General features: G+C 68.6%; 57 protein-coding genes (2 of these 57 running past the window's edge). 35 read left to right on the top strand and 22 right to left on the bottom strand.

The genetic code is table 11. The features are described 5' to 3' along the window. Together AOM45_RS21195 and AOM45_RS21190 are read left to right on the top strand one after the other, a co-directional pair. Positions 1 to 913 carry the 3' portion of an ABC-F family ATP-binding cassette domain-containing protein gene (locus AOM45_RS21195; RefSeq protein ID WP_030469020.1) on the top strand. It extends 683 nt beyond the left edge of the window, so 913 of the gene's 1,596 nt are visible here — the last part of the coding sequence; the start codon falls outside the window, past its left edge; the stop codon is at positions 911 to 913. An 80-nt stretch (positions 914 to 993) separates the two neighbouring features. Beyond that, positions 994 to 2,115 (top strand): hypothetical protein, encoded by a 1,122-nt coding sequence (locus tag AOM45_RS21190; RefSeq protein WP_156093950.1) that lies wholly within the window; start codon positions 994 to 996, stop codon positions 2,113 to 2,115. Here the strand turns inward: AOM45_RS21190 and AOM45_RS21185 are convergent. From AOM45_RS21185 to rocD, 3 genes are all read right to left on the bottom strand, one after another. Further along, the gene (locus AOM45_RS21185) at positions 2,099 to 2,503 is read right to left on the bottom strand and encodes a GNAT family N-acetyltransferase (RefSeq protein WP_030469022.1); all 405 of its coding nucleotides are present in this window, start codon (positions 2,501 to 2,503) and stop codon (positions 2,099 to 2,101) included. The two genes, AOM45_RS21190 and AOM45_RS21185, sit on opposite strands and share 17 nt — an antisense overlap. Before the next feature lie 44 nt (positions 2,504 to 2,547). Continuing rightward, positions 2,548 to 3,933, bottom strand: a complete 1,386-nt coding sequence (locus tag AOM45_RS21180; RefSeq protein WP_051783879.1) for a DUF2252 domain-containing protein — start codon at positions 3,931 to 3,933, stop codon at positions 2,548 to 2,550. A 74-nt stretch (positions 3,934 to 4,007) separates the two neighbouring features. Further along, entirely contained in the window at positions 4,008 to 5,258 is a 1,251-nt protein-coding gene (rocD, locus tag AOM45_RS21175) for an ornithine--oxo-acid transaminase (protein WP_030469024.1), read from the bottom strand. A 140-nt stretch (positions 5,259 to 5,398) separates the two neighbouring features. Here rocD and AOM45_RS21170 point away from each other — a divergent pair, with 140 nt between their 5' ends. The 11 genes from AOM45_RS21170 (at position 5,399) to AOM45_RS21120 (ending at position 15,144) form a co-directional block, all read left to right on the top strand. Next, a complete protein-coding gene (locus AOM45_RS21170) occupies positions 5,399 to 6,229 on the top strand; it encodes a PPK2 family polyphosphate kinase (protein WP_030469025.1) in 831 nt (276 codons plus the stop codon). 146 nt (positions 6,230 to 6,375) lie between these two features. Next, positions 6,376 to 7,431, top strand: coding sequence for a lactonase family protein (locus tag AOM45_RS21165; RefSeq protein ID WP_169774264.1), 1,056 nt, complete (start codon positions 6,376 to 6,378; stop codon positions 7,429 to 7,431). Positions 7,432 to 7,481: 50 nt separating this feature from the next. Further along, the gene (locus AOM45_RS21160) at positions 7,482 to 8,222 is read left to right on the top strand and encodes an SGNH/GDSL hydrolase family protein (protein WP_236703784.1); all 741 of its coding nucleotides are present in this window, start codon (positions 7,482 to 7,484) and stop codon (positions 8,220 to 8,222) included. A gap of 10 nt (positions 8,223 to 8,232) precedes the next feature. Then, on the top strand, positions 8,233 to 8,535 hold the full coding sequence (locus AOM45_RS21155) for an ArsR/SmtB family transcription factor (RefSeq protein ID WP_030469028.1): 303 nt from the start codon (positions 8,233 to 8,235) through the stop codon (positions 8,533 to 8,535). Continuing rightward, a complete protein-coding gene (locus tag AOM45_RS21150; RefSeq protein WP_030469029.1) occupies positions 8,532 to 8,987 on the top strand; it encodes an SRPBCC family protein in 456 nt (151 codons plus the stop codon). Before AOM45_RS21155 ends, AOM45_RS21150 begins: the two co-directional genes overlap by 4 nt. A 31-nt stretch (positions 8,988 to 9,018) precedes the next feature. Beyond that, positions 9,019 to 9,777 carry a HipA family kinase gene (locus AOM45_RS21145; protein WP_236703783.1) on the top strand — a complete coding sequence of 253 codons (759 nt, stop codon included), beginning with the start codon at positions 9,019 to 9,021 and terminating at the stop codon, positions 9,775 to 9,777. Further along, positions 9,761 to 10,147 carry a DUF3037 domain-containing protein gene (locus AOM45_RS21140; protein ID WP_030469031.1) on the top strand — a complete coding sequence of 129 codons (387 nt, stop codon included), beginning with the start codon at positions 9,761 to 9,763 and terminating at the stop codon, positions 10,145 to 10,147. The genes AOM45_RS21145 and AOM45_RS21140 overlap by 17 nt, the downstream gene beginning before the upstream one ends. Before the next feature lie 76 nt (positions 10,148 to 10,223). Then, positions 10,224 to 11,243 carry an LCP family protein gene (locus AOM45_RS21135; protein WP_030469032.1) on the top strand — a complete coding sequence of 340 codons (1,020 nt, stop codon included), beginning with the start codon at positions 10,224 to 10,226 and terminating at the stop codon, positions 11,241 to 11,243. Positions 11,244 to 11,559: 316 nt separating this feature from the next. Continuing rightward, complete coding sequence (locus AOM45_RS21130; protein WP_030469033.1) at positions 11,560 to 12,291, top strand: SDR family oxidoreductase; 732 nt, start codon at positions 11,560 to 11,562, stop codon at positions 12,289 to 12,291. Between the two features lie 10 nt (positions 12,292 to 12,301). After that, positions 12,302 to 13,600: an MFS transporter gene (locus AOM45_RS21125; RefSeq protein WP_030469034.1), complete on the top strand. Its 1,299-nt coding sequence runs from the start codon at positions 12,302 to 12,304 to the stop codon at positions 13,598 to 13,600. Further along, positions 13,597 to 15,144, top strand: coding sequence for a helix-turn-helix domain-containing protein (locus AOM45_RS21120; protein WP_051783881.1), 1,548 nt, complete (start codon positions 13,597 to 13,599; stop codon positions 15,142 to 15,144). The genes AOM45_RS21125 and AOM45_RS21120 overlap by 4 nt, the downstream gene beginning before the upstream one ends. 58 nt (positions 15,145 to 15,202) lie before the next feature. Here AOM45_RS21120 and AOM45_RS21115 read toward each other — a convergent pair whose 3' ends face one another. From AOM45_RS21115 to AOM45_RS21095, 5 genes are all read right to left on the bottom strand, one after another. Beyond that, a complete protein-coding gene (locus tag AOM45_RS21115) occupies positions 15,203 to 16,681 on the bottom strand; it encodes an APC family permease (RefSeq protein ID WP_236703782.1) in 1,479 nt (492 codons plus the stop codon). After that, on the bottom strand, positions 16,681 to 18,153 hold the full coding sequence (locus tag AOM45_RS21110) for a GMC family oxidoreductase (protein WP_035911056.1): 1,473 nt from the start codon (positions 18,151 to 18,153) through the stop codon (positions 16,681 to 16,683). Before AOM45_RS21110 ends, AOM45_RS21115 begins: the two co-directional genes overlap by 1 nt. Beyond that, positions 18,150 to 19,589, bottom strand: a complete 1,440-nt coding sequence (locus AOM45_RS21105; RefSeq protein WP_051783882.1) for an aldehyde dehydrogenase family protein — start codon at positions 19,587 to 19,589, stop codon at positions 18,150 to 18,152. The genes AOM45_RS21110 and AOM45_RS21105 overlap by 4 nt, the downstream gene beginning before the upstream one ends. 222 nt (positions 19,590 to 19,811) lie before the next feature. Continuing rightward, complete coding sequence (locus AOM45_RS21100; RefSeq protein WP_030469039.1) at positions 19,812 to 20,924, bottom strand: NAD(P)/FAD-dependent oxidoreductase; 1,113 nt, start codon at positions 20,922 to 20,924, stop codon at positions 19,812 to 19,814. Then, positions 20,921 to 21,241: a bifunctional 3-phenylpropionate/cinnamic acid dioxygenase ferredoxin subunit gene (locus AOM45_RS21095; RefSeq protein ID WP_030469040.1), complete on the bottom strand. Its 321-nt coding sequence runs from the start codon at positions 21,239 to 21,241 to the stop codon at positions 20,921 to 20,923. Before AOM45_RS21095 ends, AOM45_RS21100 begins: the two co-directional genes overlap by 4 nt. Positions 21,242 to 21,361: 120 nt before the next feature. Between AOM45_RS21095 and AOM45_RS21090 the strand changes: the two genes are divergently transcribed. From AOM45_RS21090 to AOM45_RS21070, 5 genes are all read left to right on the top strand, one after another. After that, on the top strand, positions 21,362 to 22,132 hold the full coding sequence (locus AOM45_RS21090; protein ID WP_030469041.1) for an IclR family transcriptional regulator: 771 nt from the start codon (positions 21,362 to 21,364) through the stop codon (positions 22,130 to 22,132). A 145-nt stretch (positions 22,133 to 22,277) separates the two neighbouring features. Then, positions 22,278 to 24,674, top strand: a complete 2,397-nt coding sequence (locus tag AOM45_RS21085; RefSeq protein ID WP_030469042.1) for a GcvT family protein — start codon at positions 22,278 to 22,280, stop codon at positions 24,672 to 24,674. Beyond that, positions 24,671 to 25,777 (top strand): N-methyl-L-tryptophan oxidase, encoded by a 1,107-nt coding sequence (gene solA, locus AOM45_RS21080; protein ID WP_030469043.1) that lies wholly within the window; start codon positions 24,671 to 24,673, stop codon positions 25,775 to 25,777. The genes AOM45_RS21085 and solA overlap by 4 nt, the downstream gene beginning before the upstream one ends. Beyond that, the gene (locus AOM45_RS21075; protein ID WP_030469044.1) at positions 25,774 to 26,886 is read left to right on the top strand and encodes an aromatic ring-hydroxylating oxygenase subunit alpha; all 1,113 of its coding nucleotides are present in this window, start codon (positions 25,774 to 25,776) and stop codon (positions 26,884 to 26,886) included. Before solA ends, AOM45_RS21075 begins: the two co-directional genes overlap by 4 nt. A gap of 43 nt (positions 26,887 to 26,929) precedes the next feature. Continuing rightward, the gene (locus AOM45_RS21070; protein ID WP_081902291.1) at positions 26,930 to 27,190 is read left to right on the top strand and encodes a hypothetical protein; all 261 of its coding nucleotides are present in this window, start codon (positions 26,930 to 26,932) and stop codon (positions 27,188 to 27,190) included. 3 nt (positions 27,191 to 27,193) lie between these two features. Here the strand turns inward: AOM45_RS21070 and secA2 are convergent, their stop codons facing one another. From secA2 to AOM45_RS21055, 3 genes are all read right to left on the bottom strand, one after another. Continuing rightward, a complete protein-coding gene (gene secA2, locus AOM45_RS21065; protein ID WP_156093953.1) occupies positions 27,194 to 29,479 on the bottom strand; it encodes an accessory Sec system translocase SecA2 in 2,286 nt (761 codons plus the stop codon). 95 nt (positions 29,480 to 29,574) lie between these two features. Then, positions 29,575 to 30,870, bottom strand: coding sequence for an MFS transporter (locus AOM45_RS21060; RefSeq protein ID WP_051783883.1), 1,296 nt, complete (start codon positions 30,868 to 30,870; stop codon positions 29,575 to 29,577). 10 nt (positions 30,871 to 30,880) lie between these two features. Further along, entirely contained in the window at positions 30,881 to 33,967 is a 3,087-nt protein-coding gene (locus AOM45_RS21055) for a carboxyl transferase domain-containing protein (RefSeq protein ID WP_051783884.1), read from the bottom strand. A 136-nt stretch (positions 33,968 to 34,103) separates the two neighbouring features. On the opposite strand from AOM45_RS21055, the gene AOM45_RS21050 reads away from it, so the two are divergent. Beyond that, on the top strand, positions 34,104 to 34,883 hold the full coding sequence (locus tag AOM45_RS21050; protein ID WP_030469048.1) for a sporulation protein: 780 nt from the start codon (positions 34,104 to 34,106) through the stop codon (positions 34,881 to 34,883). 85 nt (positions 34,884 to 34,968) lie between these two features. Beyond that, entirely contained in the window at positions 34,969 to 35,241 is a 273-nt protein-coding gene (locus AOM45_RS21045) for a GlsB/YeaQ/YmgE family stress response membrane protein (RefSeq protein WP_030469049.1), read from the top strand. Here AOM45_RS21045 and AOM45_RS21040 read toward each other — a convergent pair. After that, on the bottom strand, positions 35,234 to 35,857 hold the full coding sequence (locus AOM45_RS21040) for a TetR/AcrR family transcriptional regulator (protein WP_051783885.1): 624 nt from the start codon (positions 35,855 to 35,857) through the stop codon (positions 35,234 to 35,236). The genes AOM45_RS21045 and AOM45_RS21040 overlap by 8 nt on opposite strands. 93 nt (positions 35,858 to 35,950) lie before the next feature. On the opposite strand from AOM45_RS21040, the gene AOM45_RS21035 reads away from it, so the two are divergent. Genes AOM45_RS21035 through AOM45_RS21025 form a run of 3 tightly spaced genes read left to right on the top strand, consistent with a single transcriptional unit; the run spans position 35,951 to position 39,061 of the window. Beyond that, positions 35,951 to 37,096 (top strand): acyl-CoA dehydrogenase family protein, encoded by a 1,146-nt coding sequence (locus AOM45_RS21035; RefSeq protein ID WP_030469051.1) that lies wholly within the window; start codon positions 35,951 to 35,953, stop codon positions 37,094 to 37,096. A gap of 10 nt (positions 37,097 to 37,106) precedes the next feature. After that, positions 37,107 to 38,303 carry an acetyl-CoA C-acetyltransferase gene (locus AOM45_RS21030; protein ID WP_030469052.1) on the top strand — a complete coding sequence of 399 codons (1,197 nt, stop codon included), beginning with the start codon at positions 37,107 to 37,109 and terminating at the stop codon, positions 38,301 to 38,303. Continuing rightward, a complete protein-coding gene (locus AOM45_RS21025; protein ID WP_030469053.1) occupies positions 38,303 to 39,061 on the top strand; it encodes an SDR family NAD(P)-dependent oxidoreductase in 759 nt (252 codons plus the stop codon). Before AOM45_RS21030 ends, AOM45_RS21025 begins: the two co-directional genes overlap by 1 nt. Here AOM45_RS21025 and AOM45_RS21020 read toward each other — a convergent pair. After that, entirely contained in the window at positions 39,051 to 39,788 is a 738-nt protein-coding gene (locus AOM45_RS21020) for a hypothetical protein (RefSeq protein ID WP_030469054.1), read from the bottom strand. The genes AOM45_RS21025 and AOM45_RS21020 overlap by 11 nt on opposite strands. Before the next feature lie 69 nt (positions 39,789 to 39,857). Here AOM45_RS21020 and AOM45_RS21015 point away from each other — a divergent pair, with 69 nt between their 5' ends. Then, entirely contained in the window at positions 39,858 to 40,409 is a 552-nt protein-coding gene (locus AOM45_RS21015; RefSeq protein ID WP_030469055.1) for a 3'-5' exonuclease, read from the top strand. On the opposite strand, the gene AOM45_RS21010 is transcribed toward AOM45_RS21015, so the two are convergent. Further along, the gene (locus AOM45_RS21010; protein WP_051783886.1) at positions 40,396 to 41,508 is read right to left on the bottom strand and encodes a hypothetical protein; all 1,113 of its coding nucleotides are present in this window, start codon (positions 41,506 to 41,508) and stop codon (positions 40,396 to 40,398) included. The genes AOM45_RS21015 and AOM45_RS21010 overlap by 14 nt on opposite strands. A 78-nt stretch (positions 41,509 to 41,586) precedes the next feature. After that, the gene (locus AOM45_RS21005; RefSeq protein WP_030469057.1) at positions 41,587 to 42,636 is read right to left on the bottom strand and encodes a DUF2855 family protein; all 1,050 of its coding nucleotides are present in this window, start codon (positions 42,634 to 42,636) and stop codon (positions 41,587 to 41,589) included. A 38-nt stretch (positions 42,637 to 42,674) separates the two neighbouring features. Here AOM45_RS21005 and AOM45_RS21000 point away from each other — a divergent pair, with 38 nt between their 5' ends. Beyond that, positions 42,675 to 43,244 (top strand): TetR/AcrR family transcriptional regulator, encoded by a 570-nt coding sequence (locus AOM45_RS21000; RefSeq protein WP_236703781.1) that lies wholly within the window; start codon positions 42,675 to 42,677, stop codon positions 43,242 to 43,244. Here AOM45_RS21000 and AOM45_RS20995 read toward each other — a convergent pair. Together AOM45_RS20995 and AOM45_RS20990 are read right to left on the bottom strand one after the other, a co-directional pair. Then, a complete protein-coding gene (locus tag AOM45_RS20995) occupies positions 43,231 to 43,683 on the bottom strand; it encodes a MaoC family dehydratase (RefSeq protein ID WP_030469059.1) in 453 nt (150 codons plus the stop codon). The genes AOM45_RS21000 and AOM45_RS20995 overlap by 14 nt on opposite strands. A gap of 3 nt (positions 43,684 to 43,686) precedes the next feature. Then, positions 43,687 to 44,439, bottom strand: a complete 753-nt coding sequence (locus tag AOM45_RS20990) for an SDR family oxidoreductase (protein WP_030469060.1) — start codon at positions 44,437 to 44,439, stop codon at positions 43,687 to 43,689. A gap of 164 nt (positions 44,440 to 44,603) precedes the next feature. On the opposite strand from AOM45_RS20990, the gene AOM45_RS20985 reads away from it, so the two are divergent. Continuing rightward, positions 44,604 to 45,404 (top strand): SDR family NAD(P)-dependent oxidoreductase, encoded by an 801-nt coding sequence (locus AOM45_RS20985; RefSeq protein ID WP_051783887.1) that lies wholly within the window; start codon positions 44,604 to 44,606, stop codon positions 45,402 to 45,404. A gap of 1 nt (position 45,405) precedes the next feature. Then, the gene (locus AOM45_RS20980) at positions 45,406 to 46,377 is read left to right on the top strand and encodes a quinone oxidoreductase family protein (RefSeq protein ID WP_030469062.1); all 972 of its coding nucleotides are present in this window, start codon (positions 45,406 to 45,408) and stop codon (positions 46,375 to 46,377) included. A 613-nt stretch (positions 46,378 to 46,990) separates the two neighbouring features. On the opposite strand, the gene AOM45_RS20975 is transcribed toward AOM45_RS20980, so the two are convergent. The 5 genes from AOM45_RS20975 to AOM45_RS20955 form a co-directional block, all read right to left on the bottom strand. Then, complete coding sequence (locus AOM45_RS20975) at positions 46,991 to 47,413, bottom strand: DUF6319 family protein (protein ID WP_372497422.1); 423 nt, start codon at positions 47,411 to 47,413, stop codon at positions 46,991 to 46,993. A 93-nt stretch (positions 47,414 to 47,506) separates the two neighbouring features. Then, a complete protein-coding gene (locus AOM45_RS20970; protein ID WP_236703780.1) occupies positions 47,507 to 47,728 on the bottom strand; it encodes a hypothetical protein in 222 nt (73 codons plus the stop codon). Beyond that, entirely contained in the window at positions 47,725 to 48,885 is a 1,161-nt protein-coding gene (locus AOM45_RS20965; protein ID WP_030469065.1) for a S8 family peptidase, read from the bottom strand. The genes AOM45_RS20970 and AOM45_RS20965 overlap by 4 nt, the downstream gene beginning before the upstream one ends. 63 nt (positions 48,886 to 48,948) lie before the next feature. After that, positions 48,949 to 50,121: a cation:proton antiporter gene (locus AOM45_RS20960; protein ID WP_030469066.1), complete on the bottom strand. Its 1,173-nt coding sequence runs from the start codon at positions 50,119 to 50,121 to the stop codon at positions 48,949 to 48,951. Between the two features lie 5 nt (positions 50,122 to 50,126). Next, on the bottom strand, positions 50,127 to 50,600 hold the full coding sequence (locus AOM45_RS20955; RefSeq protein WP_030469067.1) for a cation:proton antiporter regulatory subunit: 474 nt from the start codon (positions 50,598 to 50,600) through the stop codon (positions 50,127 to 50,129). Between the two features lie 18 nt (positions 50,601 to 50,618). On the opposite strand from AOM45_RS20955, the gene AOM45_RS20950 reads away from it, so the two are divergent. The 8 genes from AOM45_RS20950 to der form a co-directional block, all read left to right on the top strand. Further along, a complete protein-coding gene (locus AOM45_RS20950) occupies positions 50,619 to 51,719 on the top strand; it encodes a DUF1015 family protein (RefSeq protein ID WP_030469068.1) in 1,101 nt (366 codons plus the stop codon). Positions 51,720 to 51,782: 63 nt separating this feature from the next. Further along, positions 51,783 to 52,727: an NsdA family TPR-like regulatory protein gene (locus tag AOM45_RS20945; protein WP_051783888.1), complete on the top strand. Its 945-nt coding sequence runs from the start codon at positions 51,783 to 51,785 to the stop codon at positions 52,725 to 52,727. Continuing rightward, entirely contained in the window at positions 52,727 to 53,464 is a 738-nt protein-coding gene (locus AOM45_RS51820; protein ID WP_162185683.1) for an ATP-binding protein, read from the top strand. The genes AOM45_RS20945 and AOM45_RS51820 overlap by 1 nt, the downstream gene beginning before the upstream one ends. 10 nt (positions 53,465 to 53,474) lie before the next feature. Then, positions 53,475 to 53,789 carry an STAS domain-containing protein gene (locus tag AOM45_RS20935; RefSeq protein ID WP_059362634.1) on the top strand — a complete coding sequence of 105 codons (315 nt, stop codon included), beginning with the start codon at positions 53,475 to 53,477 and terminating at the stop codon, positions 53,787 to 53,789. 28 nt (positions 53,790 to 53,817) lie between these two features. Then, entirely contained in the window at positions 53,818 to 54,180 is a 363-nt protein-coding gene (gene aroH / locus AOM45_RS20930) for a chorismate mutase (protein WP_030469072.1), read from the top strand. A 43-nt stretch (positions 54,181 to 54,223) separates the two neighbouring features. After that, on the top strand, positions 54,224 to 54,967 hold the full coding sequence (gene cmk / locus AOM45_RS20925; RefSeq protein WP_156093954.1) for a (d)CMP kinase: 744 nt from the start codon (positions 54,224 to 54,226) through the stop codon (positions 54,965 to 54,967). Further along, complete coding sequence (locus AOM45_RS20920) at positions 54,964 to 55,596, top strand: lysophospholipid acyltransferase family protein (protein WP_035911064.1); 633 nt, start codon at positions 54,964 to 54,966, stop codon at positions 55,594 to 55,596. Before cmk ends, AOM45_RS20920 begins: the two co-directional genes overlap by 4 nt. Continuing rightward, positions 55,593 to 56,044: the 5' portion of a ribosome biogenesis GTPase Der gene (gene der / locus AOM45_RS20915; RefSeq protein ID WP_030469075.1), read on the top strand. 967 nt of this gene lie beyond the right edge of the window; the window shows 452 of its 1,419 coding nt (coding positions 1–452); it begins with the start codon at positions 55,593 to 55,595; the stop codon falls past the right edge of the window. The genes AOM45_RS20920 and der overlap by 4 nt, the downstream gene beginning before the upstream one ends.

Genomic DNA, 56,044 nt, shown 5'->3' with positions numbered 1-56,044 from the left:
CGTCGTCACGGTCGAGGCGCACTCCGCGTGGACGCACGCCGGCTCGTTCGCGACCTGGCACGCCGCCCGCGCGAAACGCATCGAGAAGCTGCTGGAAGATCACCGCCGCTGGAACGAGGAGCACGAGCGCCTCAAGGAACTCGTGCGCACGCTCCAACAACAGGCGAAGTACTACGAGTCGATGGCGCCGAAGTACCGCGTCATGGCCGCACGGCTGCAACGGTTCGAGGAAGCCGGTCCACCACCGGAGATCCCCACGGACGAGAAGGTCAATCCTCGGCTGAAGGGCGGCCGCACCGGCGTTCGCGCGATCACGTGCGAGGAGCTGGAGCTGACCGGGCTGATGAAGCCGTTCTCGCACGAGATCTTCTTCGGTGACCGGGTCGCGGTGCTCGGCTCGAACGGGTCCGGCAAGAGCCACTTCCTGCGGTTGCTCGGCGGCGACGACGTCCGCACGACCGGCGCGTGGAAGCTCGGCGCCCGCGTGGTGCCCGGCCTGTTCGCGCAGACGCACGAGCACCCGGAGTGGCTCGGCCGCACGCTCGTCGACATCCTCTGGCACGGCGACGACCAGCGTCGTGGCCGCGATCGTGGCGCCGCGATGTCCGTGCTGAAGCGCTACGGGCTCGACAAGTCGGGTGACCAGCGGTTCGAGAACCTCTCGGGCGGACAGCAGGCGCGGTTCCAGATCCTGCTGCTGGAGCTGTCCGGGGCGACGCTGCTGCTGCTCGACGAGCCGACGGACAACCTCGACCTCGCGTCGGCGGAGGCGTTGCAGAACGCGTTGAACGACTTCGAGGGCACGGTCGTGGCGGTCACGCACGACCGGTGGTTCGCCAAGTCGTTCGACCGGTTCCTGCACTTCCGGGCGGACGGGCGAGTATCCGAAGTAGACGAACCGGTCTGGACGTAGCTCGGATTCCACGCGATGTGTCGTGGGGAGTTCGCGGCAGACGCCCCCGCGATGCCGGTTGCCGGCTCTAAGGTCTGTGCATGCCGATGCGTCACGCGGGAAAGCTGCTGGCCGCACTGGGAGTTGTCGTTCTTGTCGTGGTGAAACGGCGATCGAGCAAGCGGCCGCCGAGCAAGCGGCCGTCGAACCGCCCGCTGACCGCGCATCCGACACCGCCGGCGACACCGGTACCGCCCGAGACCGCGGCTCCCGATTCCACCCGGCATCGGCCTGCCCGCCGGCAAACGCCGTTGACCCGCCTGGTCGCGATGGTCCTGCTCCTCCTGGTGGTGGCAGGAGCAGTGGGCTGGTTCGCCTGGGTCAGGTACGAAACGGCTGTGTCCCAGCCACCCGAGACCGATGCCGAACGCAACACCATCAAGGTGCACATCGTCCACCCCGAGAACAACAGGGAGAAAGCGGCGAAGCTCAGCGTCACCCTCGAACCGAACCACCCGGGCGATCCGAAAGGGCCGCTGCTGCTGACGACGAGGTTCTCCGAAGGAAGCCGGCAGGCCAACGGCTGCGTCGCCTACGTCGTGGAGATCAGGGGCCGGCCGAAGCCGCCGCGCCAGTCGATCCCGCCGATCGAGCCCGACTGGTTCCACGGCGACTACGCGGAGACCGCCGGGTACTTCGCCTGCCAGCGCAGCGATCCGGACGACGGCTCGCGCGTGGGCAAGGTCCTTCTCGCGTGGTCTCCCGACGCACACGTGATCGAGCAGCGGGGCAGCTGGACGGCCGTCACCGGCCCGGTCATCACGGCGGACTACGTGGTCTCGTCCGTCGAGGACCACCGCGTCATCGCGAAGGCGATCGCGAGGACCGGATCGGTCGGCGAGACCGGGCAGGTGTACGGCACTCCCGCCGGCCTCGAGGCCGAGTGCGTTTCGGACTTCAGCAAGTTGAAGCGCCCGGACATGCGTCTCGAGATCGCCACACCGGAAGCGGCCGACTCGGAGTTGCGGTGGAAGGTGTGCGGCGTGAGCGTCAGCGCGCTGCTGGTCTCGGTGCCGGGCAAGGCGGCGGCCGATCGGGCGCTGTTCGAGGCGGGCCTGATCGGCGGCGGTGCCGTGTCGTTCTTCCTGATCGCTCTTCAGCTGGTGATCCAGCGATTTCTGGAAGCGAGGCCGGAAAGGGGCCCGCTCACAGCTCCCAGCTGACGAAGGCGCCGTCGTCGATCGACCCGCCCGCCTTCTTGTAGGTGGCCTGCGCCGCCGCGTCCCCCGCGGCGGTCCCGGTCCACATCGCGTAGCAACCCCGTTCCGCCGCAAGGGTTTTCAGGGCCTCCACCAACGCCGTGCCGATGCCGCGGCGCAGGAACGCGTCGTCCACGCCGAGTTCGTAGAGAAACATCTCGGTGCCTTTGTCCGGATGTGTCGTCTCCACACCGGACACGAACCCGGCCGGCTGGTCGCCGACGTAGGCGATCAGCAGGTGGCTGTGATCCTGCGCCAGGAACCGCGCCGTCGCGTCCGGCCGCGGCGGCGCGTCGAACAGGTGCGCGGCGGCGAACACGTCGTCGGGGGAGGCGGCGCGGCGGATCTTCATACCGCCAGGCTAGGTCAACTTTCCGCGACAAGCCCGAAGGCGCGTCAGCGGTCCTCGACGACCGCGGGCAGCTTGCCGTTCCTGACGAGCCGGGTCAACTCCTCGTGGTCGGCCTCGGTCTGGTCCGCGTAGTCGAACGCGTACTTCGCGAACGCCTCGTCGAGATCCTCGCCGCCGCCGTTCTGGAAGTACCCGGCGAGCAGGCGCGGATCGAGTGAACGCGTGTGCGCGCGGGCCAGCAGGGCGCCCGCGAACCGGCCGTAGTCGTCGAGGTCGTCGCGCTTCAGCGTGGTCGCGTCGATCTCGCCCTTGCGGTTGCGGAACTGCCGCACGATGAACGGCCGGCCCTCGATCGTCGTCCAGCCCAGCAGGATGTCCGACTCGGCCTGCACGAGCCGCGCGCCGTGCACGATCCGCTTGCCCTCGTGCTTGGCGGGCTCGACGTCGAGAAACGGCTGCAGGGCGGAAGCGCGTGCTTCCTTGGCCTGCAACACCAGCGCCTCGGTGCCGTTGCCGTGCAACAGGATCAGGTAGTTGCGCAGGCCGACGCTGCCCGTGCCGACGACGCGGAACGCCACGTCCGACACGCCGTAGCGCATGATCAGGTTCCGCCGCGACTCGCGCAGCGTGTCCACGTAGGACGGCAGCGCGGCGATCACGGCCGCTTCGGTGGCAGGGGAGACGTCGGTGAACGTCGGCGGGTTCGTGATGAACCGCCACTTCTCGCCGTCGTGCGCGGTCCACTTCGCGGCGAAGCGGGCGCTGGTGTTCTTGCGCGACTTCTCGGCGGCCTTGGAGAAGTCGTTGATCAGGTCGTCGGCCTTGACCTTCGACAGCGTGGACTGGTCGCCCAGAGCGGTCCACGAGTCCATGAACGGCATCTCCGCGAGGCGCTTGATCACGGCCCGGTAGGCGCTCACCGCGTCCTCGGCGGCGTCGCGGCAGCCCTTGTCCGACACACCACCGACCCGGCCCGCCAGCACCAGGGACGCCACGAGCCGCTTGAGGTCCCACTCCCACGGGCCGGGCAGCGTCTCGTCGAAGTCGTTGATGTCCATGACGATCTGGCCCTCGGGCGTGCCGTAGAGGCCGAAGTTCGCTGCGTGTGCATCACCGCACAACTGAGCGTGCAGGCCGGTCGCGCACCCGGCCGCGAGGTCGCCCGCCTGAAGGCCGGCGGCGCCGCGGAAGAAGGCGAACGGGTTGGCGAGCATCCGGCCCACCCGCAACGGGATCAGGTGCTCCAACCGCCCCTCGTTGCTGGCGTTCACGAACTCCAGCACGGACGGGCGGGCAGCGGCCAGCGAGGCGGCGCGGTGGGCCTTGAAGTCCACAGAGGACCGCAGCGCACGGCCCTGCGCGTAGACCTCTTCCGGCTCGGTCCACGTGCCCAGAGCAGCCGCGGCCTCCATGCGCACCCGTTCACCCATACGAGTAATCATGCCTGCGGCGGACGTGCCGGGTGGCTCGTCCGCCGCATTTGTGACCTGGCCAGGCGTGCAAATCACCCCAAATCGGGACGAACGACCTCCGCGATCGCCTGCACGCCCTTGTCGATCTCCTCCCGCGTGATCACCAGAGGAGGTGCCACCCGCAGCGTCGACGCGTGGGTCTCCTTGCAGAGCACCCCGCGCGCGGCCAGGGCCTCGGACGCGGCACGTCCCACCGGGCCGCCGGGCGCGATCTCGACGCCGGCCCACAGGCCGCGCCCGCGCACCTCGGCCACGCCGTGACCGACGAGCTTGTTCAGTTCCGCATGCAGGTGAGCGCCCAGCTCACGGGAGCGCTCCTGGAACTCGCCGGTCTCCAGCAGCCGCACGACCGCACGGCCCACCGCGCACGCGAGCGGGTTGCCGCCGAACGTCGACCCGTGCTCACCGGGCTTCAGCACGCCCAGGACCGCGCGGGAACCCACGACCGCGGACACCGGCAGGATGCCGCCGCCCAGCGCCTTGCCCAGCGTGTAGAGGTCGGCGCGCACACCCTCGTGGTCCAAGGCGAACAGCTCGCCGGTGCGGCCGAGGCCGGACTGGATCTCGTCGGCGATCATCAGGACGTTGTGCTCGTCGCACAGGCGGCGGATCCCGGCCAGGTACCCGGCGGGCGGCACGACCACGCCGGCCTCGCCCTGGATCGGCTCGATCAGGATCGCGGCGGTGCGCGGCGAGATGGCGGACTCGACCTCGTCGAGGGTGCCGTACTTGACCACCTTGAAGCCCGGCGTGAACGGGCCGAAGTCGTTGCGCGCGGTCTCGTCGGTCGAGAACGACACGATGGTCGTGGTGCGGCCGTGGAAGTTGGACCCGGCCACGATGATCTCGGCCGTGCCCTCCGGCACGCCCTTGACCTGGTACGCCCACTTGCGGGCGACCTTGATCGCGGACTCCACGGCCTCGGCGCCGGAGTTCATCGCGAGCACCATCTCGGTGCCGGTCAGGGAGGCGAGCTCACGGCAGAACAGGCCGAACTGGTCGTGGTGGAACGCGCGGCTGGTCAGCGTGACGCGGCCGAGCTGCTCGACGGCGGCGGCCACCAGGGCGGGGTGGCGGTGGCCGAAGTTCAGCGACGAGTAGCCGGACAGGAAGTCCAGGTAGCGACGGCCTTCGACGTCGGTGACCCACGACCCCTCGCCGTGCGAGATGACCACCGGCAGCGGGTGGTAGTTGTGCGTGCTCCACTCCTCGTCGAGGGCGACGTAGTCAGCGCTAGCCAAATTGGTGTTCCCCGCGGTCCGGTGCTCAGCGATGGCGGTCATCCTCCAAGGCTAGGGTGCGGAACAAGCGATTTCGACCGTGATGCGTTGCATGCTGCCTCAGTTCGTTGCGTAGATTCACTGATCAGTGGCGAATCTTTGCCCAGCGGGCGGGATCGGCGGTGAATCGCTACGGTCAGATGATGGCGAAGAAGTCGGTTCGTGAAGCCCTGCGACTCGATCAGGTGGATCTCTCCACCCTCGACCCGGCCGGTCGTCCGATCGGCCCCAAGAACAAGAAGGAGGCCGCGGAGGACCTCGCCGTCACCGGGGGCGAGCTGGACGGCCTGCAGGAGGCGCTGTACGCGGAGAACTCTCGCGCGGTGCTCCTCGTCCTGCAAGGGATGGACACCTCGGGCAAGGGCGGCGTCGTCAGGCACGTCGTCGGCCTGGTGAACCCGCAGGGCGTGCGCATCGCGTCGTTCAAGAAGCCGACTCCCGCCGAACGTCGTCAGCACTTCCTGTGGCGCATCAGGAAGGTTCTTCCGGAGAACGGGCGCATCGGCGCGTTCGACCGCTCCCACTACGAGGACGTCCTCGTGCCGAAAGTGGAGCGTCTGCTCACGGCCGCCGAGATCAAGAAGCGCTACAAGGAGATCAACGCGTTCGAGAAGGAGCTCGCGGACGCCGGCACCACGGTGATCAAGTGCTTCCTGCACATCTCACCGGAGGTGCAGAAGGAACGCCTGCTCGCGCGGCTGGACGATCCGCGCAAGAACTGGAAGTACAACCCGGCCGACATCGACGTGCGCTCCAAGTGGTCGAGGTACCAGGAGGCGTACACGCAGGCGCTGCGGAACTGCGCGGACACGCCCTGGTACGCGGTGCCCTCCGACCGCAAGTGGTACCGGAACTGGGCGGTGAGCCGGTTGCTGCTGGAGACCCTGCGGGAGATGGACCCGAAGTTCCCGCCGCCCGCCTACGACCTCGAGGCCGAGAAGGCCCGGTTGACCTCGAACGATCCGTTGCGCTGAGCGCAATCTTCATTGCACCTATTGCCTGACTGTAACGGTCTAGGCCACTGTGGGCTGCGCCGCCGACGAGAGTATCCGGAGGTGCGGACGTGGGTGTGGACCGGCGACGGTTTCTCGGAGCCATGGGTGTGGGAGCGGGATTGCTGATGACCGGAGGAACGGCCGAAGCGGCCCCTGCGACCAGGAGAGTCTTCTTCGGCGCCTACACGACGTGGAGCGGCGGCGCCAAGGGCATCGGCATCGGCACTTACGACACGGCGAACGGCCAGCTGAAGACGACGGGCGTGATCACGGGTGTGGTCAACCCGTCGTTCGTGATCTCCTCGCGCGACGGCCGGTTCCTGTACGCGGTCAACGAGAACACCAAGGGCGAGGTCACCGCGATCGACGCGAGCACGCTCAAGGTGATCAACAAGCAGCCGACCGGCGGCGCCGACCCGTGCCACCTGACGCTCGACCCGTCCGGGAAGTTCCTGATCACCGCGGACTACTCGTCGGGCTCGCTGAGCGTGTTCCCGGTCAAGGCGGACGGCGGTCTGGGTGCGCGCACGCAGAAGGTGCAGCACAAGGGATCCGGGCCCGACCCGGACCGCCAGGAAGGCCCGCACGCGCACCACGTCGTGTTCGACCCTGCCGGACGGTACGCGGCGGCGGTCGACCTGGGCGCGGACTCGGTGTTCGTGTACTCGTTCACCGCGGGCCAGCTCAAGGGAGTCTCGACGGCGAAGCTCAAGCCGGGTGCCGGGCCGCGCCACATCGCGTTCCACCCCAACGGCAAAACGGCGTACGTCGCGAACGAGCTGGACTCGACGATCGTGGCGTGCGGTTATGCCGACGGGAAGCTCACGCCGGGCCAGGTGCTCAAAACCGCGCCGTCCGGATCCGTGCGCAACTACCCGGCCGAGGTGCTGGTGTCCGGTGACGGGAAGTTCGTCTACCTGTCGAACCGCGGGCACGACAGCGTGGCGCACTTCGCGGTCAACGGCGCGGAGCTGACCCTGGTCGGCCACACGCCGGTCGGGGGCAAGTACCCGCGGCACATCACGCTCGACCCGTCCGGGCAGTTCCTCTTCGCGGCCAACCAGAACTCGAACAACGTGACGTCGTTCGCGGTGGACCGGGCGAGCGGGAAGCTGACGCCGTCCGGAACGCCGCTGCAGACCGCGATCCCGGTCTGCGTGCTGCCCACACGTCTGGGTTAATGCCCTTCTAGTCGATCGTCCACAGTGGTACTCCAGCCTTCATGGGTCTCATGGCTGGGGTACTGGCAGCAGCAGCTCTGATGGCGCCCGCGCCGTTCGCGCCGGAGTACGTCGCACTCGGCGACTCCTACGCGTCCGGTGCGGGCGCCGGTTCCTATGTGGACGGCTCGTGCCGCCGCAGCTCGAACGCCTATCCGGCGTTGCGGGGCGAGGACTTCCCGTCGTTCAGGTTCGTCGCGTGCAGCGGGGCGACCACGAAGTCGCTGCGGTGGCAGTTCCGGGCGCTGACCCCGGCCACGACGTTCGTCACGATCACCGTCGGCGGCAACGACCTCGGGTTCGTCGACGTGATGACGACCTGCACGCTCAAGGGCGACCGGGCGTGCGAGAACCGGGTCGGGAAGGCGCGGGACTTCACTCGCGACCAGCTGCCCGCCCGGCTCGACGCCACCTACGCCACGATCAGGACGGCCGCGCCGAACGCCGAGCTGGTGGTGCTCGGCTATCCGCGGCTGTTCACGCCGGACGACGACTGCCGCACCCTGTCCAGGGCCAAGCGGCAGGCGCTCAACGACGCCGCCGACGAGCTGTCCGGCGTGATCGCGGAGGCGGCCTCACGTGCGGGAGCGCGGTACGTCGACGTGAGGGAAGCGTTTGCGGACCACGGCGTGTGCTCGTCCGAACCGTGGATCAACGCTTTGGTGAATCCGACCGGCGACTCCTACCACCCGAACAGGGCCGGGCAGGCCGCGTACTTCGAAGCGTTGACAGCAGGGTTCCGTAAGTTCTAACTTACCGTTCGTGGAGACTTACCAAGTGGCGTTCGCGGCGCTCGGCGACCCGACCCGCCGCGAGATCTTCACGCTGCTCGTGGCCAGGCCGCGAGCGGTGGGAGAGATCGCCGCCGAGCTGCCCGTGTCGCGGCCGGCCGTGTCGCAGCACCTGAAGGTGCTCAAAGAGGCACGGCTGGTCCGCGTCGAGGCCGCGGGAACTCGGCGACTGTATTCAGTCGACCACGTCGGGGTGGCCGCGATGCGCGACTACCTCGACGACCTCTGGGGTCAGGCACTGGCGAACTTCGCTGCGGCGGTGGAGGAACAATGACGGAAGTAAGACGGTCCGTGCTGGTCAACGCTGGAGCGGACCACGCGTTCAAGGTGTTCACGGAGAAGTTCGTGACCTGGTGGCCGCCCGCGCACCACATCGGCGCGGCGGAGCTGAAGGACGTCGTCGTCGAGCCACGTGACGGTGGCCGCTGGTACGAGATCGGCACGGACGGCGCCGAATGCGACTGGGGTTCCGTGAAGGCCTGGGAACCGCCGTCGCGGCTGCTGCTGGCCTGGCACCTCGACGGTGACTGGGACTACGACGCCGATCCCGCACGGGCGTCCGAAGTGGAGATCACCTTCACGCCCGAGGGTGACGGCACCCGTGTCGAGCTGGTGCACCGCAACTTCGAGCGGCACTTCACCAAGCCGGAACGGGTCGAGGCCGGTGTCAGCGGTGAGGGCGGCTGGGGCGGAATTCTGCTCGGCTTCGCCAAGGTCTTCGTGTGATCATGCGCCAGTGAATGTGGCAGGGAGTCTTTTGAGGGAGGTCACGGCCACCCGGTACGTGACGCCGTTCCGCGAGGGCGGGTCGATGCCGGGTCTGGTCGAGGCCGACGACCTGGGTATGTACGTGGTGAAGTTCCGCGGCGCGGGGCAGGGCGTGAAGGTCCTGGTCGCCGAGATCGTCGTCGGCGAGCTGGCCCGGCGACTGGGCTTCCGCATACCCGAGATCGTGCTCGTGCACCTCGACCCCGAGCTCGCCCGCGCGGAACCCGACCAGGAGGTCCAGGAGCTGCTGCGGGCCAGCGGCGGCCTGAACCTCGGCCTCGACTACCTGCCCGGCTCCTTCGACTTCAACCCGGTCGTGCGCGACCCCGGCACCGAACTGGCGACGAGGCTGTTGTGGTTCGATGCCCTCGTGCTCAACGTGGACCGCAGCTGGCGCAACCCGAACATGCTGCTGTGGCACCGGGAGCCGTGGCTGATCGACCACGGCGCCGCGCTGTACTTCCACTACTCGTGGAGCCCGGAACGCCCGGCCACCAAGGACTACCGGTTCGACGCGTCCGACCACGCGATGCTGCCGAACGCGGGCAGCGTGTCCGAAGTGGACGCCGAGATGGCCGCGAAGATCACCCCCGAGCTGCTCGACGAGGTGCTCGCGCTCGTTCCGGACGAGTGGCTGGAGGGTGATCCCGCGGAACTCCGCCGACGGTACAAGGACTTCTTCACCCACCGCCTCGCCCACCGCGGCTGGGTCGACTCGCTGGAGGCCGCGCGTGCCGCACGTGTTTGAGTACGCGCTGCTGCGGGCGGTGCCGCGGCAGGAGCGTGGCGAGTTCATGAACGTCGGCGTGATCGTCTACTGCCGCGACCTGGACTTCCTGTGCGCCAAGACCTATGTGGACGGTGACCGGCTGCGGGCGCTGGACCCGCGGCTGGACGTGGAGACGCTGGAAACGGCGCTGAAGCACCTGACGAACTCGTGTGACGGCTCACCGGACGCCGGTCCGGTGAGCACGACCACGATCGGGCAGCGGTTCCGGTGGCTGACCGCGCCGCGCAGCACGATCGTCCAGACCTCGCCCGCGCACACCGGATGGACCGAAGACCCGTCTGCCGAGGTCAACCGGCTTTTCGAAGCACTGGTGCTGCCGCCCCGGTAGGTTTCCTCGCAACCTGAGGGGACGCACCGCGTCCCTAGGTGCAAAGCGAAACTGATGCGATCGGGGTTGGCGACACATGAGCGCTGGGTATCACCACGGCTACCAGCAGCCGCGGCGTCCCATGCCGCCGCAGCGGCCGATGAAGAAGAAGAGGCGTCCCGGACGCGTCATTCTGGTGCTGCTGCTCGTTCTGGTGCTGGGCGCTGTCGGGTTCGGGTTCTACGTCGACTCGACGCTGACGCGGATCGACGCGCTCCCGGACTACGAGGGCCGTCCCGCCGAGACGCCCGGCACCACGTGGCTGCTCGTCGGCTCGGACGCGCGGGAAGGCCTGACGCAGGAGCAGAAGGACGCGCTCGCCACCGGCGACGCGGCCGGTCGGCGCACCGACACCATCATGATGCTGCACCTGCCGGACAACAGCGCAGCCAAGCCGGTGCTGGTGTCGATTCCGCGTGACTCCTACGTCGCGATCCCGGACAACGGCCGCAACAAGGTCAACGCGGCGTACGCGTTCGGCGGTCCCCAGCTGCTCGTGAAGACCGTCGAGGGCGCGACCGGCGTGCGGATCGACCACTACATGGAGATCGGCTTCGGCGGGTTCTCCGACATGGTCGACGCGGTCGGCGGCGTCGACATCTGCATCGACGAGCCGATCAAGGACCCGCTGGCCGGCATCGACCTGCCCGCGGGCTGCCAGGAGCTCGACGGCCCGAAGGCGCTCGGGTTCGTGCGGACGCGCGCGTTCGCGACCGCCGACCTGCAGCGCGTGCAGAACCAGCGGAAGTTCCTGTCGGCACTCTTCGAGAAGGTCAAGAGCCCTGCCACGCTCGCGAACCCGTTCCGCGTCATCCCGCTGATGAGCGCGGCGTCCGGTTCGGTGTCGGTCAACACGGACGACCACGTGTGGCACCTCGCGAGCGTCGCGCTCAACATGAGCGACGCCACGAGCGGCACGGTGCCGGTGGGGTCCACGCCGACGGTGCCCGGTGCGGGCTCGGTCGTGCAGTGGAACAAGGAGAAGGCCTCGCAGCTCTTCGACCTGATCACCAAGGACGAGCCGGTGCCCGCCGAGCTGATCGCCCCACCGAAGTAACTGTTCCCCGGCCCTTCGGGGAACTACTGCTTGACGGGCTCGGAAGTGGGCTCCGAGCTGGTCAACCCGGCCTCCTGTGCGATCTCTTCGAGCTCGCGCAGGAGGTCGTCGTAAATAGGCGTCGTAGACATTTGATGGTGCCCCCTCTTAGCGATCTTCCCCCGTTCAGGTGACGGGAGCTTACGCCCCTGTACCCGTTCCTCACGCGCTATATGCCTGTCTCCCGCTAAATGGTGGCTAAAGCCACCTCTTGATCAGGCATTATGTGGATCAGCCACATGTCGATCACGTGCCGTGACCCCTACCGTTTTCAGGCATGTCGAGTGTCACGGGTCACACCGCGCTGATCACCGGAGCCGCGAGCGGCATCGGACTGGCCTGCGCCAGAGCGCTGGCCGACGCGGGCGCCGAGATCCACCTGGTCGATCTCGACCCCAAAGTCTGCTCACTGGCCGAGGAACTCGGTGGCACCGGCCACGTCGTCGACCTGATGGGTCCGGTCGACGCCCTGCCGGCCGAGATCGACGTCCTGGTCAACTGCGCCGGCGTGCAGCACGTCGCCCCCATCCACGAGTTCCCCGTCGAGCGCTTCTCGGCGATGGTCGAGCTGATGCTCGGGGCGGCGTTCCGGCTCACCCGGCACGTGCTGCCGCACATGTACGCGCGCGGCTGGGGCCGGTTGGTCCACATCACCAGCGTGCACGGCATCCGCGCGTCCGCGTTCAAGTCCGCCTACACCGCCGCGAAGCACGGCCTGGAGGGGTTCTCCAAGGTCGCCGCGCTGGAGGGGGCGCCGCACGGCGTGACGTCCAACTGCGTGGCGCCGGGCTACGTGCGGACTCCCTTGGTGGAGAAGCAGATCGCGGACCAGGCGAAGGTGCACGGGATCCCCGAGGCGGACGTGCCCGAGAAGATTTTCCTCCAGCGCAGCGCAGTCAAACGGATGATGGAGCCTTCCGAGGTGGCCTCGGCAGTGCTGTGGTTGTGCGACAACAGTTTTGTCACCGGTACGTCGTTGGCCGTCGATGGCGGCTGGTCAGCTCAATGAGGAGTTGTCGATGATCAAAAAGGTAGTGGGCGCTTCGCTCATCGGGACAACTGTCGAGTGGTACGACTTCTTCCTCTACGGGTCGGCAGCCGCCCTGGTGTTCAACAAGCTCTTCTTCCCGACCGCGGATCCGTTGAACGGCACGCTGCTCGCGTTCACGACCTACGCGATCGGGTTCCTCGCGAGGCCCCTGGGCGGCGTGGTCTTCGGCCACTTCGGCGACCGGTTGGGGCGCAAGAAGCTGCTGGTGCTGTCGTTGCTGCTGATGGGTGGCGCGACGATGCTGATGGGCGTCCTGCCGACGTACGCGTCGGTCGGGATCCTGGCTCCGTTGCTGCTGACGTTCCTGCGGCTGGTGCAGGGCTTCGCGCTCGGTGGCGAGTGGGGCGGGGCCGTGCTGATCGTGTCCGAGCACGGTGACGCGAAACGGCGCGGGTTCTGGGCCGCGTGGCCGCAGGCCGGTGTGCCGTGCGGGAACCTGCTCGCGACGGCCGTGCTCGCGATTCTGGCGGCGGTGCAGTCCGACGCGGACTTCCTGTCGTGGGGCTGGCGGATCCCGTTCCTGCTCTCCGGCGTGCTCGTGGTGATCGGGCTGTGGATCCGGCTGACGGTGTCCGAGTCGCCGATCTTCCTGGCGGCGCAGGAGAAGGCGGCCCAGGCGAAGGCGCTGACACCGGAGAAGGCGCCCGTGCTGTTGCTGCTCAAGCACAACTGGCGCGAGGTCCTGATCGCGATGGGCGCGCGGTTCGCCGAGAACGTGTCGTACTACGTGATCACGGCGTTCATCCTGGTGTACGTCGTGACCGGGCTCGGGCTGTCGAAGTCGGTGGGGCTCAACGCCGTGCTGATCGCCTCCGCCGTGCACCTGATCGCGATCCCGATGTGGGGCCACCTCTCCGACAAGTTCGGGCGGCGGTCGATCTACCTGGTGGGCGCGGTCGGCATGGGCGTGTGGATCTTCGCGTTCTTCGCGTTGCTGAACACCAAGAACCCGGTGCTGATCACGCTGGCCACGACGGTCGGACTGGTGCTGCACGGCGCGATGTACGGACCGCAGGCGGCGTTCTTCTCGGAGCTGTTCGGCACGAGGGTGCGGTACTCCGGTGCGTCGATCGGCTACCAGCTCGCGTCGATCGCGGCCGGTGCGCTCGCCCCGCTCATCGCCACGGCGCTGCTGAAGGCCTACGGGTCGTCGTTCCCGATCTCCGTGTACGTGGTGATCACGTGCGTGATCACGATCGTCGCGGTCGTGCTCGCCAGGGAGACCCGTGGTGCGGATCTGGAGGATCGTGACAGGGTTGGGGTGTGACACGACGGCGTGAGGCCGAACTGGCGGCGTTGTTCGAGACCGCGTCCGAGCTCGCGGGCATGCGCGACCCGGACGCGGTTCTCCGCTCGATCGTGCGCAGGGCGCGGACGCTGCTCGGAACGGACGTCTCGTACCTGTCGATGAACGACCCGGCCGGCACCTACATGCGGGTGACGGACGGGTCGTTCTCGCCGTTGTTCCAGAAGGTGCGGCTCGGCCTCGGCGAAGGACTCGGCGGCCTGGTCGCGCAGACCGCGCGGCCGTACGCGACCTCCGACTACTTCGCCGACGCCAGGTTCAACCACACCAGACCGATCGACTCGGCGGTGCGGGACGAGGGCCTGACGGCGATCCTGGGCGTGCCGCTGAAGCTCGACTCGAAGGTCATCGGCGTGCTGTACGCGGCGGACCGGACCCCGCGGGAGTTCCCGCCGGAGGAAGTCGCGCTGCTGCAGTCGCTCGCCGACCACGCGGCGATCGCGATCGACACGGCGTCGTTGTTCGCGATGATCCAGTCCCACAACGAGGCCATGAAACGGGCCGAGGAGGCCCACGACCGGCTCACGGACCTGGTGCTGCGCGGCGGTTCCTCAGCCGAGGTGGCGGCGGCCGTGGGGGAGCTGCTCGGAGGGCAGGTCGAGGTGCGGGAGACCGTGCCGTCGCTCGCGGTGCGGGCCAACGGGCGGGCGGTGCTGATCGACGGCGTGTGGGTGTGCGCGGTGCTGGCCGGTTCCGAGCTGCTGGGCGGGATCGCGCTGTCCGGGTGCCCCGACCTGTCGGACGTGGACCGGCGGCTGTTCGAACGGTCGGCGGTCGTGACGGCGTTGTTGTTGCTGCTGCGCAGAACCGTGGCCGAGGCGGAGAACAAGGTCCGCGGCGAGCTGATCACCGACATCCTGGACGGACGTGCCGCCGCGGGGCTGGTCGCGCGGGGACGGCGGGTGGGGGTCGAGCTGACGGAGCCCCACGTGGTGCTGGTGGCGGACGGGAACCTGTCCGGCGCCACGCACTACGCCTCGGTCCACAGAGGACTCGCCGGATCACGTGGACGCGATGTCGTGCTGGCGTTGCCGTCGAAGTCCACGGACGTCGCGCACGAGGTGGCGAAGACGCTGAACGCGACGGTCGGTGCCTGCGGCCCGGTCGCCGGTCCGGTGGCGATCGCGGCGGCCTACGAGGAAGCCCGGCGGTGCCTGAAGGCGTTGCGGCAGCTGGGGCGGGAGAAGCAGGCCGCGACGATGGACGACCTCGGGTTCGTCGGCGTGCTGCTCGGAGATCGCGCGGACGTCTCCGGCTACGTGCGGTCGGTGCTGGGACCCGTGCTCGACTACGACGCCGAACGCGGCACGGAGCTCGTGCGCACGCTGGAGGTCTACTTCCGGTGCGGCGCGAACCTCAGTCGTGCCAAGGCGGAGCTGCACCTCCACGTCAACACGGTCACGCAACGGCTCGACCGGGTGTCGTCGTTGCTCGGCGACTGGCAGTCGCCGGACCGCGTGCTGGAGGTGCAGCTCGCCCTGCGGCTGCTTCGCTTGCTGGGTTAGGGCGTGGTGGTTCGGCGCTGACGTGGGCGGGGCGCTGGAGTGCACCCCGCCCGCGCGCCTACCTCGCTCGCAGCGGCACGGCGTCGCCCGCCGGAGCGTCGGAGTTGCCGAACGGCTTGGCGATCGCCATGTACACCAGGCCGATGCCCACCACGAGCGCACCGCTGAGGATCACGACGTAGTTGTCGTACCACGGCGCGTCCGGGGTGCGCGGCCAGACCATGTTCACCATCGCCGCGACGCCGTACGCGAGCGCCAGGACGTTGACGACCAAGCCCCACCGGCCCAGCGTGAACTCGCCGGACGGCACCCAGCCCTTGAGCCTCGCCCGCAGCGCCGCGAACACGACCATCTGGAAGCCGAGGTAGATGCCGAGCGTCGCGAAGGACACGATCTTGTCCAGCGCGTTCGTGGAGAGCATCGACGCGAAGACGATGATCACCGGGATGACGCCGGCCAGCGCCAGGGCGTACGGCGGGATGTGGCGCTTCTGGTTGAACTTCGCGAGCGCCTTGTACCCGAACAGCATCTTGTCGCGGGCGTAGGAGTACGTCAGGCGAGAAGCCGCCGCCTGCAACGACATCGTGCAGGACAGGAACGAGATCAGCACGACGCCGATCACGATCTTGTAGCCGACCGGGCCGAACGCGTTCGTCAGGATGTTCGTGACCGGGTCGGCGTCCTCGCCGCTGATGACCTTGCCGAAGTCCGGCACCGCGAGCAGCAGCGACAGGCACGCGAACGTGGCCGCCGCGCCGCCGATGTAGATGGTGCGGCGCATGGCCTTCGGGATGACGCGGCCGGGGTCCTTGACCTCTTCCGCGGTGTCACCGCACGCCTCGAAACCGTAGTACTGGTAGAGACCGATGATGCCCGCCGCGAAGAACGCCGGCAGGTAGCTGCCGGACCCTCCCGCGCCGAAGCTGTCGAACAGCACGCCCAGGCCGTGGATCCTGTTGTCCACCAACAGCCAGATGCCGACCACGAGTGCGCCCACGATCTCCGCGGCGAACCCGAAGATCGCCGCCCACGACAGCACCTTCGTGCCCGCGTAGTTGATCAGCGTCGAGACGACGACGATCGCGATCGCGCACAGCACGGTGTTGCCGACGGTGGCCGTGTAGCCGAGAAGTGTTGCCAGGTAAGGGCCCGCGCCGTAACTCACGGACGCGATGGTGACCAGCAGGGCGATCATGTAGACCCAGCCGGTCATCCACGCCCAGCGCTTGCCCCACAGGCGGCGTGCCCACGGGTACACGCCACCGGCGACCGGGTACTGCGCGACGAGCTCGCCGAACACGAGCGCGACCAGGAACTGGCCCACGCCCGCGACGACGAAGCTCCAGATCATCGGCGGACCGCCCAGGGCGAGGGCCGTGCCGAACAACGTGTACGTGCTGACCACGGGCGAGAGGTAGGTGAAGCCCAGCGAGAAGTTCGCCCACGGGCTCATGTCCCGCTTGAACTCCGACGTGTACCCGAGGTCCTTGAGCCTGTCTTCCGCTGTGGTTGCCGTCTTGGGCACTGTTGCTGTCACTACGCCTCCCTGATCAGGTCGGCGGCGCGCTCTCCAATCATGAGGACCGTGACCATCGGGTTCACGGTCGGCATGGTGGGGAACACGGACGCGTCGACCACTCGCAGGCCTTCCAGCCCGATGACCTTGAGGTCACCGTCCACAACGGACCCGATCGCGCACGTGCCGGCCGGGTGGTAGACGGTGTGGGCTGCTCTGCGTCCGTACTCGGACAGGGCCTCGTCGCTCGTGACGTCCGGTCCGGGGGCGATCTCCCGCTTGAGCCACGACTTCAGCGGTTCCTGCTCGGCGATCCTGCGTGCGATCTTGAACCCGTCGACCAGCGTCTGCTCGTCGTAGCCGTCGGGGTTGGTGAAGTACCCGAAGTCGAGCGCCGGCTTCTCGGCGGGGTCGCTGGACTTCAGCCACAGCTTGCCCTTGCTGTGCGGCCGGGGGATGTTCGGCGTCATGCAGACACCGTGCTCCACCTTCGGGTAGCCGAGACGTTCGGTGTTGGTGGTGAACGGGATCTGGTAGAAGTGGAACATCAGGTCCGGGCGCGGATCAGACTCGTCACGCCGGATGAACAGTCCCGCGTCGGAGTCCATCACCGAGTTCTCCGGCAACGGTTTCGTGGTCTCCCAGACGATGACCGACTCGGGGTGGTCGAGCAGGTTCTCGCCGACGCCGGGCAGGTCGTGCCTCGGCTCGATGCCGATGCTGCTCAGGTGTTCGGCGTCGCCGATGCCGCTCAGCATCATCAGCCGGGGCGTGTCGATGGCGCCCGCGCAGAGCAGAACCTCTTTGTTGGCCTCGACGTACCCCTTGTCGGTGTGCACGCCGATCGCGCGGGTGCCGTCGAACTCGATCCGGCCGGCCCACGTGTTGAGCAGCAGCGTGAGGTTCTTGCGGCTGTCCAGGATCGGGTGCAGGTACGCGGTGGACGCGGACGAGCGCTGGTTGTTCTTCTCCGGGTGGTAGGCGATGGAGAAGAAGCCGACGCCGTCCTGGAACGGCTCCGCGTTGAAGTTGTCGACCTCCGGGACGTTCACGGCCTTCTGCGCGGCGGCCACGAAGTCCTTGGCGATCGGGTTCCGGTCCTTCTCGACGACCGGGATGATGTTGAGCTGGACCTTGTCGTAGTACGGGCCGATCGCGTCCCACGTCCAGCCGTGGCCCCACTCGTCGAAGTCCTGCGGCAGCGGGTTGAAGCAGATCAACGTGTTGTGGCTGGAACATCCGCCGAGGACCTTCGCCCGGCTGTGCCGGATGTGCGAGTTGCCGCGCGGCTGCTCGACCGTCGGGTAGTCGTAGTCGTACTCGGTCTCGAGCAGGTTGATCCAGTTGCGCAGGTTGAGGATCTTCTCGTCGCCCACGTCGGAGGGACCGCCCTCGATGACCGCGACCGTGACGTTCTCGTCTTCAGTCAGTCTCGCCGCGAGCACACAGCCCGCCGTACCACCGCCGACGATCACGTAGTCATGTGCGGTCACTTGGGGTCCTTTCGCGCGAACCAGTTCTGGGCTTGTGGCTTGAGGTTCTGGTAGACGTGCTTGGGCTCGGTGTACTCGTGCAGCCCCGCGGTGCCGAGCTCGCGGCCGACGCCCGAGCGCTTGAAGCCGCCCCACTCGGCCTGCGGCAGGTACGGGCCGAACTCGTTGATCCACACCGTGCCGTGGCGGAGCTTCTTCGCGACGCGCTGGGCCTTGTCGAGGTCCTGGCTCCAGACGCCGCCCGCGAGGCCGTAGTCGGTGTCGTTGCCGAGGAACGTGGCTTCTTCCTCGGTCTCGAAGCGTTCGGCGGTGATGATCGGGCCGAACGTCTCGTCCTGGACGAGCTTCATGTCGCGGGTGCAGTCCGCGTAGACCGTGGGGCGGAAGAAGAAACCGTTCTGCAGCTCGGGTTCGTCCGGCCGCCTGCCGCCGGCCTTGAGCGTGGCGCCCTCCTGCTTCGCGAGCTCGACGTAGCTCTCGACCTTGGCGCGGTGCTCGGCGCTGACGAGTGGCCCGGACTCGGTGTCGGGGTCGAACCCGTTGCCCAGCTTGATGAGATCGGCCCTGCGCGCAACCTCGTTGACGAAGTCGTCGTAGATGCTGCTGTGCACGATGAGCCGCGTGCCCGACGAGCAGACCTGGCCCGCGTGGAAGAACGCCGCGGTGAGCGCGTAGTCGACGGCGGTGTCGAGGTCGGCGTCCGCGAAGACGATGTTCGGGTTCTTGCCGCCCAGTTCGAGCGCGACCTTCTTCACCGTCTTGGCGGCACTGGCCATGATCCGCTGGCCGGTGGCGAGGCTGCCGGTGAACGAGATCAGGTCGACGTCCGGGTGCTCGCTCAGCGGCGCGCCGACCTCGGGCCCGGTACCGAGCAGGAGGTTCGCGACGCCGTCGGGCAGTCCGGCTTCCCCGAGCAGCTCGAACAGCTTGATGGTGGTGAGCGGCGTGACCTCGCTGGGCTTCGCCACGATCGTGTTGCCCGCCAGCAGGGCGGGCGCGATCTTCCAGGAGATCTGCAGCAGCGGGTAGTTCCAGGGCGCGATCAGGCCGCAGACGCCCACGGGCTCGTAGTCGATGCGGCTGATGACGTCGTCCGGCGTGCCCTGCACGACCTTGGGGTGCAACAGGCCGGCGAGGTTGCCGTAGTAGCGGAACACGGACACGACGTCGTCCACGTCGATGCGGCTCTCGACCAGCGTCTTGCCGGTGTCGAGCGTCTCGGTGCGGGCGATGTCCTCCTTGTCCCGTTCCAGGAGATCGGCCACGTGGTTCAGCACCGCGGCGCGGTGCTCGGGGCTGGAGTGCTGCCAGTCGCCGTGGTCGAAGGCGTTTCTCGCCTTCGCGATCGCTTGGATCGCCTGCTCGCGGGTTTGGTCCTCGACCTCGGTGAGAACACTCTGGTCGTAGGGGTTGATGATCTGCCGCACCGGCGACACTGACGCCTCCCTGTTCGTGTGTCCACGTAGGACATTGGGGTGTAGCCGGTCGCCCGCGGAGCTAAACCGTGACGACCGTCTCAAGTGGGCTGAGCGCGATCTTCACCGCGTCTTTCGGCGCCCAGCAGGGCATCTCGCGACACCGTCCCCCCACGTGCCCGACATGAGGGGGTGTCGCGATGCGCCCGTCTGAACGGCGAAGAACGCGGCGAAGGTTCATGCTCAGCCCGCTTGCTTGAGATTCCTGCGCAGACGCGTGAAAAGACGAGCGTTGCTCATCGCCACGATGCCGACGACGTCCTCTTCGTTCTCACCGTCCCGATAGGTCGCTACGAACTTCCTGTCCTCGATGGACCCATCTTCGACGCGAACGTCGTCCGTCGCCCGTCCGATGAACTGGATCCGGACGCCGTACTGGTCCGACCAGACGTAGCCGCCGTTGGTGTGCGTCGCGACGGTCTCGCCCGCGAGCAAGTTGCGAGTGGCGACTTGCGCCTGCTCGGTCGCCGACGTCCAGTGCTCGGCGCGGTGCCCGGCGCAGTTCACGACGTCACCAACCGCGACGATGTTCTTCACGTTCGTCACGCCACCCGCGTCGCACACGACGCCGTTGGCGACCTCGACCGGTCCGCCGGCGAGCCAATCCGTCGCCGGGCGGGTGCCGATGCCCGCGACGACGACGTCGGCGTCAACCTTCCGTCCATCTGCGAGGTTGATGACGCCGTCAACGTTGACTGAGTCAACATTGATTCCGGTGATCAACGTTGATCCGTGGTCGCCGTGCAGTTGTCCACATGCGGCGCCCATCTCGGCCCCCAGCACGCGCGTGAGCGGCGTGGGGAGCGCCTCGACGACGGTGACCTCCTTGCCCAGGGCGCGCGCACTGGAGGCGATCTCAGCGCCGATGAACCCGGCGCCGATGACCCCGAGGTGCTGGGCGCCGGCCAGTGCGTCGCGCAGCTTGACGGCGTCGTCGAGGGTGCGCAGAACGTGTGTGTTGGAGATCGTCCGCGGTATACCGCCGGTCGCGATGACGACGCCGTCGGCTTCGATGGTGCTGCCGTCGCTCAACGCGATCTCCTGCGTCGACAACAGGCCGGTCGCCTGTGTGCCGAGTCGCCACTCGGCGTCGAGCGCGTCGAGGTCCTCCTGATCCGCGAGGGGCACCATCTCGACTTTGCCGAGGAGGAAGTCCTTCGAGAGAGGAGGCCGGTCATAGGGCAAATGGATCTCATCGCCGATCACGACGAGACGTCCGTCGAACCCCTGCTGGCGCAGTGCCTGCGCCGACCTCAAGCCGGCGAGTGATGCGCCGATGATCGCGATCGTTCTCACGCCACGTCCTTGTTCACCTCGACATCGACATAGACCACTCCATCTTTCACAACGACGGGGTGGGTCTTCACCGGTCTTTTGGCGGGCAGACAAGTTGGCTCGCCCGTGCGAAGGTCGAAGCTCGCGGCGTGCAGCGGGCATTCGACGAAGCAGCCCTCCAGCCATCCCTCGCTGAGGGACGCCTCCTGGTGGGTGCACGTGTCGTCGATGGCGTACAGGACGCCGTCGGCGTTGAACACCGCGAGCGGTGCATGGGGACCGACGATGCGCACCGCCTCCCCTGGGGGCAGGTCCATGAGAGCGCAGACGCGGATCATCGTCGGCCTCCGTTGCGTGACGCGGCACGTGTTCCGAATGACGCAACACAATGTGAGCCTCGCGCGACGCGCCGTCAAGAGTTCGAGCGGGTTGTTTTGCCTGCCGGTTACTGTTGCGCGATGAGCAACTCCGACTCGGCAGCTCAGGTGCAGTCCGTGGACAGAGCCATCAGCGTGCTCGAACTACTGGCCCAAGGTGAGGCCGGTATCACCGAAATCGCTGGTGAGCTGGGTGTGCACAAGTCCACGGTGTCCAGACTCGTCTCCGTGCTCGAGGCGCGTGGCCTGGTCGAACAGCTCGGCGAAAGAGGCAAGTACGCGATCGGCTTCGGGGTGGTCAGACTGGCCGGTGCGGCCACCGGTCGCATGGATCTGACCAAGCTCGGCCAGCCCGTCTGCCAGACGCTCGCGGACTCGTTCGGCGAGACCGTCAACATCGCCGTGCACGACGTCGGCGTGGCCATCAACATCACCCAGGCCCGCGGCTCGGCGGCCGTCTCCGCCGTCAACTGGATCGGTCAGCGCACGCCCCTGCACGCCACGTCGTCCGGCAAGGTCCTGCTCGCGCACCTCCCGGTCGAGGAGCGCAAACGGCTCGTCTCGTTGCCGCTCGACGCCTACACCGAGAACACGGTCGTCGACCCAGATCGGCTGCTGGCCGAGCTGGAGACCGTCGCCGCGCAGGGCTACGCGGCGTGCTTCGAGGAACTGGAACTCGGGCTGCACGCGGTGGCCGTCCCGGTCCGCGGGCATCGCGGCGAGGTCGTCGCCGCCATGAGCGCGTCTGGTCCGTCGTACCGGCTGTCGCGGCAGCGGGTCGAGGAGATCGTCCCGTTGATGGTGGAGGCGGCCGGCGACCTCTCCGCCCAGCTGGGGTACTTCGCGGGCTGACGGAAACACGACATCGGGGAGGGAGTCCGGCACGCCGGGCTCCCTTTCTCGAACGGCGGTATTGACACCGGGGCGCCCTGGCCGCAATTTGTTGCTGATCGTGGAACGAGTTCCGTTTCGCGCAACGGCGGCGAAGGGGTGTCGGATGTCTGTGCCTCGCGTGGTGCTGGTGGGGGCCGGGATCGTCGGGTGCGCGCTGGCCGACGAGCTCACCGAACGCGGCTACACCGATGTCACGGTCCTCGACCAGGCGCCGGGTCTCGCCGCCGGCGGGTCCAGCAGCCACGCGCCGGGCCTGGTCTTCCAGACGAACTCGTGCCGCAGCATGACCTCGTTCGCCCGCTACACGGTCGAGAAGTACACCGCGCTGGGGTGCTTCGACCAGATCGGCGGCCTGGAGATCGCCACCACGCCCGCCCGCCTGGCGGATCTGTCACGACGACACGGCTGGGCCACGTCGTGGGGTGTGGAGAGCCGGCTCGTCGACGCCGGCGAGGTCGCGCGGCTGCACCCGTTGCTCGACCGCGAGCAGATCCTGGGCGGGTTCCTGATCCCGAGCGACGGGCTGGCGAAACCCGTTGCCGCCGCGGAGGTTCAGGCTGCGCGTGCCGTGGCGAGGGGCGCGCGGTTCGCGTTCGGGCAGAAGGTCGTCGCGGTCGAGACCTCGGGCGACCGGGTCACCGGGGTGCGCACCGAGACCGACGTCTTCCCGGCCGACATCGTGGTGTCGTGCGCCGGGATGTGGGGCCCGGTGCTCGGGGAGATGGTCGGGCTGACCGTTCCGCTGGTGCCCATGGCGCACCAGTACGCCTTCACGGGGGATGTGGTGGCCGCCGCGCGGAGGCTTGCGGCGACGGGTGGCACGGCGGTCAGTGCGGAGTCCCTGGCGCGCCAACCCATTCTCCGCCATCAGGAGGCCGATCTCTACTTCCGCGCTCATGGCGAGGCGCTCGGTGTCGGGGCGTACGGGCACCGGCCCATGCCCGTCGCGGCCAGGGACATCACCTCCTCGGAGCTGCCGTTCACCAAGGAGGACTTCGAACCGTCGTGGGAGGCGGCCGTCGACCTGATCCCCGCGCTGGCCGAGGCCGGTGTGGACCGCGGGTTCAACGGGCTGTTCTCGTTCACCAGCGACGGGATGCCGTTGCTCGGCGAACACCCGAGGCTGACCGGGTTCTGGGTCGCGGAGGCGGTGTGGATCACGCACTCCGCCGGCGTGGCCAAGGCGGTGGCCGAGTGGATCGTCGACGGACGGCCGGAGCTGGACCTGCACTCCAGTGACCTCAACCGGTTCGAGCAGGTGCAGCTGGCGCCGGACTACGTGTTGGAACGGAGCTGTCAGAACTTCGTCGAGGTCTACGACGTGCTGCACCCGTTGCAGCCCATGGAGAGCCCGCGGCCGATCCGCACGAGTCCGTTCTACTCCCGGCAACAGGAGCTCGGCGCGTTCTTCCTGGAGGCGTCCGGGTGGGAACGGCCGCACTGGTACGAGGCCAACGCCGGTCTGCCGGAGGTCGCGGAGGTGCCGGAGCGGAACGAGTGGGCGAGCCGGTACTGGTCACCGATCTGCGGGGCCGAGGCCCTGGTGACGCGCAAACGGGTCGCGATGTTCGACATGACCCCGTTGAAGCGGCTGGAGGTCAGCGGTCCGGGTGCGCTGGAGTTCCTGCAGCGCATGACGACCAACAACCTCAACCGCAAGCCCGGCGCCGTGGTCTACACGCTGCTGCTCGACGAGCGGGGTGGTGTGCGCAGCGACCTCACCATCGCACGTCTCGGCCAGAACACGTTCCAGGTCGGCGCGAACGGCAACCTCGACCTCGACTGGCTCACCCGGCACGCCCCGGAAGGCGTGCACGTCCAGGACATCACCGCCGGGACGTGCTGCATCGGTTTGTGGGGCCCGAAAGCGCGTGATCTCGTCAACGGGGTCTCGCACACGCTGGACACGCGGAAGGGTTACTTCACCGCGCAGAAGGCGTTCATCAAGAACGTTCCGGTCACCGCGCTGCGACTGTCCTATGTGGGCGAACTCGGCTGGGAGCTCTACACCACCGCGGACCTCGGGCCCAAGCTGTGGGACACGCTGTGGGAGGCAGGGCAGGAGCACGGCGTCATCGCGGCCGGGCGCGGTGCGTTCAACAGCCTGCGGCTCGAGAAGGGCTACCGGTCGTGGGGAACGGACGTGACGACCGAGCACGACCCGTTCGAGGCGGGGCTCGGGTTCGCGGTGCGCAAGGACAAGGAGTTCCTCGGCAGGGAAGCGCTCGACGGTCGCACGTCGTCGAGGAAGCTCACCTGCCTCACGATCGACGACCCCGAGCGGGTCGTCATGGGCAGTGAACCCGTGTTCCACCAAGGCGAACCGGTCGGGTACGTCACGAGTGCGGCGTACGGGTACACGACCGGGCTCAACATCGCGTACGCGTGGCTGCCGGACGGCGTCGACGAGGTGGAGATCGAGTACTTCGGGCAGAGGGTCAAAGCGCGTGCGGCGCAGGAGCCGTTGTTCGACCCCGAGATGAAGCGGCTCAGAGGGTGACGTACGACGTCGTCGTCATCGGGCTCGGCGGCATGGGCAGCGCCGCCGCGTACCGGCTCGCCCAGCGCGGCAAGAGGGTGCTGGGGCTGGAGAAGTTCACGCCCGTGCACACGCTGGGGTCCAGTCACGGCGGGTCGCGCATCACGCGCCAGGCCTACTTCGAGGACCCCGCGTACGTGCCGTTGCTGCTGCGCGCCCACGAGATGTGGGACCAGATCGAGCGCGACAGCGGGGAGCGGATCTTCCACCGCGTCGGCGGCATCATCGTCGGCGCGCCCGGCTCGCGGGCGATCACGGGCAGCAGGGCGAGCGCCGAACAGTGGGGCCTGGAGCACGAGGTGCTGGACGCGCCGGAGATCCGCACGCGCTTTCCCGCGCTCAACCCGGCCGCGGACGAGGTCGCGTTGTACGAGCAGGCCGCGGGACTCGTCGTGCCGGAGGCGGCGGTGCGCGCCCACCTCGCACTCGCCCGGCAGGCGGGCGCCGAGCTGCACTTCGAGGAGCCGGTCACGCACTGGGAGGAGGGCCGGGTCACCACCGCCAGGGCGACCTACGAGGCCGAGCACGTCGTGTTGTGCCCCGGCCCGTGGGCGCCGGAACTGTTGCGGGACCTGGAGATCCCGTTTGAGGTCGAACGGCAGGTCCAGTTCTTCTTCACCCCGAAGGAGAACCTCCGCGACCACCCGATCTACATCTGGGACCGCGCGGACGGCACGAACTTCTACGGCTTCCCCGAGCTCGACGGCGCCGTGAAGGTCGCGTTCCACCACGGCGGCCAGAGCTGCACGCCGGACACCATCGACCGCACGGTGCACGCCCACGAGGTCGAGGCCGCGGTGCAGGCCACCAGGTCGCCGATGCCCGGCCTCGCCGGCACGTTCCAGCGCGCCGTCACCTGCATGTACACCAACACCGCGGACGAGCACTTCGTCATCGCGCGCCATCCCGCCCACGACAACGTCACCGTGGCGTGCGGCTTCTCCGGGCACGGCTTCAAGTTCGTGCCGGTCGTCGGCGAGATCCTCGCCGACCTCACGATCGACGGGGCCACGCGGCACCCGATCGCCCTTTTCGACCCTGCTCGCTTGAGAGGCGGGACATGACCGGCAGCCTGATCTCCACCCTTGAGGGCCGCTACTACACCGACCCTGCGATCTTCGCGCAGGAGCAGGCGAACATCTTCGAGAAGATGTGGTTCTGCGCGGTCCGCTCGGGCGACCTCGCCAGTCCCGGCGACTTCCGCACCGTGCAGGTCGGCAACGAGAGCGTGCTCGTCGCGCGCGACCGCCACGGCGCCCTCAACGCGTTCCTCAACGTCTGCCGGCACCGCGGCGCGCGCATCTGCCTCGACGAGGCGGGCAGCGTCAAGCGGGCGTTCCAGTGCCCGTACCACGCGTGGACCTACGCGTTGGACGGCAAGCTGATCGCCGCGCCGAACCTCACCTCGATGCCGGACGTCGACCGCGTGGAATACGGCCTGACGAAAGTTCACCTGCGGGAATGGCTGGGCTACGCCTGGGTCTGTCTCGCGGACGAACCGCCGAGCTTCGAGGACGACGTCCTGCACGCCGTGACGGAACGCCTCGGTTCGCTGGAGGCCATCGCCGGCTACGAGATCGACGAGTTGTCTGTGGGCAAACGAATCGTCTACGACGTCAAGGCCAACTGGAAACTGATCATCGAGAACTTCATGGAGTGCTACCACTGCGCGACGATCCACCCCGAGCTCACCGAGGTCCTGCCCGAGTTCGCCGACGGCTACGCGGCGCAGTACTACGTCGGGCACGGCGCGGAGTTCGGTGACGAGATCAAGGGCTTCACCGTCGACGGCAGCGAGGGCTTCGAAAAACTCGCGGCGCTGGAAGAAGAACGCGACAGGAAGTACTACGCCATCACGGTCAAGCCGCAGGTCTTCATCAACCTCGTGCCGGACCACGTGATCCTGCACCGCATGTACCCGCTGGCGGCCGACAGGACGATCGTGGAGTGCGATTGGCTCTACGCCAAGGAAGTGGTCGACACCGGCCGTGACGTGTCTCGCTCGGTCGAGCTGTTCCACCGGGTGAACGAGCAGGACTTCGAAGCCTGCGAGCGATGCCAGCCCGCGATGTCCTCGCGTGCCTACGCGCATGGTGGGGTGCTGGTGCCCTCGGAGCACCACATCGGCGGTTTCCACGAGTGGCTGGTCCAGAAACTGGAATCAGCCGACTAGGGGATCGACGCGTCACCCGTGCACGCGAAAGCTTGCACGGGTGATGGAGCAGACGGACTTCTTGCCCCCGCAGGGGGAGCACGATCTCCTCCGCCGCATCCGGCAGCTGGCCGAGCGCGCGGAACGGACGGCGCACAACCGGTCCAACTTCGTTGGCCCGCCGCCGTCGCAAGAACACCTGGACATCCTCGCGGAGATCAGAATGCTCTCCGAGGAGATGACGACCTCCAGAACAGGCGAACGGGCCGAGGCGTTGCCCCGGCCCGCCAGACCTGCGGATGAATTGGTCCCGAACAAGAGATGAGTGTCAGCGGCGCTGGCCGCGCACCATCTTGACCAGACCCTTCATCGTCTCTTCCAGCCCGGAGCCGAACGGGTTGTCGTGCACCAGGTACGTCCACGTCGAGCTCGGGCGCTTCACCCCGGCGTCGGCGAGGTCGTAGCCGTCGTCGGTGATCTTGGCCGCCTCGTACTTCTCCTTGGCCAGCTCCCACGACTCGGGCACGATCTTGTTGAACGCCGGGATGGCCTCGCGGTGGAACTCGTCCAACGGGTTCTGCCGTGCCAGCGCGCGCAGGTGGATGCCCTCACGCAGGTCCGACAGGAACGTCAGGTGGTGCGTCCACAGGTCGTCGAGGAAGAACAGCGTGATCTTGCGGGCGGCCTCGGAGGCCACCTCCTCGGACGCGCCTTCCTTCTCGCCGAGCTTCTCGTACGCCGCGTCCGTGCGCAGCACCACGTCGCGGTGCTTGAGCAGCAGGTCGCGCTGGTGCTCGATCAGCTTGTTGTAACGCCACGTGTTGCGGTGGATCTCCAGGTTCACACCCTCCGCGACGCGCTGCGCGTGCTCGAAGGTGTGCAGCAGGCCCTTGTCGCGCACCCGGCCGTCTTCGTCCACTTCGGACGGCTCTTCGGCGTCGGGGGCGTACTGGGTGATGAGCTCGTCCTGCATCGAGGAGAAGAACACCGAGCCACCGGGGTCGCCCTGACGTCCGGCACGGCCGCGCAGCTGGTCGTCCAGGCGTGAGGACGAGTGGCGGCCGGTGCCGATCACGTACAGACCGCCGAGCTCGGCGATGCGGTCGTGGTCCTCGCCCTCGTGGCCGCCCAGGCGGATGTCCGTACCGCGACCGGCCATCTGCGTGGAGACGGTGATGCGGTTGTGCGAACCGGCGTCGGCGATGATCGCCGCTTCCTCGGCGTCGTTCTTCGCGTTCAGGACCACGCACTCGAGCCCGGCGTCGCGCAGCTTGGAGGAGATCCGCTCGGACTCCGCGACGTCGAGCGTGCCGACGAGGATCGGGCGCCCGGTCTCGTGGACGGTCTTGATCTCCTCGACGATCGCGTCTTCCTTCTGCTCCAGCGTCGCGTAGAGCCGGAAGTGCTCGTCCTCGCGGATGTTCTCCTTGTTCGGCGGGATCACGAGCACCTCGAGCTCGTAGAACTCCCGCAGCGTCTCGGCGACGGCGACGGCGGTACCGGTCATGCCGCAGCGCGTCGGGTAGCGGCCCAGCAGGGCCTGCACCGTCATCGAGTCGAGGATCTCGCCCGACTCGGTCGTCTGGACGTTCTCCTTGGCCTCGACCGCGGCCTGCAGACCGTCCGGCCACCGCTGCAGCTTGGCGACGCGGCCGCGGGTGTCGTTGATCAGGTGCACCTTGCCGTCGCGCACGATGTAGTCGACGTCGCGGTGCAGCAGCACCTGCGCGTGCAGGGCGACGTTCACCTTCGACAGCGTGGAGGTGACGTGCTCCTGGGAGTAGAGGTCGATCTCGCCGAGCGCGCGCTCGACGGCCTCGGAGCCCGCGCCGGTGAGGAAGACGTTGCGCTCCTCGTCGTCGACCTCGTAGTGCAGGTTCTGCCGCAGGCGCTTCACGAGGTCCGCGATGACGGGGTCGGCGGCCTCCGCGCTGGTCGAGCCGGCGAGCACGAGCGGCACGCGGGCCTCGTCGACGAGCACCGAGTCGGCTTCGTCGATCAGCGCGACCTCCTGCTCGGGCACGATGAGGTCTTCCTCGCGGGTGACGATCCGGTCGCGCAGGATGTCGAACCCGATCTCGCTGACCGGTGCGTACGTGACCTCGCACTGGTAGGCCTCGCGGCGCTCCTCGGCCTTCGAGCTGCCGTTGATCCACCCGACGCTGACCCCGAGCAGCCGGTACAGCGGCCCCATCCACTCGGCGTCGCGCTGGGCGAGGTAGTCGTTGACGCTGACCACGTGGACGCGCTTGCCCTTGATCGCGAACCCGGCCGCGGCCATGGCACCCGCGAGCGTCTTGCCCTCACCGGTCGCCATCTCGACGACGAGCCCGCCGAGCATGCCCAGCGCACCCAGCACCTGCACGTCGAACGGCCGCTGCCCGATGGCGCGCTCGGCGGCCTCCCGGGTCAGCGCCACGAGCTCGGTGTCCGTGCTCTCGTCGCGCAGCTTCGCGGCGTGCGCCGTCAGCTCCTCGTCGCTGAACGCTTTGAACGTGTCAGCGTGTTTCTCCACGTCCTTGAGCAGTGCCTGGAACGGGGCGAGGTCAACCGACGCCGGTTTCTGCGCGAACCGGCGCATCCGCTGCTTGAAGCGCGCCATGAGAGTGGTCACGACGCAGCAACGTACGGCATCGGCGCCAGGTTCCGCAGAGGTCTTGACTGTGAAGGCCCGATTTGTCCTTTAACTCGGGCCTGCACAGCCTCTGATCAGGCCTGTTCAGGCTGGTGGGTCTCCGGCAGACGCAGCACCGACACCAGCGTCACGACGCTCATGAGCAGCAGGAACGCCGACACGGACATCGACGTCCCGGTCGCGCCCAGCAACGCCGTCATGATGAACGGCGTGCCGCCACTGACCAGGATCGACGCCAGCTGGTAGGCGAGCGAGGCCCCCGAGTAGCGGACGTGCGGCGCGAACAGCTCACCCAGGTAGGCCGCGATCGGCCCGTAGACGAGCGACGACGCCACGCCGCCCACCGCGGTGGCCACGAACAGCCACAGCAGCGACCCCGTGTCGACCAGCAGGAAGTACGGGAACGCCCACACCATCAGGCCGACGGCGCCCGCGATGATCAGCGGGCGGCGTCCCATCCGGTCCGACGCGTGCCCGGCCCAGAGGATGACGGGGATGCTGACCAGCGACGACAGCAGGCTGACGACCAGCACGGACTCGCGCGCCAGGCCGAGCGTCGCCGTCGCGTAGGACAGCACGCCCGCGATCGACACGTAGAAGATGGCGTTCGAGGCGAACATCAGTCCCGCGCCGTAGACGATCTGCTTGCGGTGCGTCCTCAGCGCCTCCGCGAGCGGTGCGGGTGCCGGTGCGTCCGAGCGCTTGGCGGCGAGCTCGCGGAACACCGGGCTGTCCTCGACCTTCAGCTGGATGAACAGCACGACCGGGAACAGCAGCGCCGACGCCAGGAACGGGATGCGCCAGCCCCACGACGCGAAGGTCGCCGCGGGCATGGTGGTGCTCGCCGCGATGAACGCGATGTTGCCCAGCAGCACACCGATCGGGACGCCGGCCTGGCCGAACGTGCCCGCGAAGCCGCGCTTGCGCGGCCCCGACGTCTCGGTGAGCAGCAGGACGACGCCGCCCCACTGGCCGCCGACCGCGATGCCCTGCAGGAAGCGCAGCAGGACCAGCAGCAGCGGTGCGCCGACGCCGAGGGTCGCCGACGTGGGGAGCAGGCCGATGAGGAACGTGGCGGCCGCCATCAGCGCGAGGCAGATGACGAGGGCGGGCTTGCGGCCGATCTTGTCACCGACGTGGCCGAAGACGAGCCCGCCGATCGGACGCGCGATGAAGCCCGCCCAGAACGTGCTGAACGACAGCAGCAGCGCCACGATCGGCGTCGCTTCGGGGAAGAAGAGCTTGGGAAAGACGAGTGCCGCAGCGGTTGCGTAGATGAAGAAGTCGTACCACTCGAGAGAGCTGCCAACGAGTCCGGCTGCCATCAGCCTGCGCAAGGTCTTCGGTTCAGTCGGGGCGACACTGACCACGGCTTCTCCTTCACCAGGTGTCGATGAACGGGCGTTTCTTCCCTTGGGAGCGGGAAGTTGCGGGGGCGAGCGCGGTGGCGATCCAGCGACGGGTGTCGGCCGGGTCGATGACGTCGTCGATCTCGAAGACACTGGCGACGTTCAGCGCTTTGCCGTGTTCGTAAGCGGTTTTGACCATCTCGTCGTAGCGTTGCTCGCGTTCCTGCGGGTCTGCGATGGCGTCGAGCTCGCGCTTGAAGCCGAGCTTGACGGCGCCTTCGAGACCCATCGGGCCGAACTCGCCGGTGGGCCAGGAGACGGCGAACTGGGGGACTTTCAGCGATCCGCCCGCCATGGCCTGGGCGCCGAGGCCGTACGCCTTGCGCAGGACGACCAGTCCGAAGGGGACGGTGATGTTGGCGCCTGTCACCACCATGCGGGTGAGGTGGCGGACGGTGGCGGTGCGTTCGGCGTCGGGGCCGACCATGAAGCCGGGGGTGTCGGTGAGGGAGACGACCGGGATGTCGAAGGCGTCCGCGAGCTGGAGGAAGCGGGCGCACTTGTCGGCGGCGTCGGCGTCGATCGCGCCGCCGAGGACGTTGGGGTCGTTGGCGATCAGGGCGATCGGGCGGCCTTCGACGCGGATCAGGGCGGTGACGATCGCGTTGCCGAAGTTCCGGCGGAGTTCGAGGACCGAGTCGGTGTCGGCGAGGGTGGTGATGAGGGTGCGGATGTCGTAGGCGCGGAGGCGGTTCTCGGGGACGGCGTGGCGGAGGAGGCGCTGGTCCGCGCAGCTCCAGGCCTGGCCGGAGCTCGACCGGCCGGAATTGTCGGTGCTGTCTGGGATAATTGAACTTAGGGGTTCCCCCGAGGGCGCGGACGAAGGCTGCGCGCTCGCGCGGGGGACGCCTGCGGGAGCGTGGGCGGTGCGTTGGAAGTACGACAGGTACTTCTTCGCGACCGCGACAGCCTCCTCCTCCGACGCCACCGCGATGTCCACCACGCCGTTGGGCACCTGCACGTCCAACGGCCCGATGTCCTCGGGCCGGAACACACCCAACCCGCCGCCCTCGATCATCGCCGGGCCGCCCATGCCGATGTTCGCGCCCTCGACCGCGATGATCACGTCACACGTGCCGAGCAGCACCGCGTTGCCCGCGAAGCACCGGCCCGCCACCACACCCACCAGCGGCACCTGGCCGCTCAGCGACGCGAACGCGTGGAACGAGCCGCAGTCCAGGCCGCTGACCATGCTGTGGTCGGTGTCGCCCGGCCGTCCGCCGCCGCCCTCCGCGAACAACACCACCGGCAGGTTCTCCTGCTGCGCCAGCGCGAACAACCTGTCCTTCTTCTGATGGTTGCGCATGCCCTGCGTGCCGGCGAGCACCGCGTAGTCGTAGGACATCGCAACGATCCGTTGGCCGTTGACGACGCCGATGCCCGCCACCATGCCGTCGGCCGGAGTGCGCTCGATCAACTCCTGCAACGAGCGGCGCTGGCGTTGGGCTGCGATGGCGAGGCCGCCGTACTCGACGAAGTCGTCGCAGAGGTCCGCGATGTTCTCCCGCGCGGTCCGCCCACCGGCCGCGTGCCGTCGCGCGGCAGCCTCGGGACGGTCGAAGTCGTGCCGTGCCAGCACCTCCGCCAGGTCCGGCCGCACCTCTTCCAGATCCACCTCGACGACGTCCTCAGTGGACTCACCCGAGCTGGAAGCCAGCAGCTGCCCCAGGGCAACGGTGTCGCCCACCGACACCAGCACGTCGCCGGACACCCGCACGACGTGCTGCATCTTCATCGCTTCCAGCACCACCGAGTCGGCCGAGACGGCCACCACCGTGCCCGCCAGCGGCGCCCGCATGCCGTCAACAGGCTCCTCGACCACGAAGTCGGTCGTGGCGCCCACGATGTCGCGATCCAGCAACGACTTCAGGAACTCGAGGTTCGTCGGGACGCCCTCGATCCGGAACTCGCGCAACGCCCGCCGCGCCCGGTTCAGCGCGACGTCGAGATCCTCGCCGTGCACCACGAGCTTCGCCAGCAACCCGTCGTACCGCGTGCCGACCCGGTACCCGACGTACCCGTGCGTGTCGACGCGGACGCCGGGCCCGGCAGGAAGCCCGAACGCCGACAGCACACCACCGGAGGTCTGGTTCACGCGCACCTGCACGGCCGAACCGCGGTCGACGGGCGTGAAGTCCACGTCACCGCCCCAGGCCAGCAACAGCTGGGTGCGCACGAGGTCCACACCGGACACCATCTCGGTCACCGTGTGCTCGACCTGCAGCCGCGGGTTGACCTCCAGGAACGCGAACGAGTCCCCGGAGACCAGGAACTCCACCGTGCCGACGCCCGTGTACCCGGCCGCGGTCGCGATCGCCACGGCGGCCTCGTGCAGCGCCTTGCGCAGCAACGGATCGATTAGGGGAGCGGGCGCGATCTCCACGACCTTCTGGTGCCGCAGCTGCAGCGAACAGTCGCGGTCACCGATCACCGACGTCCCGACCAGCTGCACCTCGACGTGCCGGGCGGAGGGCAGCAGCCGTTCGAGGTAGACGTCTCCCACCCCGAACGCCGCCAGCGCCTCCGCCCGGCACGCCTCGACCGCGCTGTCGAGATCCTCGGGCGCGTACACCGCCCGCATGCCCTTGCCGCCACCACCGGCGACCGCCTTGACCATCACCGGGAACTCGCCGGGTGCCGCGTCCAGCACCGGGATCCCGAGCGAAGAGGCCAACTCGCGCGCTCGCACCTTGTCGCCCAGCAGCTCCAGCACCTCGGGCGACGGCCCGACGAACGCCAGCCCCCGTTCGGTGCACGCCCGTGCGAAAGCTGCGTTCTCGGACAGGAAGCCCCACCCCGGATGCACGGCCACGCACCCCTCGGCGGCGTCCAGAAGCTGATCGACGTCCAGGTACGGCGAGTCCCCACGCAGTGCGACGGCACGGTCCGCGAGCGTCACGTGAAGCGAGGAGGCGTCGTCCTCCGCGTACACCGCCACGGTGCGAATCCCCAGGTCAGCTGCCGCGCGCAGCACGCGGACGGCGACCTCACCCCGGTTGGCGACGAGCAGCACGGCAATCCTCCTGAGCGACCGCTTAGTATGTGACGGCGGTCGCATGTTGCCATCTGAAGTCAACGGAAGTCCATACGGAACCGATCGGGGTGTTGAGGCGTCAACGGAACGCTTCGCCGCATTCGGGCGATTCAGCAGGCAGACTTCCCCGCAAAGTTGCGAGTGGCTTCAGGAGGCCCCAGTGGTGTTCAAGAGGATGATGCGCGCGTTCGGCGTGGGCGGGCCGACTGTCGACACGGTGCTGACCAACCCGAACGTGCGTCCCGGTGAGGTGCTCTCCGGCGAGGTTCGCATCGCCGGCGGCGACCACCCGGCCGAGATCGACCACGTCACGCTGGCGCTGCTCACCCGCGTCGAGGTCGAGAGCGGCGACAACGAGTACAACACCAACATGGAGTTCCACAAGTTCTCCGTGGGACAGCGGATCCTCGCGCAGCCGCACCAGAACCTCTCGCTGCCGTTCCAGATCCCGGTGCCGTTCGAGTGCCCGCTCAACGTCGTGGGCGGCATGCAGCTGCACGGCATGCAGCTCGGCCTGCGCACCGAGCTCGAGGTCCGCGGCGCCATCGACCCCGGCGACCTCGACCCGATCTGGGTGCACCCGCTGCCGTCGCAGGACGCCGTGCTCCAGGCGTTCGGGCAGATGGGCTTCCGCTTCACCAAGGCGGACAACGAGCGCGGCCGCATCTACGGCGTGCCGCAGCAGCTGCCGTTCTACCAGGAGATCGAGTTCTACCCGCCGCCGCAGTTCTCCGGCCGCCTCAAGCAGGTCGAGCTCACGTTCGTGACCACGCCGGGCGAGCTGCACGTGATCCTGGAGGCTGACAAGCGCGCCGGACTGCTCCGTGCGGGCGGTGACGCGTACGGCCGTTTCGCGGTGTCGCACCAGCAGGCGATCGGCACGGACTGGACCGCGACGATCAACCAGTGGATGGCGCAGGTCTCCGGCAGCCGCTGGTAGTTCTCGAGCTGCGGATCATGCCGAGTGACGGGATGATTTTCTTCGAGATCCCCACCTTCAACGGGGAGTAGCGGAGGAGGCGTCCGTGACCATCGAGAGCATTCTCGGCGCACTCGTCATCGGTCTGATCCTGGGCTTGCTCGGCAAGCTGTTCGCACCGGGCAAGCAGGCCATCCCGATCTGGCTGACGCTGCTGGTCGGCATCGCGGCGGCGTTCATCGGCTCGTGGATCGCGCGGCTGCTCGGCGTGCAGGACACGCCGGGCATCGACTGGATCGAGGTGATCGTCCAGATCATCGTTGCCGCGATCGGCGTCTCGGTCGTGGCCGGGATGTACGGCCGCAGGTCGGTCAGGTAGCCGGCCGGACCATCCTGAGGACGAGGTCGGCGTACAACGCGCCGATCTCGTCCGGTGTCCGCTTCCCGCTCGGCTGGTACCAGCGCGCGACGTCGATGCACAGCGACAGCACGGCGAGGGTCGCGCCCTTGAGGTCCGGCACGTCGAACACACCCTCCGCGACGCCGTCCGCGATGTAGGAGCGCATCTGCTGCTCGATGCCCCGGCGCAGCACCGCCACCTCGGCGTGGTGCTCGGGAGTGAGCGCACCCAGTTCGTACTGCACCACCCGCGCCGTCGTGTGGTACTCCGCGTGCCAGCCCGCGAACGACGACACCGCGTTCCTGAGCCGCTCCACCGCGTCACGACCCTCGATGCGCGACAGCAGGGCGAGCGACGTCTCGTGGCCGACGAGCGAGATGTTGAAGAGCAGTTCCTCTTTGGACCGGTAGTGGATGTAGACCGCCGCCGGGGACATTCCCGCGAGTGAAGCGATGTCACGGGTCGTCGTGGCGTGGTATCCCTTGCCCGCGAACGCGTGGGCGGCCGCGATGAGCATGCGCCGGGCGGCGTCCGGGGTGACCGAGCGCCAGGTCTCGTCGAGCAGCGCGAACTCGTCCAGGCCGGTCGTGGTCATCGGGGCCGCTCCTCGCGTGTTGACACGTGGTGGATCGTACTGCACGCTAAGCGGGCGCTTAGCGCTAAGCAACCGCTTAGTATGGAGGTAGTCGTGCAGCGGACGCTGTTCAACGAGGATCACGCCGCGTTCCGGGAGTCGGCGAAAGCGTTCGTGGAGCGCACGATCACGCCGAACGTCGAGAAGTTCATCGAGCAGCGCGTGATCGACCGCGACGTGTGGCTCGAGGCCGGTCGCCAGGGCCTGCTGGGGCTGGAGATCCCCGAGGAGTACGGCGGCAGCGGCGCGAACGACTACCGGTTCAACACGGTGTTCGCCGAGGAGCTGTGCCGGGTCAACGCGGCTGTCGCGTCGTCGCTGGGGATTCACGGCGACGTCGTGGCGCCTTACCTCGTCGACCTGTGCACCGAGGAGCAGAAGCAGCGCTGGCTGCCCGGCATGTGCACCGGCGAGATCAAGACCGGCATCGCGATGACCGAGCCGTCCGGCGGCTCCGACCTCGCCGCGCTGAAGACCAACGCCGTGCGTGACGGTTCGGACTGGATCCTCAACGGTTCCAAGACGTTCATCACCAACGGCTACACCGCCGACATGATCGTCGTGGCGGCCCGCACCGACCCGTCGAAGGGCGCGCGCGGCATCACGCTGTTCGCGGTCGAGACCGGCATGCCCGGCTTCGAGCGCGGCCGCAAGCTCGACAAGGTCGGCCAGCACCCGTCCGACACCGCGGAGCTGTTCTTCTCCGACGTGCGCCTCTCGCAGGAGCACGTCATCGGCGAGGAGGGCCAGGGCTTCATCTACATGATGGAACGCCTGCCGCAGGAACGGATCGGCGGCGCGATCTCCAACCTGGCCCACGCGCAGGGCGTCTTCGACGAGACGCTGGAGTACGTCAAGGAGCGCAAGGCGTTCGGGCAGGCGATCGGCAAGTTCCAGCACAACAAGTTCCAGCTCGCCGAGCTGCGCACCAAGCTGGACGTCTCGCAGGCGTTCATCGACACGCTGACCATGCAGCACGTTCGCGGCGAGCTGAGCTCGGTCGAGGCGGCGCAGGCGAAGTACTGGAGCGCCGACGTCGAGAACGAGGTCATCGACGCCTGCGTGCAGCTGCACGGCGGCTACGGCTACATGACCGAGTACCGCGTCGCCCGCGCGTGGATGGACGCCCGCGTCACGAAGATCTGGGCGGGCTCCAACGAGATCATGAAGGAACTCATCGGCCGCGACCTCGGCCTGTAAGGGGTGTCTTGTGGCTGAAGCAGTCATCGTCTCCACCGCCAGGTCGCCGATCGGCCGTGCCCGCAAGGGTTCCCTGGTGTCGCTGCGGCCCGACGACCTGGCCGCGCAGGTGATCTCGGCGGCGCTGGGCGACCTTCCCGCCTCCGAGATCACCGACCTGCACCTCGGCTGTGCCGAACCGCAGGACGAGCACGGCCAGAACATCGCGCGCCGCGTCGCCGTGCAGCTCGGGTACGACGCCCTGCCGGGCACGACGGTCAACCGGTTCTGCGCGTCCTCCGTGCAGACCGCGCGCATGGCCTTCCACGCGATCAAGGCGGGGGAGGGGCACGGGTTCATCTCGGCCGGTGTGGAGTGCGTTTCCCGTTACCTGCACTCAGGTGTGCCTTCGTTCAACCCGCTCTTCGACGAGGCGCAGCAGCGGACGGTGGACACGGCCGCGTCCAACGCGCCGTGGACCGACCCGCGGCTGGACGGCAAGCTGCCCGACTACTACATCGCGATGGGGCAGACCGCCGAGAACGTCGCGACGCAGATGGGCATCTCGCGGCACGACCAGGACGAGTTCGGTGTGCGGTCGCAGAACCTCGCGGAGAAGGCGATCGCGGACGGGTTCTTCGCCCGCGAGATCACGCCGGTCGTGCTGCCGGACGGCACTGTCGTCTCCACCGACGACGGACCGCGTGCCGGTGTGACTCTTGAGGCTGTCTCGTCACTGAAGCCGTCCTTCCGTCCTGACGGCACGGTGACGGCCGGCAACTGCTGCCCGTTGAACGACGGTGCCGCGGCTGTCGTGATCATGAGCTCGACGCGTGCGAAGGAGCTGGGGCTGACCCCGTTGGCGCGCATCGTGTCCACCGGCGTCTCCGGGCTCTCGCCGGAGATCATGGGCCTCGGCCCGGTCGACGCCACCAGGCAGGCGCTGGCTCACGCCGGTCTGTCCATTTCGGACATCGACCTGGTGGAGATCAACGAGGCGTTCGCGGTGCAGGTGCTCGGGTCGCAGCGCGCGCTGGGGATCGACATCGATCGGTTGAACGTGCACGGCGGCGCCATCGCGCTGGGCCACCCGTTCGGCTCGACCGGCGCGCGGATCATGACGACGCTGATCAACGGCATGCAGGCCCGCGACGCCCAGTTCGGGCTCGAGACGATGTGCGTCGGCGGCGGTCAGGGCATGGCGATCATCCTGGAAAGGCTTTCGTAGTGGGAATCCTGGACAAGTTCAGGCTCGACGGGAAGGTCGCGATCGTTACCGGCGCGTCCTCGGGCCTCGGCGTGGCGTTCGCGAAGGGCCTGGCCGAGGCGGGTGCGGACGTCGTGCTGGCCGCCCGCCGCGCGGACAAGCTGAAGGACACGGCCGCCCTGGTCGAGTCGGTGGGCCGCCGTGCCCTGGTGGTGCAGGCCGACGTGTCGCAGCCCGACGACTGTCGCGAAGTGGCCCGTGCTGCGGCCGAGTTCGGTGTCGTGTCCGTTCTGGTGAACAACGCCGGTGTCGCGTCGGCCGTACCGGCATCGCGCGAAACGCCGGAGGAGTTCCTCGGCGTGATGGACGTGAACCTCAACGGCGCCTACTGGATGGCCCAGGCCGCGGCTTCCGTGATGAAGTCCGGCGGTTCGATCATCAACATCTCTTCCGTGCTCGGGCTAGTCACCGGCGGCATCCCGCAGGCCGCGTACTCGGCGTCCAAGGCGGGCCTGCTGGGCCTGACGCGCGACCTGGCGCAGCAGTGGACCGGCCGCAAGGGCATCCGCGTCAACGCGATCTGCCCTGGCTTCTTCTCGTCGGAGATGACCGACCAGTACCCGCCCGGCTACATGGAGAAGATGCAGTCGGTGCTCCCCGCGGGCCGCATCGGTGACCCGGAGGAGCTCGCGGCCGCGGTCGTCTTCCTGGCCTCCCCCGCCGGCGGCTACGTGACCGGCGAGACGCTCGTGGTCGACGGCGGCGCGGTCATCGTCTGACCCGGGCCGCGACGTAGAGCTGGGCGAGTTGTCCGGCGTCCGAGTCGAGCACGTCGGCGAACACGTCACGCACCCGTTCGGCGACTTCCGGCACCACCAGACTGTCGGAGAGCAGTGTGGCGGCGTCCGTCCCAGCGGGGGCGCGGCCCCACTGCTCCCAGTCCAGGAGCCCGAACTCGGGTCCCATCAGGTTCGCCCAGTGCAGCTTTCCGTGCACCGTCTCCCACCGACGCACGATCGGGTCCACCGAGTTCCCGTAGTGGTGCTGGATTCGGCCGGTGACCTCACCCTGGTCGGTGTTGACGCGGTCGGTCGGCATCGCCGCGACGACGTCCGTCGTCTTGCGGAGGTCGGTCCACCACTCGTCCGGCAGACGTAAGGCTTCGGTGGGGGAACACGGTGAGCCTGGTATCAGGGTCATCAGCTCGGCGCGTTGGTGCCGCCACTCCTCCCACTCGTAGACGTCGAGAACGTAGGGCTTCCGCAGTTCGGCGAACACGTTGGCAGTGAGGTTGCCGCTCCAGAAGGTGTCGCCGACCCACTGCCTTTCCTCGGACACGACCCGGAGCCACAGCGCTCCGTCGACGGCCGCACCGATCGACCGGTCCATCCAGCCGAGCCGGGGCGGACCGATGACGGTGCGCCCGAAGTGGCCGGCGGCGTGGGCGAGGTTCTCGTGCATCCACTGCCGGAACCTGATGCCGGCCTGGACGAGCTGTTCGTGCACGACTCCATTGGTACCGCTTGGAATCCCTCCAAGTAAGTCGGTGGACACGTCCGGGACGATCAGCACGTGATGTCACTGGATCAGGTGCTGGTCGTCGACGTGGAGTCGACCTGTTGGGAAGGATCGCCGCCGCCCGGTCAGGTCTCGGAGATCATCGAGATCGGGATCTGCCCGTTGGAGGTGGGTTCCGGGGTGCGGGGCGAGCGGCGCAGCGTGCTCGTGCGGCCGGTGCGGTCGACTGTCAGCCCGTTCTGCACCCGGCTGACGACGCTGACCCAGGAGCAGGTCTCCGAGGGAGTGTCGTTCGCCGAGGCGTGCGCGTTGCTGCGCAAGGAGTTCCGGTCGGATCGCCGGGTTTGGGCCTCGTACGGCGACTACGACCGCAGGATGTTCGAACGTCAGTGCGCGGACTTCGGCGTGGGGTATCCGTTCGGGCCGCGGCACGTCAACGTGAAGACGCTCTTCGCGCTGTCACATGCGTTGCCGCGAGAGGTCGGGATGGCGGAGGCGGTGCGCATCGCCGGGCAGAAGCTCGACGGCACGCACCACCGCGGCCACGACGACGCCTACAACATCGCCGGACTGCTGGCCGGGCTGCTCAGAAGCTTCAGGGCAGGGTGATCTCCGGCGCCGGCTTGCCCCAGTGATGTCCGCAGGTTCGCCACGAACCTCGGCCGCACGGACAGGGCCGGTTGCCCTTGACGGGGGTGAAGTCCCGCCAGTACGGCCGCTGGGTGAACGTTGCCGCTGCGGTGGTCAGCCCGATGTCGTCGACGACGGCCAACGCCTGCCACAACACGGACGCACCGACTCTCACGGACAGGGCCAACGCGTCTGCCGCCATGTGCGCAACAGTGTTGTCGAGGTCCTGGCTCTTCCTGCCGTCGGCACCCGCGATGTGCATGGGACCGCGCGCCATGTACCGGACCGCCACGGCCGAGCTCTTGTGGGCCAGGAACGGTGTGGCGAGCGCGATTCGTGCCCCGAAAGCAGGGTGCGCGGCGTCGGACAGCCAGTCGTACCACGTCACCACCTCGGCGGTACGGGTTCGTTTCGCCAGCTTTTGCACGTACGTGAGCACATTGCGCGCCTGTGGCAACTGCACTTTGGTGTCGAAGGCGATGCGGGTGCTCAAGTCGACCTTGTTCAGCACCGGCCGCATCACCTTGTGCACCTCAGTGGCGCGTTGCGCACCTGCTCCGGTCTTCTTGACCTGGGCCCACGCCTCCGCGATCTCGCGTGCTTCCTCCAGGAGGCAGCCGACTTCCTCGAGCACGGCGCGAGCAGAGACCGCCGCACTCGTCACCCGCCACCTGCCGAGGCTCGTGAACGCGTCCTCGGCGAGATCGACGAACCTCCAGGCGTGGGCGAGGAACCACCCGACCGCACGCATGTGCGTCTCGGGGTAGGCCACCGCTGCCGCGTAGTCGTCCTCCGCGGCAGCGGTGACCTCGTCGATCGCGTATTCCACGGTGTCGCCTTCGTCGTCGCGGAGACGGATGAACGCCCACGTTCCCGTCTCACGCTCGACCATGGCCCGCAGCTTCCGTTGTGCCCGTTCACGAAGGCCGGCGAGGAAGACCACCGTGGTCTCGGCGTTCTCGGTGAGGTCCCTCAAACCCGTGATCTCGCGGATGACCTCGTCCAGCTCCTGGACGCGGGAGTCGCCGAAGCCCGCCTGAACTCCGGCATGCCACGAGTTGGTCGTGAGGTCCGTCATCGCTCGCCGCCGATTCGGGTCGGTTGGGTACTGGGCCGAACCCTACTGAACCGGCCGAAGACGGCGAATGTGACCGGCTCAGAAGGTGATGACGTCCGCCGTGTCCGGGTTCGCCTTGCCGCTGAGCACGGACTGCCACACCTCGACCAGCTCCTCCGGCCCGCTGTGCCGCTCGATGCCGACCCAGCCGCCCGCCTGAGCGGTGAACGAACGCCAGGCCTCCCCGAAGCGCTCAGCGAAGCCCTGAGGACCCCAGTCGGCGCTGCGCTTGCGCAGCTGCTCCGGTGCGAAGAAGAACTGCGACCGCGGGTCGGACGAGGCCTTCTGCTGGGTCAGGCCGATCGAGATGTCCTTCACCAGCGACGAGCCGAGGCGGTCGTGCAGCGCCGACCGGACGTCGGAGGAACCGCTGAAGTCCAGGTACACCGAAGGTTCGACGTCCACGGCGGCGTCGTAGGGGAGCACGGTGTCGTAGAGGCCGAGGCTCTTCGTGAACTCGACGTTGCGCGGTGAGGTGAGGCCGACGAGCCGCACGCCCTTGCCCCGCAGGCACTGCGCGGTGCCGAAGGCGGTCTTGCTGGACGCCGAGGAGATCACGACTGTCTTGGCGCCGTGGAAGTCGTTGTCCGCCAGCTGGTCGGCCAGCAGGAACGACGTCATGAACAGCGGGCGGTACAACACCTGCAGGTCTTCTTGCTGCGGGTCGTAGGCGGGGTCCGACGACGTCACCAGGTAGCTGTTGTAGACGGCCGGGAGCTCCGCGCGGTGGTCGGCCGTGTCCACGAAGCCGGACGAGGTCAGCTTGGCGCGCACGACGAGGTGGCTGGCCATCGGCAGGTAGCCGTAGACGCGGGTGCCGGCGGGGATGGCGTCCACTGTGGAGTCGACGACGTCGGCGAAGCCCCACAGCGGGATGACGCCGCGGCCTTCCGCGTCGACCGGGAAGAAGCGCCAGTAGCCGATGAGGTCGCCGATCACGCCGTAGGTGACGTTGTTGGCGGTGAGGCCGACGTGGCTGACTCGCAGCAGGATCTCGCAGTCACCCAGCTCGGTGGAGCGTTCGTCGTGCAGCACTTCGGTTTTGGTGAGGTCGCCGCGGTCGACGACTACCGTCCATCCACTGATCATTGCCAGGATTCTCCTTGGTCGGGAGGTACGCTCCGGTCGTGACCGTGCCTGAAAGACTGATCGACGCCGCCACCCGCCTGTTCGCGGACAAGGGGTACGAGCGGGTCGCCGTGCAGGAGATCGTGGAGCGCGCCGGTGTCACCAAAGGCGCGATGTACCACTACTTCGGGTCGAAGGACGATCTGCTGCACGAGATCTACGGGCGGTTGCTGCGCATGCAGATCGAACGGCTCGAGAAGATCGCGAACGGCGACGGGGCGATCACCGAACGGCTGCGCGAGGCGGCCATCGACGTGATCATCACCAGCGTCGACAACTTCGACGCCGCCAAGGTGTTCTTCCGGTCGATCGACCACCTCTCCGCCGAGAAGCAGAAGGAAGTGCGGGCGGAACGGCGGCGTTACCACGAGAAGTTCCGCGGCCTCGTCGAGGAAGGGCAGCGGGACGGGGTTTTCCGGGCCGACGTGCCCGCGGACCTCGCCACGCACTACTTCTTCGGTTCGCTGCACCACCTGGGCACGTGGTACCGCCCGGACGGGGAGATCCCGGCCGGGCGGCTGGCGGAGCACTACGCGGATCTGCTGATCCACTCGATCAAGGCACAATGACGCTGACGATCTCGGCGACGCACGCGGGCTTGTCGTTGCCCTCGATCTCGACGACGACCTTGGTCACGAGCTGTTTGCCGAGTGCGATGTCGGTGACGTCGAGCAGCTCCACGCCCGCCCGGACCCTCGCGCCGACGAGCACCGGCTGCGGGAAGCGGACCTTGTTGCTGCCGTAGTTGACGCCCATCTTGATGTTCTTGACCGTGTAGATGTCGCGCACCAGGTACGGCACCAGCGACAGCGTCAGGTAGCCGTGCGCCACGGGTCCGCCGAACGGGCCCTGCTTCGCCTTCTCGACGTCGATGTGGATCCACTGGTGGTCCAGCGTCGCGTCGGCGAACAGGTTGACCTGCTCCTGCGTGACCTCGTGCCACTCCCCGAAACCGAGGTGCTCGCCCTTCGCGGCGACCAGCTCGTCGATGTTCTCGAAAGCGCGCATTCGTCAGTCCTTCGGTCCGCCGGCGACGTAGATGACCTGGCCGGACACGAACCCGGCGCCCTCGCTGACGAGGAACGACGCGGTGTGCGCGATGTCCTCGGGCTGGCCGACGCGCGCGACCGGGATCGTCTGCGCGGCACCGTTGATCAGGTCCTCGAACGAGATCTTCATGCGCTCGGCGGTCGCCTTGGTCATCTCGGTGGCGATGAAACCGGGCGCGATCGCGTTGACCGTGACGCCGAACTTGCCGAGCTCGATCGCGAGGGTCTTGGTGAAGCCCTGCAGACCCGCCTTGGCCGCGGAGTAGTTCGCCTGGCCGCGGTTGCCGAGGGCGCTCGTGCTCGACAGGTTGACGATGCGGCCGAAGCCTTCCTTCGTCTGGAACGCCTGCACGGCCTTGCTCATCAGGAACGCGCCGCGCAGGTGCACGTTCATGACCGTGTCCCAGTCGCTCGCGGTCATCTTGAACAGCAGGTTGTCGCGCAGCACGCCGGCGTTGTTGATCAGCACGGTCGGCGCGCCGAGCTGCTCGGCGACCTTCGCGACCGCGGCGTTGACCTGCTCCTCGTCGGAGACGTCGACCTTGAGGCCGACGGCGCGCCCACCGCCCGCGACGATCTTGTCGGCGCCGTCGAGCACGCCCTGCTCGTCGAGGTCGAGCAACGCGACGGCCAGGCCGTCCGCGGCGAGACGCTGCGCGACGGCGGCACCGATGCCGCGAGCCGCGCCGGTGACGATGGCAACCCTGTCGGCCACGGGTCCTCCTTCACTGGGGGATGGTGAGCTAAGCAAGCGCTTAGTAACGTACCTATCAGTCCGCTTGACGTCCAGCGCTGTGCGGACGACCATACCGACTGGTCGGAATGTATCCCAGGGTCGTCTCAGAAGTCGTCCCAGAAGATGTCTCAGCGAGGAGGCAGATGCCCGTGGAACTCACCGGCAAGGTCGCGCTCATCACCGGTGGAGCGAACGGCATCGGTGCCGCGTCCGCCCGGCGCCTGGCTTCGCTCGGGGTCCGTGTCGTGGTCGCGGACGTCGACGCCGACCAGGGCAAGGTCGTCGCCGACGAGGTCGGCGGCGTGTTCGTGCGCTGTGACGTGACGCGTCCGGAGGACTCCGCGTCGGCGGTCGAGGTCGCCGTGCGGGAATACGGTGGACTGGATATTGCATTCCTCAACGCCGGCATCGGCACCGGATGCTCGCTGGGCGACGACTTCGACGTCGAGACGTACCGCCGTGCGATGGCCATCAACCTCGACGGTGTTGTATACGGTATTCATTACGCACTGCCCGCGGTGCGCGAGCGCGGTGGGCAGATCATCGCGACGGCCTCGATGGCAGGCCTCATGCCGATGCCGGGGGATCCTGTATACGGTGCGAACAAGGCCGCCGTCGTCGGCTTGGTCCGCTCCCTCGGCGGCGCGTACTCCGACGTCCGCGTGAACGCGCTGTGCCCGGCCTTCGCGGACACCAACATCATCACGCCGCTGCGCTCGACGCTGGAGGAGATCGGCATGCCGATCCTGCCGGTGTCGGCCGTGGTGGACACGTTCATGTCCATTGTGGAGGGGTCAGGAACGGGTGAGGCCTGGTTCGTCCAGGCCGGCCGTGCCTCGGAGCCGTTCGGCTTCCGCAACCCGCCGGGCCCGCGCGCCGCCGACGGCTCGCGCGTCGAGGCCGCCCACAAGGATCCCGTTTCGATCGCGCTCAAGGAGAGCTGACGTGCGTGCCATCCAGATCACCGAGTTCGGCGGACCCGAGGTGCTCCAGCAGGTGGAGCTGCCCGACCCGGTGCCGGGCGACGGCGAGGTGCTGATCAACGTCTCGCGCGCGGGCCTGAACTACGCGGACACGCACCAGGCGGAGAACTCCTACCTGGCGCAGATGACGCTGCCGCTCGTTCCCGGCGGCGAAGTCGTCGGCACGACTGAAGACGGCCGCCGCGTGGTCGCGTTGACGAAGAACTCCGGCGGCTACGCGGAGAAGGCCGTCGCGCCGGCGTTGACGACGTTCGACGTGCCGGACGGTGTGGACGACCTGACCGCTTTGTCGTTGATCGTGCAGGGTGCCACGGCCTGGTTGCTGCTGCGGAAGTCGACTCACATGGAGCCCGGTGAGTCGGTTGTCGTGCACGCGGCTGCTGGTGGCGTCGGCACGATCGCGGTGCAGCTGGCCAAGTTGTGGGGCGCTGGTCGAGTCATCGCGACGGCTTCTTCTGACGACAAGCGGAAGCTGGCCCTCGATCTCGGTGCTGACGTGGCGATCGACTCGCGTGCCGAGGACATGACCGCCGCGCTGAAGGAAGCCAACGGTGGGCGGCGGGTCGACGTCGTGCTGGACATGACTGGGGGTGCTACCACTGATCAGTCGTTGGTGGCGTTGGCTCCGTTTGGTCGGCTTGCGTTTTACGGGATGGCCTCGCGGGAGAGGCCGAAGCCGGTTGACCTCGGAGCGTTGCTGGTGCACTCCACGACCGTTGCGGGTATGTGGTTGCCTCACGCGTTGAAGGTTCGGGACGCGGAGTTCGGGACGTTGGCGCATCGGGCTATGGCTGAGTTGTTTGCGCTTGTGGTGGATGGGAAGTTGAAGGCTGTTCCCGGTGGGGAGTACGGGATGGGCGAGATTCGGCAGGCGCACGAGGATCTTCGGGCTCGTCGGACTGCTGGGAAGTTGTTGCTCGATCCGTCTCGGTGAGGGCGCGGGTTTCGTAGGCCGTCCCCCGGTTGCGTCGGCGGCTTCCGGATTCGTGTTCGTAGGTTGGTTGCGTCGCCGTGTCGGGTTCCTGTTTCAAGCTGGGGGCTCTGCCCTTACCCCGCCAATCTGATCAAAGACCGGCCAGCGCCGTGGGCGGGTTGATGGCACGCCTGTTGCTTACGGCGGCTGCGCGTTGCGTTGGTGGGCGGTTCGGGCGGTGTGGTCCCGTCACGAGTCGAGCCAGGAGCTGGTCGCGCCCGAGGGGAGAGGTCAAGTCGCGAAAAGCGTGCGACTTGACCTCTCCCCTCGGGCGCGACAAGAGCTGTGGCACGACTCGTGACGGGACCACACCGCCGGAACCTTGCGTTCAGGGCAAGGACGGCTCGGCTGCGCCATCGCGTCGGCTCGCCTTCGGCCTCGCTCTTGAGTTCGCCTCGCCTTCGGCCTCGCTCTTGAGTTCGCCTCGCCTTCGGCCTCGGCTGAGTGTCAGACCCGCTCTGTACCTTGGGCCGCGGGGGACTTCCGCTCAAGGGGACCCCTGCGTCAGCTTGTCCTGCAATGCGCGAAGGGGCGGCCCGCAATGCGGACCGCCCCTTCTGCGGGTGCTGCTGTCCTACTCGGAAAGCTCTGCCAGCTGGGCCTTCACCTTGGCCAGCTCCGCTTCCAGCTCCTCCATGCGGGTGCGGTGCTGGTCGCGCGCCGCCTCGAGCACCGTTTCGATGCCCTCCGCGATGTCCTCGTGCAGCTCCTTGGCCGCCTTGGCCACGGCGATGGCCGGGATGACCAGGCCCGACACCACGCGCTGCGTGCCGTGGACCAGGTCGGCCTGCCACTCGCCCTCGGCGGTACCGGTCACCGTGAGGGTGAGCTCCACGGTGCGGGTCTTCTTCGCCGTGCTCTTGGGGCGGGCGGGCTTCGGCTTTTCGGCCTTCGGTGCCTCGACCGGCTTCGGAGCCTCGGCTTCGGGGGCCGGCGCCGGAGTTTCCTCCACGACGGGCTCCTCGACTGCCTGCACCTCGGTGAGCGTGTCCGACACGATCAGGTTTCCTCTCTGCGCAACGACGTGACCCCGCGCACATACTAGAACACGTGTTCGATCAGACGTGAATGGGGTCGACGCAGAGCCTAGTCAGTAGGGCGGGAGCTGCACGCGCCACTGCCGTTCGACGTCCAGGACGCCTGGTACCTGGAGCAGGGACGGGATCGCTCGGACCTCCACGGTGCCGGTGACCACGCCCAGGGCTTCCAGGACCGTGTCCACGACCAGGCCCGCCTCCCTCAGGTCGTTCAGGACCTGCGGGAGGCTGCCTTCCGTCACGGAGACCATCACCTGGTCCACCGAAGTGGTCATGGCGCTTGGACTAGCCCGCCGCCGACGTCGGTGGACGGCAGCGGCAGCCGCAGGGACGACAGGGCCAGGCGGGCCCAGAGCTCGAAGCCTCGGGCGCCGGTCTTCTCCGCGATCAGGACCGCCACGCCTGCCGCGTGCGGGGTTGCCATGGACGTGCCGCGCAGGCGGGCGTACTTCTCCGGGAGCTTGAAGGACGAGTACACGTCCACGCCGGGGCCTGCCACGTCGACCTGGCCGATCTTGTCCGCGCTGCCCGACGAGAAGAACGCGATCTGCCGGTTCACGTCGATGGCCGCCACCGCGATGATGGACGGGCAGCGCGCGGGGTGGCCCACGGGGGCGATCTTCGCGGGGCGCTGGGAGGCGTTGCCCGCGGCCGCGATGATCAGGGTGCCCTTGGCCATGGCGCGTTGGGCCACGGTCTCGTAGATCTGCGACGGCGGGGTGCCGACCGGGACGTCCGCGCCCAGGGACATCGAGATGACCGCGCAGCCGTTGCTCACGGCCCAGTCGATGCCCGCGAGGATGCCGCCGTCGGAGCCGGAGCCCGCGTTGGACAGGACCTTGCCCGCGAAGATCTCGGCCTCGTAGGCGACGCCGTAGCCGGGGACCGTCGCGGGCTTGCGCGGGCCCGCGGACGTGCCGATGCAGTGCGTGCCGTGGCCGTGGCCGTCCTGGACGTCCTCGCCCGTGATGAACGACTTCGTGGTGATCGCGCGGCCCGTGAAGTCCGGGTGGTTCTTCTCGAAACCCGTGTCCAGGACCGCGATCTTGATGCCCTTGCCGGTGGCCGTGCTGATGTCCGCACCGACCGCCTGCAAGCCCCAGGTCAGCACCGACTCGTCGGCTGCCGGTTCGATGTCGGCGTCTTCCGCCGGTGCGGCGTCGTACGCGTGCACGACGCGTTCCGGTTCGACGATCTGGACGGGGCCGGGGCGCTCGGCGGCGCCGTTCAGCTCGGCCAGCAGGTTCGGGTCCGCGGACACCACCGCCACGCCGAGCTCGGGGAAGACCTGCACGGTCTCCGCGTCCAGATCGCCGCTGTTCGGGTCGAACCCGGCGATCGCGCCGAGCTCGGCCACCCCTTCCTCGATGGCGTCTTCCTGCAGCAGCACCAGGAACCGGCCGGTGGTCTCCACTTCCGCGGGTTCGGTCATGACGATTCGCCCCTACTCTCCGTCTAGCTCTCACTAGAGAGTCGTCACATCAGGGCAGTTGTTTCAGACCGTTTGCCGTCTGCGCTGAAAGAATTCACCGATTGGCTCAACGTACTTGGCCGCGATCGGCCCCAGGATCGCCATCAGCAGCACGTACGCGGTCGCCAGCGCCGCCAGGTCGCTGCTGACCTGACCGGACGCCACGGCCAGCCCGGCGATCACGATGGAGAACTCGCCGCGCGCCACGAGCGCCACTCCCGCACGCATGCGGCCCATCTTGCCGATGCCCTGCCTGCGGGCCGCCCACCAGCCGGTGACGACCTTCGTCAGCGTGGTGACGGCCGCCAGCGCCACGGCGATTCCAAGAACGGGTGGAATCGTGCGGGGGTCGGTGTTCAGTCCGAACACGACGAAGAACATCGCGGCGAACAGGTCGCGCAACGGTTCGAGGAGCCGTGTCGCGTTCTCCGCCGTCGAGCCGGAGATCGCGATGCCGAGCAGGAACGCGCCGACCGCCGCCGACACCTGCAGCTGCGACGCGACACCGGCCACGAGCAACGCCGAGCCGAGCAGCTTGAGCAGGAACACCTCGTGGTCCGGACTGTCCACAATGGCCGAGATGAACCGGCCGTACTTCAACGCCACCACCAGAACGACGGTGATCGCGAGCAACGAGATGCCCACCGACGTGAGTCCGCCGAGGAAGCTCACGCCCGACAGCACCGCCGTGAGCACCGGCAGGTACACGGCCATCGCGAGGTCCTCGAACACGAGCACGGACAGCACGACCGGCGTTTCACGGTTGCCGAGCCGGCCCAGGTCGCCGAGCACCTTCGCGACGATGCCGGAGGAGGAGATGTAGGTGACGCCCGCCATCGCCAGCGCGCCGACCGGGCCCCAGCCCAGCAGCAACGCCGCGATCGCGCCCGGTGCCGCGTTCAGCACCAGGTCGAGCACGCCCGCCATCCACGAGCGCTTCAGGCCCGTGGTGAGCTCGGCCGCCGAGTACTCGAGGCCGAGCAGCAGCAGGAGCAGCACCACGCCGATCTCGCTGGCGAGGTGCGTGAACTCGTCGATGCCGTGTAACGGAACCAGGCCGCCGACGCCGAAGCAGAGGCCTCCGATGAGGTAAAGAGGGATCGGCGAGATGCCCACCCTCCGTGCGACGCGGCCGAGCAGTCCTAGACCGAAGAACACCGCGCCGAGCTGGATGATGGCCAGAGTTGTCTCGTGCACTGTGCTTAACCGCCGTGGAGGATCTCAGCGGCGGCGTCGAGGCCTTCCGCGGTGCCGACGACGACCGCGAGGTCACCGTTTTCGAAGAGGAAGTCGGGGCCGGGCGACGGATGCGCGTTGCCCGCGCGCACTACGGCCACGATGGACACACTGGTCCTGGTGCGCAGAGCGGTCTCACCGAGAGTGCGGTTCGCGAACGCGGTGACCGGCAGCTGGCGGGTCGTGATGCCCGCGATCTCGCGGGTCTCCTCGCGCAGGTGGGCGACGAGCTGCGGCGCGCCGAGCAGGCCCGCGAGAGTGCTCGCCTCTTCCGGTGAGAGGGGTATCGAGGCGGAACAGGAATCGGGATCGGAGGCCTTGGAGACGATGAGCTCGAACCGGCCGTCCCGGTAGGTGATCACGCCGACACGGCGTCCGGCGCGGATCATGAAGTCCTGGCGCGTGCCGATTCCCGGCAATGGCGTGATCTCTACGTTCACACAGATCATGATACGTGGATGTCACTGCGAGTACGCCCGGTGCGACGCGGGTGGGTGGTGCGCGAACGCGTGCCCGGCCCCGATGTCGACGAGTTCGCCGAACCCGGTCAGGTCGTCGCGGCGCTCGCCAGAGCCCCGCACGGCACCTTGCTGGCCGTCCAGCACCCGCACCGCACGCCCGCGGCACTGGCGGCGGGCACCGGGCTCCTCGACGCGCTGCCGCACGCCCGTGCCGAGCTCTCGGTGCTGATCCGGCGGGCCTACCGCGAAGTCACCGACGTCGTCGCGCCGTACCGGGTGGACGGACCGGACGGCACGGCGTGCGGACTGCTGTGCCTGGCCGACCCGGACGCGATCTCCCACACCGAGGACGTCTACCCGGACGTGGTCGCCGAACGCGGCCGGGTGCTGGCGTCGCTCGGCATCGCGACGAGCGCGGCCATGCTCATCCCGATCACCCCGCACGACGGGCTCACCGAACTGGTGCTGGGCATGACCGAAGAGCCCGCCGTGTCCCTTGTGGACTCCGGCGGGCGGCGGCACTGGGTGTGGCTGGTCGGGCCGGGTGCGTTGCAGGAGGCGTTCCTCGAAGCGGCCGGAGCGCACCCGTTGCTCGTGGCGGACGGCAACCACCGCGTCGCCGCGGCCAGGGAGGCGGGTCTCGCCGGGCTGCTGGCGCTCGTCACGTCGGGGCCGGGCCTGCGGGTCGGGCCGATCCACCGCGCGCTCGCCGGCACCGGGCTGGGCGCGTCCGATCTGGTGACGGCGTGGGAACGGGTGGGTCTGCGGGTGTCGTCGTTGCCGTACGTCGTCGATCCGGAGCCGGGCGTGGTCGTGGTGCGCTGCCCCGACGAGGTGCTGCGGGTGGAACTGCCTGAGGGACAAGGGATCGACCACGCCGTCGTCGAGTCGTTGCTGCTGCACGAGGCGTTGGGGCTCGACCCCGAGAGCCCGTGCGTGCGGCCGGTCGTGGACCCGTCGGTGGAGGCGGAGGCGGTGCTGCTCATCGCGCCGGTGCCGCTCGCGGAAGTGCTGGCGGGCACCAAGATGCCGCGCAAGAGCACGTATTTCACGCCGAAACCGCGCAGCGGGCTCCTGCTGGCCGACCTGACACCGTAATGCCCTGTCGTGCGGGATCGTTCGGCCCTGTTGACCGGCCCGCGCAGTGATGAGACTCAGTTCATGCAGCACGACGCGTCACCCCCGTTGCCGCCGCCTCACTCGAAGATCGGACTCGTGCACGTCCGGCACCTGAGGGCGATGACGGCAGCGCTGCGGGCGGTGGACTACCGCTACGGCGGCGGGTCGTGCCGCACCCAGGTGCAGGCCTTGTTGTCGTGGTGCGACAAGGCTTTCGCGCACGCGGCCAGTGCCTCGGTGCGTCGTGAGTTCCGCTGCGCCGTCGCGGAGCTGCACGCGCTCGCGGGATGGGCCGCCTTCGACGCCGGGCTCGGCGGATCGGCGCACCGCCACTTCCACCTCGCCCTGGACTTCGCCCAGGACGAGGACCTCGTGGCGAACATCCGCTACCGGATGGGGCGGGTCCACCTGCACCACGGTGGACCCGCCGAAGCGCTCGGCATGTTCGGGCTCGCCGGGCTCGTGGCGAACACCCGCCACACGAAGGCGATCCTGGCGGCGAACCGGGCGTGGTGCTACGCCGAACTGGGGCAGCGCGTGCCGGCGCTCGCGTTGCTGGGGCGTGCGCACGACGAGTTCGCACGGGCGGATGTGGACGGTGCGGCGCCGTGGGCGGCGTTCTTCGACGTGCACGACCTGGCGGCGATCACCGGTGTCGTCCACACGGCGCTCGCGCGCACGGTCGACCCGAGTTTCGCGCGCCCGGCCATCACGTCTCTGCGCCAGGCCGTGACGGGGTACCGCGAGGACATGGCCCGCAGCCGGACGTTCGCGCTCATCGCGTTGTCCCTCAACCACCTCGTGGAAGGAGACGCCGACGAGGCGACGGCCGTGGCGGGCCTCGCCGTCGCGCAGACCGGAGACATCATGTCCGCTCGCACGCGCAAGAAGCTCGAACCGCTGCGCGCCGAAGCGGACAGACGTCACGCGACCACGGTGAGGGAGCTGATCACGCCGTTGCTGGCGGCTCCTCCACACGCCGCGTGATGAACGCCCAGACGCGCTGGTTCCCGGCGATCCCCGGCTCGTTGCCCGAGATCCGGACCTTCGTGCGGGACCTGGCCGGCGCGTCGGGGCTCAACGGCGACGACGCGCGGGACGTGCTGCTCGCGGTGTCCGAGGCGGCGGACAACGCGGTGCGGCGCGCGGGCGCCTCCGTCGTGGGGGTGACGTGGGAGCCGCGCGATCAGGCAGTGTTGCTGACGATCGAGGACGACGGCGTGTTCGACTACGACGGCGCCTCCGTCCGCCCGCTGGGCCTGCCCCTGCTGTTCGGCATCGCCGACGAGGTCCAGGTGCGGCCGGGCAGACCGACCTGGCCCGGCACGGTCGTGCGCGCGCTCGTGCGGCTCTGGTCGACCGTCCCGGACGTGCTCGCCCCGTCGGGACGTCCGCGCGTGCTGCTCGTGGACGGTGACCGGTTCTCCGGTCAGTCGCTGGCGGCGTTCCTGCACGCCGAGGGCTACGAGGCGACACTGGTGACGACGGTGGCGGCGGCCGAGTCGGCACTGGAGTCACCGCCGGCGCTGGCGGTGGTCGACCTGCTGACGTCCCGCGGCGAGGGGACGAGGTTCGCGGCGGAGGCGCGGACGTCCGGAGTACCGGTGGTAGCCGTTTCGGCTATCGAGCCGGCCGCCGGTGTTGCCGATGCATATCTACCGAAACCCGCGCACCCGCTCCGCGTGCTCGCGGCGGTGCGCGACCTGCTGTCTCCCGACTCGTGAGGCACCCACGATGGAACCCGGACCAGGCCTGCTGGAGGTACGTCGCCACGGCGCGGTGGTGACGCTGACCGGTGAGGTCGACCTGAACACCAGCGACCTGCTGCGGTCGGAACTGGCCCTGGCCTGCGCCGCCGGGGACGGCGACGTGGTGGTCGACCTGACCGACCTGGCGTTCATCGGGTCGAGCGGCCTGCACGTGCTGATCGAGACCGCGACCGTGCTCGGCGAGCGGCGGCTCGTGCTGCTCGGCGGCGGGTGGGCGGCCTACGTCGTGAACCTGCTGGGTCTCACCCTGCGGTACCCCAACATGGTGCTGGAGGGCTGACTCCCAAGAGGACGGTAGGGTCGTCGGCATGGCGGTGCGTGCGATCAGGGGAGCCACGCAGATCGACGCGGACTCGCGCGACCTGGTGCTGGAGGCCACGGCCGAGCTGGTGCGCGAGGTCCTGGAACGCAACGCGCTGACGCCGGACGACCTGATCAGCGTGGTCCTCACCGCGACGCCCGACCTCACGTCGGAGTTCCCCGCCTACGCCGCGCGCCAGGCCGGTCTGTCGGACGTGCCGCTGCTGTCGGCGACCGAGATCGCGGTCCCCGGCGCCATGCCGCGGGTGATCCGGCTCCTGGCGCACGTCGAGACCGATCTGCCCCGGTCGTCGGTCAAGCACGTCTACCTGCGCGGTGCGGCGGCGCTGCGCACCGATCTGAACCACTGACGATCACGCCCCGCTGCCGGTGTGAGCCTTCGCACCAGGCACAATGAACGCTGTGGGCGTCTCGGAGGGAGCTGCGGTGGGCCAGGGTCAGTTGCGCGGTGTGGTGGCACTCGACGGACCGTCCGGCACCGGCAAGTCGACCGTGGCGAAGCGTCTCGCGATGGCGCTGGACGCCCGCTACCTCGACACCGGCTCGATGTACCGGGCGATCACGGTGGCGGTGCTGCGGGCCGGGGTCGACCCGGCCGACGAGGTCAAGGTCGCCGAGGTCGCGGACAACGCCGTGCTCGTGGTCGGCACGGATCCCGCCAAGCCGGGCATCACGCTGGACGGCGACGACGTGTCGGCCGAGATCCGCGGGCCCGAGGTGACGCTGGCGGTGTCGCCGGTCTCGGCGGCGAAGCACGTGCGGGAGCTGCTCGTGGCGCAGCAGCGGGCGATCATCGCGGACGCGGTCGGTGACGTCGGCGGCATCGTGGTCGAGGGTCGTGACATCGGCACGGTCGTGTCGCCGGACGCCCCGTTGAAGGTCTACCTGACGGCGTCGGCGGACGCGCGTGCGCAGCGCAGGACCAAACAGGACAACGCGGCCGGACGTGTGTCCACTGTGGACGTAGTGCTGGCCGATGTGCAGCGGCGCGACAACTACGACTCGTCGCGCGCGGTGTCGCCGTTGAGGGCCGCCTCCGACGCGGTCGAGGTGGACACGACCGAGCTCGACCTCGCGGGCACCGTGGACGCCCTGCTGGACCTCGTCGAGCGACGCGGGCTGCGGGTGACCGGGTGACCCTTCCCGGCGGAAGCTCGCCGTGGCTGACCGACTTCGGCAGGTGGATCGCACGCGTGCCGTACGCGTGGCAGTTCCGGATTCGGGTGCACGGGCGCGACCGCGTACCCTTGAGCGGCGGCGTGGTCGTCGTCGCCAACCACAGCTCGGCGGCTGACGGGCCGATCCTGTTCGGGGTGGTGCCCCGGCGCGTGACGTTCCTGATCAAGCAGGAGATGTTCAAGGGCGTCGTCGGCTACCTGCTGGGCAAGATCGGACAGATCCCCGTCAAGCGGGGAGAAGCCGATCGCACCGCGCTGACCAGCGCGTTGTCCGTGCTCAAGGCCGGCGGCGTGATCGGGGTGTTCCCCGAGGGCACGCGCGGTGAGGGTGACGTGGCGAGCGCGCAGAACGGTGCGGCGTGGCTGGCCAAGACGTCGAACGCGATGGTGCTGCCGATCGCCTGCCGCGGGACCTACCAGGCCAAGGGCTGGCGGCCCGAGGTCGACGTGCTGATCGGTGAGCCGTTCCACCTTCCTGAGGGGAAGGGGCGGGCGGCCCTCGGCGTTGCCACCGAGCAGGTGCGCGATCGCCTGGCGACACTGGTCGCCGAACTCGATGGACTTCGTGTGAGTGAGGGAAGACGATGACGGACCTGGACGGCACCTGGGAGGACGAGGCCGACTGGTCAGCCTTCGACGACCTTTCCGAGGACGCTGAGGAGGCCGCGCCGCCGCAGCCGGTGCTCGCGGTGGTCGGACGGCCGAACGTCGGCAAGTCCACGCTGGTCAACCGCATCATCGGCCGGCGAGAGGCCGTGGTGCAGGACGTGCCGGGCGTGACGCGTGACCGAGTGGCGTACGACGCGCTGTGGAACGGCCGCAAGTTCACCGTGGTCGACACGGGCGGCTGGGAGCCGGACGCGCAGGGCCTGCAGGCCGCCGTCGCCGCCCAGGCCGAGCTCGCGATGGCGACCGCGGACGTGATCCTCGTGGTCGTGGACGCGACGGTGGGCGCGACGACGACCGAGGAGGCCGTCGCGAAGGTCCTGCGCCGGTCGAAGAAGCCGGTGATCCTCTGTGCGTCCAAGGTGGACGA

Source organism: Lentzea aerocolonigenes (assembly GCF_000974445.1).
GTDB classification, from domain to species: Bacteria; Actinomycetota; Actinomycetes; order Mycobacteriales; family Pseudonocardiaceae; genus Lentzea; species Lentzea aerocolonigenes.
Note: the sequence above shows the minus strand (reverse complement) of the source record. Positions and strands in the feature narration are given on the sequence as shown.

Bases quoted from the DNA above. Each gene is read 5' to 3' on its own strand.
- AOM45_RS21190 (WP_156093950.1), top strand. From the start codon at position 994: ATGCCGATGCGTCACGCGGGAAAGCTGCTGGCCGCACTGGGAGTTGTC.
- AOM45_RS21185 (WP_030469022.1), bottom strand. From the start codon at position 2,503: ATGAAGATCCGCCGCGCCGCCTCCCCCGACGACGTGTTCGCCGCCGCG.
- AOM45_RS21180 (WP_051783879.1), bottom strand. From the start codon at position 3,933: ATGGGTGAACGGGTGCGCATGGAGGCCGCGGCTGCTCTGGGCACGTGG.
- rocD (WP_030469024.1), bottom strand. From the start codon at position 5,258: ATGACCGCCATCGCTGAGCACCGGACCGCGGGGAACACCAATTTGGCT.
- AOM45_RS21170 (WP_030469025.1), top strand. From the start codon at position 5,399: ATGGCGAAGAAGTCGGTTCGTGAAGCCCTGCGACTCGATCAGGTGGAT.
- AOM45_RS21165 (WP_169774264.1), top strand. From the start codon at position 6,376: ATGACCGGAGGAACGGCCGAAGCGGCCCCTGCGACCAGGAGAGTCTTC.
- AOM45_RS21160 (WP_236703784.1), top strand. From the start codon at position 7,482: ATGGCTGGGGTACTGGCAGCAGCAGCTCTGATGGCGCCCGCGCCGTTC.
- AOM45_RS21150 (WP_030469029.1), top strand. From the start codon at position 8,532: ATGACGGAAGTAAGACGGTCCGTGCTGGTCAACGCTGGAGCGGACCAC.
- AOM45_RS21135 (WP_030469032.1), top strand. From the start codon at position 10,224: ATGAGCGCTGGGTATCACCACGGCTACCAGCAGCCGCGGCGTCCCATG.
- AOM45_RS21130 (WP_030469033.1), top strand. From the start codon at position 11,560: ATGTCGAGTGTCACGGGTCACACCGCGCTGATCACCGGAGCCGCGAGC.
- AOM45_RS21125 (WP_030469034.1), top strand. From the start codon at position 12,302: ATGATCAAAAAGGTAGTGGGCGCTTCGCTCATCGGGACAACTGTCGAG.
- AOM45_RS21095 (WP_030469040.1), bottom strand. From the start codon at position 21,241: ATGATCCGCGTCTGCGCTCTCATGGACCTGCCCCCAGGGGAGGCGGTG.
- AOM45_RS21090 (WP_030469041.1), top strand. From the start codon at position 21,362: ATGAGCAACTCCGACTCGGCAGCTCAGGTGCAGTCCGTGGACAGAGCC.
- AOM45_RS21085 (WP_030469042.1), top strand. From the start codon at position 22,278: ATGTCTGTGCCTCGCGTGGTGCTGGTGGGGGCCGGGATCGTCGGGTGC.
- AOM45_RS21075 (WP_030469044.1), top strand. From the start codon at position 25,774: ATGACCGGCAGCCTGATCTCCACCCTTGAGGGCCGCTACTACACCGAC.
- AOM45_RS21070 (WP_081902291.1), top strand. From the start codon at position 26,930: ATGGAGCAGACGGACTTCTTGCCCCCGCAGGGGGAGCACGATCTCCTC.
- AOM45_RS21055 (WP_051783884.1), bottom strand. From the start codon at position 33,967: ATGCGACCGCCGTCACATACTAAGCGGTCGCTCAGGAGGATTGCCGTG.
- AOM45_RS21040 (WP_051783885.1), bottom strand. From the start codon at position 35,857: ATGACCACGACCGGCCTGGACGAGTTCGCGCTGCTCGACGAGACCTGG.
- AOM45_RS21015 (WP_030469055.1), top strand. From the start codon at position 39,858: ATGTCACTGGATCAGGTGCTGGTCGTCGACGTGGAGTCGACCTGTTGG.
- AOM45_RS21010 (WP_051783886.1), bottom strand. From the start codon at position 41,508: ATGACGGACCTCACGACCAACTCGTGGCATGCCGGAGTTCAGGCGGGC.
- AOM45_RS21005 (WP_030469057.1), bottom strand. From the start codon at position 42,636: ATGATCAGTGGATGGACGGTAGTCGTCGACCGCGGCGACCTCACCAAA.
- AOM45_RS20995 (WP_030469059.1), bottom strand. From the start codon at position 43,683: ATGCGCGCTTTCGAGAACATCGACGAGCTGGTCGCCGCGAAGGGCGAG.
- AOM45_RS20985 (WP_051783887.1), top strand. From the start codon at position 44,604: ATGCCCGTGGAACTCACCGGCAAGGTCGCGCTCATCACCGGTGGAGCG.
- AOM45_RS20970 (WP_236703780.1), bottom strand. From the start codon at position 47,728: ATGACCACTTCGGTGGACCAGGTGATGGTCTCCGTGACGGAAGGCAGC.
- AOM45_RS20965 (WP_030469065.1), bottom strand. From the start codon at position 48,885: ATGACCGAACCCGCGGAAGTGGAGACCACCGGCCGGTTCCTGGTGCTG.
- AOM45_RS20950 (WP_030469068.1), top strand. From the start codon at position 50,619: ATGTCACTGCGAGTACGCCCGGTGCGACGCGGGTGGGTGGTGCGCGAA.
- AOM45_RS20945 (WP_051783888.1), top strand. From the start codon at position 51,783: ATGCAGCACGACGCGTCACCCCCGTTGCCGCCGCCTCACTCGAAGATC.
- AOM45_RS51820 (WP_162185683.1), top strand. From the start codon at position 52,727: ATGAACGCCCAGACGCGCTGGTTCCCGGCGATCCCCGGCTCGTTGCCC.
- AOM45_RS20935 (WP_059362634.1), top strand. From the start codon at position 53,475: ATGGAACCCGGACCAGGCCTGCTGGAGGTACGTCGCCACGGCGCGGTG.
- aroH (WP_030469072.1), top strand. From the start codon at position 53,818: ATGGCGGTGCGTGCGATCAGGGGAGCCACGCAGATCGACGCGGACTCG.
- cmk (WP_156093954.1), top strand. From the start codon at position 54,224: ATGAACGCTGTGGGCGTCTCGGAGGGAGCTGCGGTGGGCCAGGGTCAG.